Annotated in this window: 53 protein-coding genes (2 of these 53 only partly in view); 38 read left to right on the forward strand and 15 right to left on the reverse strand. The window is 36.8% G+C overall.

Annotation, left to right across the window (positions count from 1 at the left end):
• The 3 genes from sdaAB to AC4GZ8_RS02545 form a co-directional block, all read left to right on the forward strand.
• Positions 1-54, forward strand: partial view of an L-serine ammonia-lyase, iron-sulfur-dependent subunit beta gene (gene sdaAB / locus AC4GZ8_RS02535; RefSeq protein ID WP_491080227.1) — the 3' end only. It extends 606 nt beyond the left edge of the window; the window shows 54 of its 660 coding nt (coding positions 607-660); its start codon lies off the left edge, out of view; it ends in the stop codon at positions 52-54.
• A gap of 72 nt (positions 55-126) precedes the next feature.
• A complete protein-coding gene (sdaAA, locus tag AC4GZ8_RS02540) occupies positions 127-1,029 on the forward strand; it encodes an L-serine ammonia-lyase, iron-sulfur-dependent, subunit alpha (protein ID WP_491080228.1) in 903 nt (300 codons plus the stop codon).
• Between the two features lie 490 nt (positions 1,030-1,519).
• The gene (locus AC4GZ8_RS02545; protein WP_491080229.1) at positions 1,520-2,008 is read left to right on the forward strand and encodes a CBO0543 family protein; all 489 of its coding nucleotides are present in this window, start codon (positions 1,520-1,522) and stop codon (positions 2,006-2,008) included.
• A 439-nt stretch (positions 2,009-2,447) separates the two neighbouring features.
• On the opposite strand, the gene AC4GZ8_RS02550 is transcribed toward AC4GZ8_RS02545, so the two are convergent.
• Positions 2,448-2,594 (reverse strand): hypothetical protein, encoded by a 147-nt coding sequence (locus AC4GZ8_RS02550; protein ID WP_491080230.1) that lies wholly within the window; start codon positions 2,592-2,594, stop codon positions 2,448-2,450.
• A gap of 508 nt (positions 2,595-3,102) precedes the next feature.
• Between AC4GZ8_RS02550 and AC4GZ8_RS02555 the strand changes: the two genes are divergently transcribed.
• The 21 genes from AC4GZ8_RS02555 to AC4GZ8_RS02655 all read left to right on the forward strand — a co-directional run bounded on the left by AC4GZ8_RS02555 (position 3,103) and on the right by AC4GZ8_RS02655 (position 26,628).
• The gene (locus AC4GZ8_RS02555; protein WP_491080231.1) at positions 3,103-4,125 is read left to right on the forward strand and encodes a LacI family DNA-binding transcriptional regulator; all 1,023 of its coding nucleotides are present in this window, start codon (positions 3,103-3,105) and stop codon (positions 4,123-4,125) included.
• A gap of 123 nt (positions 4,126-4,248) precedes the next feature.
• Positions 4,249-4,983: an RraA family protein gene (locus AC4GZ8_RS02560; protein ID WP_491080232.1), complete on the forward strand. Its 735-nt coding sequence runs from the start codon at positions 4,249-4,251 to the stop codon at positions 4,981-4,983.
• A 119-nt stretch (positions 4,984-5,102) separates the two neighbouring features.
• Complete coding sequence (locus tag AC4GZ8_RS02565; protein ID WP_491080415.1) at positions 5,103-6,020, forward strand: NAD(P)-dependent oxidoreductase; 918 nt, start codon at positions 5,103-5,105, stop codon at positions 6,018-6,020.
• Positions 6,021-6,056: 36 nt separating this feature from the next.
• On the forward strand, positions 6,057-6,542 hold the full coding sequence (locus AC4GZ8_RS02570) for an RpiB/LacA/LacB family sugar-phosphate isomerase (RefSeq protein ID WP_491080233.1): 486 nt from the start codon (positions 6,057-6,059) through the stop codon (positions 6,540-6,542).
• 33 nt (positions 6,543-6,575) lie between these two features.
• A complete protein-coding gene (locus AC4GZ8_RS02575) occupies positions 6,576-7,901 on the forward strand; it encodes an ABC transporter substrate-binding protein (RefSeq protein WP_491080234.1) in 1,326 nt (441 codons plus the stop codon).
• A gap of 71 nt (positions 7,902-7,972) precedes the next feature.
• Positions 7,973-8,863, forward strand: a complete 891-nt coding sequence (locus tag AC4GZ8_RS02580) for a carbohydrate ABC transporter permease (RefSeq protein WP_491080235.1) — start codon at positions 7,973-7,975, stop codon at positions 8,861-8,863.
• 11 nt (positions 8,864-8,874) lie between these two features.
• Positions 8,875-9,777, forward strand: a complete 903-nt coding sequence (locus AC4GZ8_RS02585) for a carbohydrate ABC transporter permease (RefSeq protein WP_491080236.1) — start codon at positions 8,875-8,877, stop codon at positions 9,775-9,777.
• 53 nt (positions 9,778-9,830) lie between these two features.
• On the forward strand, positions 9,831-10,526 hold the full coding sequence (locus AC4GZ8_RS02590) for an RraA family protein (RefSeq protein ID WP_491080237.1): 696 nt from the start codon (positions 9,831-9,833) through the stop codon (positions 10,524-10,526).
• Positions 10,504-11,601: an Ldh family oxidoreductase gene (locus tag AC4GZ8_RS02595; protein ID WP_491080238.1), complete on the forward strand. Its 1,098-nt coding sequence runs from the start codon at positions 10,504-10,506 to the stop codon at positions 11,599-11,601. The genes AC4GZ8_RS02590 and AC4GZ8_RS02595 overlap by 23 nt, the downstream gene beginning before the upstream one ends.
• 2 nt (positions 11,602-11,603) lie before the next feature.
• Positions 11,604-12,794, forward strand: coding sequence for an iron-containing alcohol dehydrogenase (locus AC4GZ8_RS02600; protein ID WP_491080239.1), 1,191 nt, complete (start codon positions 11,604-11,606; stop codon positions 12,792-12,794).
• A gap of 15 nt (positions 12,795-12,809) precedes the next feature.
• The gene (locus AC4GZ8_RS02605) at positions 12,810-14,306 is read left to right on the forward strand and encodes an aldehyde dehydrogenase family protein (protein ID WP_491080240.1); all 1,497 of its coding nucleotides are present in this window, start codon (positions 12,810-12,812) and stop codon (positions 14,304-14,306) included.
• A gap of 302 nt (positions 14,307-14,608) precedes the next feature.
• Complete coding sequence (locus AC4GZ8_RS02610) at positions 14,609-14,740, forward strand: YjcZ family sporulation protein (protein ID WP_491080416.1); 132 nt, start codon at positions 14,609-14,611, stop codon at positions 14,738-14,740.
• Positions 14,741-14,917: 177 nt separating this feature from the next.
• On the forward strand, positions 14,918-15,376 hold the full coding sequence (locus tag AC4GZ8_RS02615; protein ID WP_491080241.1) for a DinB family protein: 459 nt from the start codon (positions 14,918-14,920) through the stop codon (positions 15,374-15,376).
• 262 nt (positions 15,377-15,638) lie between these two features.
• Positions 15,639-17,306: a glycoside hydrolase family 13 protein gene (locus AC4GZ8_RS02620; protein ID WP_491080242.1), complete on the forward strand. Its 1,668-nt coding sequence runs from the start codon at positions 15,639-15,641 to the stop codon at positions 17,304-17,306.
• Between the two features lie 72 nt (positions 17,307-17,378).
• Complete coding sequence (locus AC4GZ8_RS02625; protein WP_491080243.1) at positions 17,379-19,022, forward strand: PTS transporter subunit IIBC; 1,644 nt, start codon at positions 17,379-17,381, stop codon at positions 19,020-19,022.
• 4 nt (positions 19,023-19,026) lie between these two features.
• Positions 19,027-19,815 carry an endonuclease/exonuclease/phosphatase family protein gene (locus tag AC4GZ8_RS02630; protein ID WP_491080244.1) on the forward strand — a complete coding sequence of 263 codons (789 nt, stop codon included), beginning with the start codon at positions 19,027-19,029 and terminating at the stop codon, positions 19,813-19,815.
• An 18-nt stretch (positions 19,816-19,833) separates the two neighbouring features.
• Positions 19,834-20,322 carry a PTS sugar transporter subunit IIA gene (locus tag AC4GZ8_RS02635; protein ID WP_491080245.1) on the forward strand — a complete coding sequence of 163 codons (489 nt, stop codon included), beginning with the start codon at positions 19,834-19,836 and terminating at the stop codon, positions 20,320-20,322.
• Positions 20,323-20,712: 390 nt separating this feature from the next.
• Positions 20,713-21,048, forward strand: coding sequence for a hypothetical protein (locus AC4GZ8_RS02640; protein WP_491080417.1), 336 nt, complete (start codon positions 20,713-20,715; stop codon positions 21,046-21,048).
• A 149-nt stretch (positions 21,049-21,197) separates the two neighbouring features.
• Entirely contained in the window at positions 21,198-23,096 is a 1,899-nt protein-coding gene (locus AC4GZ8_RS02645; protein WP_491080246.1) for a putative thiazole-containing bacteriocin maturation protein, read from the forward strand.
• 2 nt (positions 23,097-23,098) lie between these two features.
• A complete protein-coding gene (locus AC4GZ8_RS02650) occupies positions 23,099-25,045 on the forward strand; it encodes a TOMM precursor leader peptide-binding protein (protein WP_491080247.1) in 1,947 nt (648 codons plus the stop codon).
• Between the two features lie 17 nt (positions 25,046-25,062).
• Positions 25,063-26,628, forward strand: a complete 1,566-nt coding sequence (locus tag AC4GZ8_RS02655) for a SagB family peptide dehydrogenase (RefSeq protein WP_491080248.1) — start codon at positions 25,063-25,065, stop codon at positions 26,626-26,628.
• Positions 26,629-26,966: 338 nt separating this feature from the next.
• Here AC4GZ8_RS02655 and AC4GZ8_RS02660 read toward each other — a convergent pair whose 3' ends face one another.
• Positions 26,967-28,658: a hypothetical protein gene (locus tag AC4GZ8_RS02660; RefSeq protein WP_491080249.1), complete on the reverse strand. Its 1,692-nt coding sequence runs from the start codon at positions 28,656-28,658 to the stop codon at positions 26,967-26,969.
• A gap of 409 nt (positions 28,659-29,067) precedes the next feature.
• Between AC4GZ8_RS02660 and AC4GZ8_RS02665 the strand changes: the two genes are divergently transcribed.
• The 4 genes from AC4GZ8_RS02665 (at position 29,068) to AC4GZ8_RS02680 (ending at position 31,787) form a co-directional block, all read left to right on the forward strand.
• Positions 29,068-30,018, forward strand: coding sequence for a DnaD domain protein (locus AC4GZ8_RS02665; RefSeq protein ID WP_491080250.1), 951 nt, complete (start codon positions 29,068-29,070; stop codon positions 30,016-30,018).
• On the forward strand, positions 30,015-30,947 hold the full coding sequence (locus AC4GZ8_RS02670; protein ID WP_491080251.1) for a replicative DNA helicase: 933 nt from the start codon (positions 30,015-30,017) through the stop codon (positions 30,945-30,947). Before AC4GZ8_RS02665 ends, AC4GZ8_RS02670 begins: the two co-directional genes overlap by 4 nt.
• Positions 30,948-30,973: 26 nt before the next feature.
• Entirely contained in the window at positions 30,974-31,249 is a 276-nt protein-coding gene (locus tag AC4GZ8_RS02675) for a DnaB-like helicase C-terminal domain-containing protein (RefSeq protein WP_491080252.1), read from the forward strand.
• Between the two features lie 79 nt (positions 31,250-31,328).
• Positions 31,329-31,787: a hypothetical protein gene (locus AC4GZ8_RS02680; RefSeq protein ID WP_491080253.1), complete on the forward strand. Its 459-nt coding sequence runs from the start codon at positions 31,329-31,331 to the stop codon at positions 31,785-31,787.
• Positions 31,788-31,837: 50 nt separating this feature from the next.
• Here AC4GZ8_RS02680 and AC4GZ8_RS02685 read toward each other — a convergent pair whose 3' ends face one another.
• The 4 genes from AC4GZ8_RS02685 to AC4GZ8_RS02700 all read right to left on the reverse strand — a co-directional run bounded on the left by AC4GZ8_RS02685 (position 31,838) and on the right by AC4GZ8_RS02700 (position 36,706).
• Positions 31,838-33,262: a Na+/H+ antiporter NhaC family protein gene (locus AC4GZ8_RS02685; RefSeq protein ID WP_491080254.1), complete on the reverse strand. Its 1,425-nt coding sequence runs from the start codon at positions 33,260-33,262 to the stop codon at positions 31,838-31,840.
• 123 nt (positions 33,263-33,385) lie between these two features.
• Positions 33,386-34,324, reverse strand: coding sequence for a class A beta-lactamase (gene bla / locus AC4GZ8_RS02690; RefSeq protein ID WP_491080255.1), 939 nt, complete (start codon positions 34,322-34,324; stop codon positions 33,386-33,388).
• A 191-nt stretch (positions 34,325-34,515) separates the two neighbouring features.
• Entirely contained in the window at positions 34,516-36,318 is a 1,803-nt protein-coding gene (locus tag AC4GZ8_RS02695; protein ID WP_491080256.1) for a BlaR1 family beta-lactam sensor/signal transducer, read from the reverse strand.
• Position 36,319: 1 nt separating this feature from the next.
• Positions 36,320-36,706 carry a BlaI/MecI/CopY family transcriptional regulator gene (locus tag AC4GZ8_RS02700; protein ID WP_491080257.1) on the reverse strand — a complete coding sequence of 129 codons (387 nt, stop codon included), beginning with the start codon at positions 36,704-36,706 and terminating at the stop codon, positions 36,320-36,322.
• A 168-nt stretch (positions 36,707-36,874) separates the two neighbouring features.
• On the opposite strand from AC4GZ8_RS02700, the gene AC4GZ8_RS02705 reads away from it, so the two are divergent.
• From AC4GZ8_RS02705 to AC4GZ8_RS02715, 3 genes are all read left to right on the forward strand, one after another.
• On the forward strand, positions 36,875-38,941 hold the full coding sequence (locus tag AC4GZ8_RS02705) for a peptidoglycan D,D-transpeptidase FtsI family protein (RefSeq protein ID WP_491080258.1): 2,067 nt from the start codon (positions 36,875-36,877) through the stop codon (positions 38,939-38,941).
• Positions 38,942-39,036: 95 nt separating this feature from the next.
• Positions 39,037-41,040, forward strand: coding sequence for a penicillin-binding transpeptidase domain-containing protein (locus AC4GZ8_RS02710; RefSeq protein WP_491080259.1), 2,004 nt, complete (start codon positions 39,037-39,039; stop codon positions 41,038-41,040).
• A gap of 48 nt (positions 41,041-41,088) precedes the next feature.
• Positions 41,089-41,247, forward strand: coding sequence for a diguanylate cyclase domain-containing protein (locus tag AC4GZ8_RS02715; protein ID WP_491080260.1), 159 nt, complete (start codon positions 41,089-41,091; stop codon positions 41,245-41,247).
• 245 nt (positions 41,248-41,492) lie between these two features.
• On the opposite strand, the gene AC4GZ8_RS02720 is transcribed toward AC4GZ8_RS02715, so the two are convergent.
• Positions 41,493-42,497 (reverse strand): AraC family transcriptional regulator, encoded by a 1,005-nt coding sequence (locus AC4GZ8_RS02720; RefSeq protein WP_491080261.1) that lies wholly within the window; start codon positions 42,495-42,497, stop codon positions 41,493-41,495.
• A 223-nt stretch (positions 42,498-42,720) separates the two neighbouring features.
• Here AC4GZ8_RS02720 and AC4GZ8_RS02725 point away from each other — a divergent pair, with 223 nt between their 5' ends.
• A complete protein-coding gene (locus AC4GZ8_RS02725; protein WP_491080262.1) occupies positions 42,721-44,004 on the forward strand; it encodes a glycoside hydrolase family 1 protein in 1,284 nt (427 codons plus the stop codon).
• A gap of 118 nt (positions 44,005-44,122) precedes the next feature.
• On the opposite strand, the gene AC4GZ8_RS02730 is transcribed toward AC4GZ8_RS02725, so the two are convergent.
• On the reverse strand, positions 44,123-45,808 hold the full coding sequence (locus AC4GZ8_RS02730; protein ID WP_491080263.1) for a NucA/NucB deoxyribonuclease domain-containing protein: 1,686 nt from the start codon (positions 45,806-45,808) through the stop codon (positions 44,123-44,125).
• 780 nt (positions 45,809-46,588) lie between these two features.
• A complete protein-coding gene (locus AC4GZ8_RS02735; RefSeq protein WP_491080264.1) occupies positions 46,589-47,212 on the reverse strand; it encodes a helix-turn-helix domain-containing protein in 624 nt (207 codons plus the stop codon).
• 588 nt (positions 47,213-47,800) lie between these two features.
• On the opposite strand from AC4GZ8_RS02735, the gene AC4GZ8_RS02740 reads away from it, so the two are divergent.
• A complete protein-coding gene (locus tag AC4GZ8_RS02740) occupies positions 47,801-47,974 on the forward strand; it encodes a hypothetical protein (RefSeq protein WP_491080265.1) in 174 nt (57 codons plus the stop codon).
• A 281-nt stretch (positions 47,975-48,255) separates the two neighbouring features.
• On the opposite strand, the gene AC4GZ8_RS02745 is transcribed toward AC4GZ8_RS02740, so the two are convergent.
• A complete protein-coding gene (locus tag AC4GZ8_RS02745; RefSeq protein WP_491080266.1) occupies positions 48,256-48,393 on the reverse strand; it encodes a hypothetical protein in 138 nt (45 codons plus the stop codon).
• A gap of 242 nt (positions 48,394-48,635) precedes the next feature.
• Positions 48,636-49,622 (reverse strand): LacI family DNA-binding transcriptional regulator, encoded by a 987-nt coding sequence (locus AC4GZ8_RS02750; protein WP_491080267.1) that lies wholly within the window; start codon positions 49,620-49,622, stop codon positions 48,636-48,638.
• 83 nt (positions 49,623-49,705) lie between these two features.
• Here AC4GZ8_RS02750 and AC4GZ8_RS02755 point away from each other — a divergent pair, with 83 nt between their 5' ends.
• A complete protein-coding gene (locus tag AC4GZ8_RS02755) occupies positions 49,706-50,551 on the forward strand; it encodes an HAD-IIB family hydrolase (RefSeq protein WP_491080268.1) in 846 nt (281 codons plus the stop codon).
• A gap of 342 nt (positions 50,552-50,893) precedes the next feature.
• Here AC4GZ8_RS02755 and AC4GZ8_RS02760 read toward each other — a convergent pair whose 3' ends face one another.
• The 3 genes from AC4GZ8_RS02760 to AC4GZ8_RS02770 are packed head-to-tail and all read right to left on the reverse strand — an operon-like array spanning position 50,894 to position 53,023.
• Positions 50,894-51,547: a DUF2306 domain-containing protein gene (locus AC4GZ8_RS02760; protein WP_491080269.1), complete on the reverse strand. Its 654-nt coding sequence runs from the start codon at positions 51,545-51,547 to the stop codon at positions 50,894-50,896.
• Positions 51,548-51,568: 21 nt separating this feature from the next.
• On the reverse strand, positions 51,569-52,003 hold the full coding sequence (locus AC4GZ8_RS02765; RefSeq protein ID WP_491080270.1) for a hypothetical protein: 435 nt from the start codon (positions 52,001-52,003) through the stop codon (positions 51,569-51,571).
• A gap of 15 nt (positions 52,004-52,018) precedes the next feature.
• Positions 52,019-53,023, reverse strand: coding sequence for a DJ-1/PfpI family protein (locus AC4GZ8_RS02770; protein ID WP_491080271.1), 1,005 nt, complete (start codon positions 53,021-53,023; stop codon positions 52,019-52,021).
• A gap of 449 nt (positions 53,024-53,472) precedes the next feature.
• Between AC4GZ8_RS02770 and AC4GZ8_RS02775 the strand changes: the two genes are divergently transcribed.
• From AC4GZ8_RS02775 to AC4GZ8_RS02790, 4 genes are all read left to right on the forward strand, one after another.
• The gene (locus tag AC4GZ8_RS02775) at positions 53,473-54,159 is read left to right on the forward strand and encodes a response regulator transcription factor (RefSeq protein WP_491080272.1); all 687 of its coding nucleotides are present in this window, start codon (positions 53,473-53,475) and stop codon (positions 54,157-54,159) included.
• Position 54,160: 1 nt separating this feature from the next.
• Entirely contained in the window at positions 54,161-55,246 is a 1,086-nt protein-coding gene (locus AC4GZ8_RS02780; RefSeq protein ID WP_491080273.1) for a sensor histidine kinase, read from the forward strand.
• A 312-nt stretch (positions 55,247-55,558) separates the two neighbouring features.
• Positions 55,559-55,831 carry a DUF2277 domain-containing protein gene (locus AC4GZ8_RS02785; protein ID WP_491080274.1) on the forward strand — a complete coding sequence of 91 codons (273 nt, stop codon included), beginning with the start codon at positions 55,559-55,561 and terminating at the stop codon, positions 55,829-55,831.
• Between the two features lie 710 nt (positions 55,832-56,541).
• Positions 56,542-57,054: a DinB family protein gene (locus AC4GZ8_RS02790; protein WP_491080275.1), complete on the forward strand. Its 513-nt coding sequence runs from the start codon at positions 56,542-56,544 to the stop codon at positions 57,052-57,054.
• Between the two features lie 468 nt (positions 57,055-57,522).
• Here the strand turns inward: AC4GZ8_RS02790 and AC4GZ8_RS02795 are convergent, their stop codons facing one another.
• Positions 57,523-57,671, reverse strand: partial view of an MFS transporter gene (locus AC4GZ8_RS02795; protein ID WP_491080276.1) — the end only. The gene runs 1,240 nt beyond the window's last position; the window shows 149 of its 1,389 coding nt (coding positions 1,241-1,389); its start codon lies beyond the right edge, outside the window; the stop codon is at positions 57,523-57,525.

Genomic DNA, 57,671 nt, shown 5'->3' on the forward strand with positions numbered 1-57,671 from the left:
GATGAACTAAGAAATCTTTCTAACGTAAATAGAGTGATCAGGATGGTTGAGTAAAAATAGAAACGTTAGGCAAGTGGATTAAACGTTTATATGAATAGTAGAATTGAGTCAATAGGAGGACTTGCAATGTTTCGAAATGTAGCGGAACTTGTTTCGTTGGCAGAACAACATCGTGTGAAAATTGCCGAGATTATGATACGGCAAGAAATAGAAATAACAGGATTAACGCGTGAAGAAATTATTAAGAAAATGGATCACAATTTAACAATCATGGAAAAAGCTGTGGAGCGCGGGCTTAATGGAGTAAAGTCACAGACAGGGCTCACTGGCGGGGACGCTGTATTGTTACAAAATTATCTAAAAAGCGGCAAAGGATTATCAGGTTCGTTATTATTGGATGCGGTTAGCAAGGCAATGGCAACGAATGAAGTGAATGCAGCAATGGGGGTTATTTGTGCCACGCCAACGGCTGGATCTGCAGGGGTTGTTCCTGGTACTTTATTTGCTGTAAAAGAACAACTAAATCCAACCCGTCTTGAAATGATTGAGTATTTATTTACGGCGGCTGCCTTTGGTTTTGTTGTAGCTAATAATGCCACAGTTTCCGGTGCTGCCGGCGGTTGTCAGGCAGAAGTTGGCTCAGCAGCAGGCATGGCAGCGGCATCGATTGTTGAAATGGCTGGCGGTTCTCCTCAGCAGGCAGCAGAGGCAATGGCGATAACGTTGAAAAATATGTTAGGGCTTGTTTGCGATCCAGTAGCTGGTCTAGTTGAAGTACCTTGTGTAAAACGAAATGCCATGGGTGCATCAAATGCCTTAACAGCCGCTGATATGGCCCTTGCAGGAATTAAAAGCAGAATTCCATGCGACGAGGTCATCAGTGCAATGTATGCAATTGGTCAATCCATGCCTTCTGCTTTAAGAGAAACGGCTGAAGGCGGATTAGCAGCAACACCAACTGGCAGAAGATTAGAAGCTGAAATATTTGGTCAGCCAAAGCCAAGATTAAAGGACTATCTAATACAATAATTCAGAATGAAACAGCACACTATTATTTAACGAGTTGGTGTGCTGTTTTGCTACAGCGGTAAATATACTCAAGTAAATGGGGAATTATTCTTGCCAGTTTTATTACAAATTCTTGTGATGGTTATTAGGTAGTTTGTATGTATAATACCAAAAATTAGCTGATGAAATGTAGTATGGCTTTAGGTGTATAGAATAAGAAATATATTAAAGGAACTGTTAAATCAGTTCTTTTTTTCTATATGGAAATAGTGTTTATTTTAAGAAACTTAAAATGAAAATTGTAAGAATTTTTAATTTAAGTCTTTTCATATCCGCATGTAAACCTTCATTTATAACATAATCCACTACAGACTATTCCTAATAAAAAGCATGAATCCAGAGGAGAGTTTAGTTATTTTAAATTAAAAAATATTCTTAAAAACTATAGGTAGGAGTCATAAGTTTTGGGTAATTTAATGATAACTAATACAGATTTGAGAGGATGTTAATCGTGGAGAAAAAATTGTTAAACTTATTGCTAGCAATATGTATTTCAGCTTTTCCCTTTTTATTTAAGGGATCAAAAATGAGAGAAAATCTTGTAATTTTTTTCTCAAAAGGTATACTTTCTACTCTAATTGATACTTATGTTGTTGGAGCTAATAAATTGGAGTATCCGGTCCGGCCTTTTCCTAAAACTTTTAAAACAAATATTATTTATGACATGTTATTTTTTCCGCTTCTAAGTGTTATCTGGGTGAAAATCTCGTACAATGATAATTTAGGTAAAATTTTATTAAAAAGTTTGATTTTTAGTGTTCCAATGAGTATCGGTCAATGGATTATGGAAAAAAACACTAAATTATTCAAGTGGAAAAAATGGTCTCCTTTCCATACTTTTGCCAGTGTGAATTTTACCTTATTTATGATTAGAGGCTTCGTTGGTTTATTAAAAGTATTTGATAAGTCAAAAGGTATTCAAAATATAACCGAATATTAAGGGTGATTTTATAAAAAAACGCAAAAGGTAGAAGCTATTCTCTGGAGTGTGGCTTTCCAGGCTTTGGTTAACTTATTAAAGGGGATTTGTTTATTATTTTGGAATTCATGATTAATGTATATAGTTTTTTAAACCATTGTCTATGATTCCTGGTTTAGCCATTGGCTTTATTATACGTTATATTTTAATAAAACTTTACTTCGATCTCCAAAGTAGGACATCTTCTTAGAATAAAAAGCCGACCTTATAATGATTAGAGGCGAGTTTATTCATGAACGCGTCTGTTTAAATAAGGCTACATTGTGGAGGAATTCATTTGTGCCATTTGGAATGTAATAGACTCAGACCCGGTGTTAACTAAGGTTACGATTCAATCATACCTTGATCAAAAACATAAAAAAGCAATCTCATTAGAGTTGCTTTTTTGTTTGCAAGTAAGTTAACTGTCACTTCTGTTTCGTTCGGAATTATGCTTGTTAATTATTTCAGGAGAATTTTCAATATAAGCAGTATTTTTTTTGTCTGTCTTTGTATCCCATATGCTAAACTTTATACTATTTTGTGAATGATTATCTTTTCTAGACATGTGATTCACCTCCGTTTTAGTATCCTTTGATTTAAAGAATAAATTATTCAGTAAGAAGCGAATTAATAGGGGAGGAAAACAGAAATATCATCCGGTATTTTTGAAAAATTCAAAAAGTGATGTTGACAGGAAAATGAAATTACGGTAAATTTAGGGTAACGGTTTCCAAGAATAAACTTAATATTGCTGAATAGATTTGTAAGCGATTTAAAATCTCACCTCAGGAAACATTTTTTTAACAACCTTCAACAGTTTTTTTAACACAATTCATCAAGATAACCTACAAACAGAACATATAAAAGTGTAACGATTTCTAATAACACCTTGTTATTTAAATGCAATTGATTACATATATGTTTTACCATTCCAACTTGATATTACTTAAATCCAATTATTATCCAACATTTCAGTCATAAATCAATTAATCTTTTCATAATATTTTTTTTGAATCGTTGTTTATCGATTTCCAAGAAGGAACAAAATTTAATAGTAGAGTATGGTGAGGAATTTGAAAGTAACAATTGGAGATGTCGCAAAAGCAGCCAAAGTATCTAAAACAACCGTATCTCGAATCATTAATGGAAATTATGCTCACACCACAGAAGAAACTAGAATGAGAGTTCTTAAGGCGATTAAGGATCTTGATTATCGACCGAACGCTTTAGCCAAAGGGTTAAAGTCTATGAGAACGAATGTGATTGGAATCGTCCTTTCAAATTTTAAAAACCCATTCTGGACCACAGTCTTAGAGGGCGTAGAAGATACGTGTCAGGAGTTGGGTTATAACCTTATGGTTTGTAACTCCAATGAGGAAGCAGAAACAGAAGAAGAATATATTCGTGAATTTCAAATGAGACAGGTGGATGGAATTATTATTAACCCAACTGTTAAAAATCCTAATCTCTATAAGAAACTAGTTGAAACAAATTTTCCACTTGTTGTTATAAATAGAAGGATTCCTAATTTAGAAACAAACAATGTTATTATGGACAACTTAAAAGGTGCATACACTGCAGTGGATCACCTAATAAAGACGGGGCGTAAAAAAGTTGCAGTTATTGCTTACGACAATTCACTTGTAAGTACATGGAGTGAGAGGATTGAGGGATATCAACTAGCCTTGCTGCGTAACGGATACACAATTGAAGATTTTCTTACCCTGTATCTAGAGCAGAATAGTGACAAGACAAAAGAATCCATCATTGCCTTTTTAAAGAATAACCCAAACATTGATGCTCTGTTTTCAACGAATAATATGATTACACTAGAAATTCTCGGGGCCATAAAACAATTAAACTTACAAATTCCAGATGATCTGGGCATTGTAAGTTACGACGATACTATCTGGGCACAGTATTTAGCCCCGCCCTTAACGACAATTCGTCAACCGGCATACAGAATGGGGCAGATGGCTGCTGAGATCTTAATCAAAACCATTAATGAAGATAAAAAACAAGTTCCAAAGGCAACTGTGGTTTTAGAACCGGAACTTGTCATAAGAGATTCAAGTGCAACGAAATTAAAAAAGTAAAAAAATGAAAACAATAAACTACTTAAAGGAGGTGAGGGGCTTCAATAGCGGTAGCAGATTTAAATACTAGTTCAATAGCTTTAAAGAAATAAAATTATTTTACTAAGTGGAGGGAACAGTATTATGACAACAGAAAATCAAAACCAAAGTGTAGCAGTAAAAGATGATAGAGAAGAAATTTTAGCGCTTTACAAAGATTTACGTGTTTGTGACGTGCGTGATGGGTTAGATTGGGTAGGAATGCAGGGATATGGCACTGTTGATCACAGTTTTAAACCATTATTCCGTACAAAAGCATATGGGATTGCTCGAACTGCACGTTACTTACCATTTGAAGGCCCTAATCCAAAAGTAACAGGTGAAGAGTATTCGAAATGGGTTGGCTGGTATTACAATGAAGTAGGAAATTATCCTTGGCAGCATGATATTGAACAAGGAGATTTTGTTGTACTGGATATGAGTAATGTCGATGTAGGTCTTCTAGGTTCTGAAAATACTTTGGCCTTTAAAGCAAAAGGTGTCCAAGGTTATCTATTAAATGGTGGTGGAATAAGAGACACAGATGAGTGTATTTTACAAAAAATCCCTGTTTGGTCTAAATTCACTTCACAAGGTATGAACCAAACTCGTATCCGTTTTGATTCAAAGAACATCCCTGTAGCAATCGGTGGAGTAGCAATTTATCCTGGTGATGTAATCGTTGCAGACGGTGATGGAGTTGTTGTTGTTCCACGTAAATTAGCTAAAGAAGTTGCGAAATATGCTCATCAAGAGCTATCAAACGATAAAAAGAATAGAAGAAAGCATTATGAAAACCTAGGAATGGAACTTGATGATACTGTTGCAACAGATCAATAATCTCAAAACCTTATAAAAACATAAAAAAGGGCCGTATTTAAAGAGTTAAATAACCTTTAAGCCGACCTAAAAAAAGTATTCTACTACTACTATAATAAGTTCTTTTTTGTATAAATACAATAGAGCTTGGTCACAGACAGGAAAAATCATCCTATCGTTATGAGAGGAGAATAGATATGGAGTTACAACGGGTGGGGTTTATCGGTCTTGGTGCAATGGGGCTTCCAATGGCAAAAAACCTTCAAAAAAAAGGGTATGAATTACATGTAAGTGCACATAACAATCGAAATCCTGTAGAGGAATTAAAATCTAACGGAGCAATTGAGCATAATTCCGCATCTGAAATTGTAGCTAATTGCGATGTTTTAATAAGCATTCTGCCTACAGATAATGAAATTGAAAGCGTTTTATTATCTGAGGGAGTACTTAATGAATTGACTCCTGAAAAACGGTTGATTGAAATGACTTCAGGATCGGCAGATATGATGAAAAAACTTTATAAAATTTATCAAGAAAAGGGAGTTTCGGTGCTAGATGCTCCTGTTAGCGGCGGAACAGCTGGAGCTGAAAATGGAACTTTAACAGTAATGGTTGGCGGTGATGAAGGAGTATTAGAAGAGTCTCGTGAATTGATTATGGCAATGGCAGCAAAGATCTATTTGGTTGGTAGCATTGGGGCAGGAAAAGCAATTAAAGCCATCAATCAAATGCTAGCTGGTATTCACATGATTGCTTCTGCTGAGGCTGTTGCCTTAGCTGAAGAGTTAGAAATTGATAAAGAGCAGTTAAGAAATGTCATTGGCAGTAGTTCTGGTGCGTCGTGGATGTTAAATGCTAAGCTTGATAGCCTGACAGAAAGAAACTTTGAGCCAGGATTTAAGCTAAGGTTAATGAAAAAAGACGTTAAAATTGCCGTAGACGAAGCTAGCAAACTGTCCTTACCCCTTGCAAATACGGCACTAGAATTATATGAAAAGTATGAAGGTGAGTACGGTGATTTAGATTTCTCAGCAGTGGGAAAGAAATCTCTTAAATAATTTCAAAAGATGAAATCATAGTTAGGAGATTAATAGATGAAAATTGCTCTTGGTAGTGATCATTGCGGTTTTGAAATGAAAGTGCAATTGAAGCCGCTATTTAAAAAACTGAAATGTGAAATCACTGATTTTGGTTGTAAATCAATCGAACCAGTTGATTTTCCTGATATTGCACGAAAAGTATGTGATGCAGTAAGGAATGGAACTCACGACCGAGGAATTATGATCTGTGGAACTGGTGTTGGTGCAGCCATTGCAGCAAATAAAATACCAGGAATTCGAGCATCAGTATGCCACGATATCCATTCTGCGCACCAATGTGTAGAGCATGATGATGTGAATATCATGTGCATTGGTGCACAGATTATTGGACCTTGGCTTGCTGAGGATTTAATTCAATCTTTTATAGAAGCGAAATTTAGCACGGAGGAGCATTTTCGCAGACGTGTTCAAAAGCTGCATGAACTTGAACTAGCGGGGGGCTCGAGAATTACGAGACTCATTGTAAATACAAATAATTAGACTAAAAAATATAATTTAAAAGGCGGGGTATTAATGAAGGTGAAAGCGCTTTTATTCGGTCTATTTCTCTTGATTCTTGCATTTGGTTTAACTGCATGTAGTGGAGGAAGTGAGAATACATCCTCCGATACAAAGGATGAAAAAGGTTCAAACAGCAGCGAAAAAGTAGAAATTCGTTTTTCTTGGTGGGGTGATACCGGAAGAAACGAAGTCTATAACGCTATTATTGATAAATTTGAGGAAAAACATCCAAACATTACAGTTAAAAGAGAATTTGGCGGCTGGGGAGATTATTGGGATAAACTTGCTACGCAAATCGCCGGTGGAAATGCTCCAGATGTAGTGAGTATGCATCAATCCTATGTTTCAGATTATGCTCGTAGAGGGGCTCTTCTTCAGCTTGATGATGCAGTTAAAAATGGTGAAATTGATTTATCAGACTTTCCAGAGTCAGCAGTAGACGCTGGGAAAGTAGATGACAAAATTGTGATGATAGCAAAAGGTATAACAATGCCAGGGTGGGCCTATAATACAGCATTATTTGACGAATTAGGCGTTGAATATCCAGAAATGGATTGGACATGGGATGATTTTGCAGCCAAGCTAGCTGAATTAGATGCAGCAATTGATTCAGATGATCAATTTGCATCTCCTGATAATGGTGGAGGACAGCTAGAGCCAAGTTTTAGACACTATCTTCGTCAACTTGGAAAAGATACTTTCACAGAAGATGGTAAACTCGGATTTGAGAAGGAAGATTTAGTTTCTTGGTGGACAATGTGGGATGATTTCCGCAAGAAAGGTTATATTCCAGATGCAGAAACTGGAGCTGAGTATGCAAATGTTCCATTAGAACAAAATATGTTTGTGACAGGGAAAGTGGCATTAACTCAAATTCCAGCAAACCAACTGTCCCTATATCAAGAACAGTTCGATTCAGGTGAGCTTCGGATGGTTCGTATGCCAGTAATGCCGGACGGAGAAAATAGTGAGTATATCGGAGCGGCGTTTTTAAGTATTACAGAAAAATCAAAACATCCAAAAGAAGCAGCAATGTTTATCGATTACTTTGTCAATGCAAAAGAAGCATGGGAATTATTCAAGGTTAATCAAGGACCGCCAGCTTCAACTGACGGAAGTGAATTTGTAAAACAATTCCTAGAGCCGGCTGATCAAAGAGCTGTATCATTTATCCAGGAAACTCTACCATATGCACATCCAGCACCAGTACCTCCACAAGGTGTAGGTGAAATTGAGCAAGCTTTTGCTGATAATTATGATGCAATTGCATTTGGACAGGTATCTGTTGAAGAGGCTGCTGAAGCCTTTATGGAAACAGCAAAGAGTATCGTAGAATAACTATGATCAATCCAATTAATAGAATGGAAGAGTATTAGTACTCTTCCATTCCCTTAGATAGGAGGATTCGAATGGCATCACTAAAAAAAATGTGGAGGAACAATTGGGTCGGCTATCTCTTTTTAGCTCCATGGTTAATTGGATTTTTTTTCCTGGGTATCATTCCAATTGGTTCTTCACTTTATTTATCCTTTACTAGTTATGATATGTTCACACCTGCAGAATGGACTGGATTGACAAATTATGCTGAAATATTCGCTGATAAAAAATGGTGGAATAGCGTAAAAGTTACTCTTGTGTACGTATTTATTGGAGCACCTTTACAACTGACCTTTGCTTTAGCGGTAGCAGTATTATTAAACCGCGGAATTAAAGGCTTAAGAGTGTACAGAGCCATTTACTATGTACCTTCACTATTTGGAGGAAGTGTGGCAGTAGCAATTCTTTGGCGTCAAATTTTCGGGGGAGATGGTTTAATTAATCAATTCTTATCTGTATTTGGTATCAAAGGTACAAACTGGATTTCATCACCTGATACTGCAATCTTTACGTTAATTATATTAACTGTTTGGCAATTTGGAGCTCCGATGGTTATTTTCTTAGCTGGATTAAAGCAGGTGCCTAATGATCTTTATGAAGCGGCAACAATTGATGGGGCGGGAAAAATAAAACAGTTCTTTAAAATTACCTTACCATTAATTTCTCCGATCATCTTTTTTAATCTAGTTATGCAAATCATTAATGCATTTCAAGCATTTACACCAGCTTACATTGTTAGTGGAGGTAGTGGTGGACCACTAGATTCTACATTATTCTATACATTATATCTTTATCAAAAAGGTTTCACTCAATTCCAGATGGGATATGCGTCAGCTTTGGCTTGGATATTGTTAATTGCAATAGCATTTGTTACAGCGTTAATATTCCTTTCAAGTAAAAAATGGGTGTACTATCAAGAATAGAGGTGATTCGGATGGAAACGAATAAAGTTAGTGAACCATATAGAGAAAACATTAATATCCACTATATGGTGAATAAGAAAAAGATCAAACCAAAAGGAATCGTTCTTCATCTATTTATCATTGCTGTAGGGATACTCATGCTTTATCCCCTGTTATGGATGATTAGTAGTTCATTTAAGCCTGATTCTGAAATATTTAAAAATATATCTTTTTTGCCAACTGTATTTACATTTGAAAATTATGTTATAGGATGGGCAGGTCTATCCGGTGTATCATTTGGTAAATTCTTTGCTAATACTTTTTTTCTAGTAGCAGTCGCTATTATTGGAACAGTCATTTCTTGTTCAATGGCTGCTTACGCTTTTGCAAGACTTGAATTTGCTTACAAAAAGATTTGGTTTGCAATCATGCTTACAACAATGATGTTACCTTTTCATGTAACCGTTATCCCACAATATATTATTTTCAATAAACTAGACTGGGTTAACACCTATTTGCCCCTAACTATACCAAAATTTTTGGCTGGAGATGGGTTCTTCATCTTTCTAATGGTTCAGTTCATACGAACCATTCCGCGTGAGCTTGATGAGGCAGCAAAGATGGATGGTTGCGGTCCAATCAGATTGTATTCAACATTAATCATGCCATTGGCATTACCAGCTTTGATTACAACGATGATCTTTACTTTCATTTGGACGTGGAATGACTTCTTTAGCCAGCTGCTTTATATCGGTGATATCAACCTATATACAGTTGCACTTGGACTTAGAATGTTCTTAGATGCAATGGGACAAAACTCTTGGGGGGCAATGTTCGCCATGTCTACTGTTTCATTAATCCCGCTTTTTGCTTTATTTATTTTCTTCCAAAGGTATTTAATTGAAGGAATTACAGCTGGTGGTGTAAAAGGTTAAAGTTCTATATCGTAGATTACTATTGTTGAAACAATAAATTAGGGGGATCGGGAATGGAAAATTTGGGACTTAGAATTCTGCCAATAAAAAATAAGTTAAGCAGAGACATAGTAGAAAGATTTAGAGATGTAGTAACACCACATATAAGTGATAATTTGAATCGAATACATGCAATTGGACCTTTCCTCAGACCTTATCACAGATCCGGAAAGTTGCTTGGTACAGCGTTAACTGTCAAGACAAGACCTGGAGATAACCTTCTTGTTCATAAAGCAATAGATATCGCAGAGCCTGGCGATGTCATCGTGGTCGATGCAGGAGGTGACACAACAAATGCAATTGTGGGCGAGATCATGCTTCAACTGGCGCGCAAAAATGGGGTTACAGGTTTTGTCATCGATGGGGCAATCCGTGATAGCAAAGCATTTATTGATCAAAATTTTCCGGTTTTCGCAAAAGCGATTACACATCGTGGCCCTTATAAGGATGGGCCTGGTGAAATAAACGTACCAATCTCGATTTCCGGAATGTTAGTAAACCCCGGCGATATCATTGTTGGTGATGAAGATGGTCTAGCTGTTATCCCAGCAGATTACGCAGACGAAATACTTGAAAAAGTGAAAATACAAGAAAAGAATGAAAAGGCAATTCTTAAATCAATTGCCGATGGATCTGTTGATCGAAGCTGGGTTGACGATACCTTAAAACAGAAGGGGTGTGAACTAGATGTCTCTTCCAACAAGGTATGATTGGGAAAAGCTACAAAACTATTGCTCTAATTTATTTGTAAGTGCTGGTGTTTCTCAGGAAAAAGCAGATATTGTTGCTGAATCATTGATTCAAGCAGATCTCCGTGGTGTGGATTCCCATGGGGTAGTGCGAGCCGCAATTTACTTAAATCGTATTGAGCAAAATATGATCAATCCAAATGCCTCAGTCGAAATTGAAATTGAAGATGAAGCAACTGTACTTGTTAATGGAAACAATAATTTTGGTGCTGTAGTTGGTACAAAGGCATTGGATATCGCGTTAGAGAAGGCGAAGCAGAAAGGTGCAGCTATTGTAGGTGTAAAAGGGTCTAACCATTTTGGCACAGGTGCATATTACGCCTTAAAAGCAATTGAAAAAGATATGATTCTTTTAGTTATTTCAAATGCATCACAAACGATGCCACCAACAGGTGGAGTAAGGCCATTTATTGGAACCAATCCCCTGGCAATTGGCGTACCATCAGGCAAGGAGTTACCGTTTATCTTAGATATGGCAACAAGTGTAGTAGCAAGAGGAAAAATCATTGTTGCAGCACAAAAAGGAGAAGAAATTCCTTTAGGCTGGGCAATTGATAAGGATGGTAAACCAACTACTGATGCTCATGCTGCATTGGAAGGGTCCGTTTTACCGGTAGGAGGTCCAAAGGGATATGGAATTTCGATGTTTATCGATATTTTGGCTGGTGTCCTTACTGGTGCAGGTTTTGGAAGATATGTTAATAACATGTATGAAAATTGGGAAGAACCCCAAAATGTTGGACACTTTTATCTAGCAATTGATATCAATCGATTCATTCCGATTGAAACATTTAAAGAGCGGATGGATTTATATATTCGTGAGATAAAAGCTGAACCAAAAGCAAATGGAGTAAAAGAAATATTCATTCCGGGAGAAATTGAACATCGACTAGTGCTTAAGCGTAAAAAAGAGGGAATTGAGCTACCAAATAAAGTGGTAGAGGAACTTTCAGAACTTGGTAAACGCTACGGGATTGATATGGCCCAAGCTGCATGTAATGAAAATGGTCATAATAAAGAGGAGGCACTTAATTAACCATGATGACTTTAAAAAACTTCCGATATCAGGTACCTACTATTATTGAATTTGGGCAGGGTAGTGTGAAGCAATTAGCGGATCATGTGAAAAACTTAGGTGGTACAAATGTATTGCTTGTTGGTGATCCAGGTGTATCAAAAGCTGGAATTGTACAGCGATTAGAGGAGCCTCTTGCTGAAGCAGGAATTCCATATACTGTTTTTACTGAGGTTGGAGTGGAAGCCACAATAGAATCAGTTGCTAGCGGAACAACTCTTGCAAAAAGGAGAGGCAGCGATATTGTTGTTGGGGTAGGTGGTGGAAGTGCACTTGATACAGCCAAATCTATCGCTCTTATGTTAGTGCATCCAGGTAATATCCGAGATTATGTTGGTCTTGATAAAGTCCCTGGACCGGGAGCGCCAATTATAGCAGTACCTACTACTGCTGGAACAGGTAGTGAAATCACAAGATTTTCGGTCTTATCCGATAAGGGAGCAAAGGCAAAGTTAAGTGTTGGAAGTATGTATAATTGTCCAACGTTGGCTTTGTGTGATCCTGATTTGACACTAACTCTTCCACCTCATATCACAGCAGCTACTGGAATGGACGCGTTAACACATGCACTAGAATCATATGTAAATAAAGTAACACAGCCTATTTCAGAAGCTCTATCTATACAATCTATGAAACTGGTAGCAAAAAGCTTAAGAGTGGCGGTTGTACAAGGTGAAAATCAGGAAGCCCGTTATGATATGTTGATGGCAAGTACTATTGCTGCCATGGCTTTCAATACGACCCGTTTAGGTTTAGCCCATGCGTTAGCGATTCCTTTAGGAGCACATTTTAATATCCCACACGGTGTCGTAAACGCTATTTTATTACCAGAAGTAATGCAGTATAACATTATCGGTAATACAGACAAATTTATTGAGATTGCTAGAATCTTTGGTGAAAAAACTGACAATATGACGAAACGTGAAGCGGCTGAGAAGGCAGTTCAAGCAGTTCGTCAGTTGAAGGAGGATGTTGGTATTACACAAACTTTAACTGACTATGGGGTTGAAGAAGAGCATCTAGATATGATTGTTGAAGAAGCTATTCTTTCTGGCAATGTTCCAGTGAATCCTGTTAAGCCGTCACTAGAGGACTTAAAGAACATTTGCCGAGCGGTGATGAAACCAAGTGTTAAAGAACCAATCTCAATTTAATAAAGGAGTGATCATATGTCCTTAGCAACAACATCAAACATGCTAGAATGGTTAGAGAATAATGAAATGAAGACTTACGGGAATTTTATTAATGGAAAATGGATTGAAAGTAATAGTGGAAAAACCATTGAAATCTATCATTCTGCAAAAAATAGTCAGCTTTTAGCCTCTTTTCAGGATTCAACTGAGGAAGATGTAAATGAGGCTGTTGAAGCTGCAAATGAAGCCTTTAAATCTTGGTCTAAGATTCCGGGTCCAGATAGAGGAGCAATTCTTTACCGTTTTGCTGACTTGCTTGAAAAGAACGTAGATGAACTTGCTTATATGCTCTCAGCTGAGCAAGGGAAAGTACTAAGTGAAGCAAAAGGAGAAGTCCTTCGTGCAGCGAAGGAAGCGCGCTTTTGTGCGGGTGAAGCCTTCAGAATTGAAGGGAACACACTTCCGGGCGAACGTCCAAATGTATTTAATTCATCAGTGCGTAAGCCAATCGGTGTTGTTGCTGCGATTGCTCCTTGGAATTTCCCGGTTGTTACACCGGTTCGTAAAATTGCACCAGCTTTAGCATATGGATGTACGGTTGTATTTAAACCTTCATCATTAACACCGTGGACTTCTGCGAGACTGATGGAGCTTTTTGCTGAAGCAGGCGTTCCGAATGGGGTGGTTAACTTAGTAGTAGGCAGTGGCTCAAAGGTTGGTGACCCATTAATCAATCACCCTTTAGTAAAAGGAATTAGCTTTACTGGCTCGACAGATATCGGGGTTCGCATTAATGAGCTTGCTGCTAAGCGGTTAGTGAAGACGCAATTAGAATTAGGTGGTAAAAATCCGGCAGTAGTGTTGGATTATCAAAATGTTGCGGATGTAGCGAAACAGATTGTAGGAGCTGCTTTTGCTTGTAGTGGTCAACGCTGCACATCAATTAGCAGAGTAATTGTTGTAAAGGATAAGAAGAAAGAGCTAACGGATGCAATTTATCAAGAGATAAAAGATATCAACGTTGGACCTGCTTGGGAAGAAGGAGTGACCATGGGTCCAGTCATCAACAAAGATCAGTTAGATTCCATTTTAGAATATATAGAAATCGGTGTAAAAGAAGGGGCAAATCTACTATTTGGTGGAGAAGTCTTAAATGAGGGGCATTTTTCAGAGGGATCATATTTGGTTCCAGCCTTATTTGACAATGTAACACCAGAGATGAGATTGGCTAAAGAAGAAATTTTTGGTCCAGTTTTATGTGTAATTGAGGTAGAAGATAAAGAGGAAGCAATTCATGTTGCTAATCATGTAGAATACGGACTTGCAGCTTCTATTTTTACAACAGATTATTCATCCGCCCACACATTTGCAGATCAAATTGAAACAGGAATGGTACATATTAATCATGGAACATCTAGTGCGGCGCATATGCCCTTTGGAGGCATAAAAAATTCTGGTTTTGGTGCTTTTTCAATTGGAGGTTCAAATGTAGAGTTTTTTACAGAACTAAAGACGGTTTACTTTCAATATTAAGTTGATTCTTTCGGATAAAAAGTCCTTGATTGTGCATAGCTAGCTATAGGCAACCGCCTACACAAAAAATATCTCAAGCCTAATGGTTAAAAAATGGGCTTCATTTTAGGTGTTTTAATGAAGCATTCTTCCGACTAGACGGGCTCCAATTTTCGATAAACGTATATACTATATCGTCTTAGTAATTTCACAAACGAAAGGAAGAGGATTAGATGTACGGTTACGAAAACAATCCGCATGTGGCAGGTGCAGCAGCAAACGCACCACATGTTGGTGGGGTAAATGCTCCTCATCAGCCTGTTATGCCTTACAGTTATGTATCTCCTGCTTATGGATATGGTGCTCCTTGTGGTGGTAACACGTTTGCGATCATCGTTGTACTGTTTATCTTATTAATTATTATTGGTGCAACAATCTACGGTAATAAATGTTAACCACTTACACCTGAAAAAGACACTATTTTTAGTGTCTTTTTTTAAATACTAGGGAATTTCGTTGAACGAAAAAGTTGAAATAGGATAAAAGATTTTAAGTATAGTGGTAATAAAATACATGGAAATTATCAGTAATAGAATTATGAATATTCGCAACCAAGAGGGAGGTAAGTCTAATTGAAAACGATTAAAAGGATGTATGAGCACTTACATTGGGCTAATCAGCGTATTTTAGAAGTTTTGAAAACGATGGATCCTATTGATAGCCACAAAGCTAGACGTTTATTTTCACATATCCTTTGTTCAGAACAGGTATGGTTAACGAGAATTCATGGAAAGGAAAGCTCACAATTACCGCTTTGGATTGATAATGGAATTGGAGACTGTGAAGAACTGGTCAAACGCAATGACCAATGTTTTTCAGAATTACTTTCTTCTTTATCAGACGCCAGCCTAGACCAACAAATCAAGTATAAAAACAGTAAAGGCTATGAGTTTAAAACCTTACTTATTGACATTTTAACTCATGTAGCCCTTCACGGTCAGTATCATCGGGGGCAGCTGAACGTACAACTTCGTCGGGATGGTTTCGACCCCATTAATCTTGATTTTATTACGTTTGAGAGACAATATTGATATAGCCTGTAAAAGTTTTTAGTTGAATCGATACATTTTAATTACACTCTTCAATGCAATCGATTGCGCATGAAAAGATTAAGTTTAATAAAACATTGTGATTAAAAATTTTATTCAGCAACAAAGACTATAAGATCATAACCAATTTATAAATGACTACTCTAGTTATTAGAAGAAAAAATATAAAAGTTTTATGCAAACGGTTGCCTAAATTCTTTTTGTCTGTTATATTAGTTTTTAAGATTAGTAGGAGGAATGCATCATGAATAGAAAATGGTGGAAAGAAGCGGTGGCATATCAAATTTATCCGCGCAGTTTTATGGACGTAAATGGAGATGGGATCGGTGATCTTCAAGGAGTTATTTCTAAGTTGGATTATCTGCAAGATTTAGGAATTGACGTGATTTGGATTTGTCCAATTTATACTTCGCCAAATGATGATAACGGTTACGATATTAGTGATTATAAAGGAATTATGGAAGATTTCGGTACAATGGCCGATTTCGATGAGCTTTTGACAGAGGTACATAAGCGTGGCATGAAATTAATTATGGATTTGGTTATTAATCATACTTCTGATGAACATCCTTGGTTTATTGAATCTCGTTCATCAGAAAACAATCCTTATCGGGATTATTATATTTGGCATCCTGGTAAAAACAACGCAGAACCTAATAACTGGGAATCAATATTTGGCGGCTCAGCATGGGAATATGATGAGAAGACAAAGGAATATTATCTGCATGTTTTCTCCCGTAAACAGCCAGATTTAAACTGGGAAAATCCAAAAGTCCGAAAAGACTTATATGAAATGATTAATTGGTGGCTTGATAAGGGAATTGATGGTTTTAGGGTCGATGCGATTTCTCATATAAAGAAAGTTGCAGGATTTCCGGATTTGCCGAATCCCAAAAAACTTAAATATGTCCCATCATTTGAAGGGCATATGAATCGTGAGGGTATTGATGTCTTTCTCCAGGAGCTTAAGCGCGAAACGTTTGCGAAATATGATATTATGACAGTCGGTGAAGCAAATGGCGTGAAGCCAGATCAGGCAGAAGAATGGGTTGGAGAAGAAAAAGGCATTTTTAATATGATATTCCAATTTGAACATTTAGACCTGTGGGGAAAAAGTGTTACTGGTGGAATTGATCTTCCATCATTGAAAGAAACCTTTAAAGCTTGGCAAACAGCACTTGATGGGTTAGGCTGGAATGCACTGTTCCTGGAAAATCATGATCAACCGCGCTCTGTTTCTACATGGGGAGACAGTGATCAATACTGGGATCAATCGGCTAAATGTCTTGCGACAATGTATTTTCTTATGCAAGGAACGCCATTTATTTACCAAGGACAAGAAATTGGCATGACCAATGTACAGTTTCCTTCAATAGATGATTATAATGATGTCGCCATCAAAAACCTATACCGAAATGGAATTGAAAATGGCCAGAGTCATGAAGAGTTAATGGAGATCATTTGGAAAAACGGCAGAGATAATTCAAGAACGCCAATGCAATGGACAAATGGAGAGAATGCTGGATTTACGACTGGAAAGCCTTGGTTAAAATTAAATCCGAATTACACTCGAATTAATGTTGACCATGCAATGAGTAATCCAGATTCAATCTACTATTATTATAAGAAGCTGATTCAATTACGAAAAGAAAATCTGACTTTAGTGTATGGAAGCTTTCAGCTTGTTTTAGAGAATCATAACCAAATCTTTGCATATGAAAGAACATGGAAAGATGAAACATACTTTATTTTAACGAACCTTTTTGCAAAAGAAACAACATATCAACTTCCTGTTGAATGGAAAAACAAAGAAGCGGAACTGTTGATTGGAAATTATGAACAAAAGTCGGAAACGGATTTTACTAACGATATTCTAAAACCATTTGAGGCAAGAGTGTATCGATTAAGCTAATATTTCACAAACGTTAATGCAAACGTTTGCTCACGAAGTGAAAATAATGATTTAGAAGGAGAGAAGGAAAAGATGAAATTTATATCCTTTGAATTTTGGCAAAAATTCGGAAAAGCATTGCTCGTTGTTGTAGCAGTCATGCCAGCTGCAGGGATCATGATCTCACTTGGAAAACTGATAGGAATGGCTAGTACCGATTTAGCTTTAGTGCAAACCATTTCTTTAGTCATGGAGGAAATCGGCTGGGGTATTATTGGGAATCTCCATGTTCTATTCGCAGTGGCAATTGGCGGATCTTGGGCGAAAGAACGTGCTGGCGGGGCATTTGCAGCACTAATCGCTTTTGTCTTGATCAATCGAATTACGGGAGCCATCTTTGGTGTTAACAGTGCCATGTTAAATGATCCTGAGGCCACTGTAACATCCTTGCTTGGAAGCGAATTAGTAGTGAAAGATTATTTTGTTTCCATTCTTGGTGCACCTGCTTTAAACATGGGTGTGTTTGTGGGGATCATTTCCGGTTTCTTAGGAGCAAATATTTTTAATAAATATTATAACTTTGACAAGCTGCCACAATCTCTTTCTTTCTTTAATGGAAAGCGATTTGTACCGTTTGTGGTGATTGTAGGTTCGATTGGAACGGCGATTATTCTTTCAATCGTGTGGCCATTTATTCAAGGACTTCTAAATGATTTTGGCCGTTGGATTGCTTCATCACGTGAAACGGCTCCGATTGTAGCTCCGTTTATTTTCGGAACATTAGAGCGTCTTTTATTACCATTTGGTTTACACCATATGTTAACAGTTCCAATGAACTATACAGAGTTGGGCGGAACGTATTCTATTTTAACTGGTTCAAGTGCCGGGACAATTGTTTCAGGTCAAGACCCTTTATGGCTTGCATGGATTGCAGACTTAAATAATTTACTTGCTGCAGGAGACACGGCAGGTTATGAAGCGTTATTAAATGAAGTAACTCCTGCCCGTTTTAAAGTGGGGCAAATGATTCTTTCCTTTGCATCCTTAATTGGTATTGCACTGGCAATGTATAAAAATGTTGATAAAGATAAACGCACGAAATACAAGTCTATGTTCTTTTCAGCTGGGTTGGCTGTATTTTTAACAGGTGTTACAGAACCAATCGAATTTATGTTCATGTTTGTTGCACCAGTTCTTTATGTGGCATATGCAATTATGACAGGATTAGCATTTGCCATTGTAGATATTGTTCATATCCGAATTCATGCCTTCGGTTTCATCGAATTTTTAACACGTACACCGATGATAATGAAAGCGGGCTTATGGTTAGACTTGGTGTATTTTGTCGCTGCTTGCTTATTGTTCTTTGCATTAAACTTTGCGGTTGCTAATTTTATGATTAAAAAGTTTAAATACGCTACTCCAGGCCGATTAGGAAACTATATTGAGGATGAGTCCAATCAAACTTCACAAGACAATAATACAAAGGAACAGGACAATTCACTTGCAACAACTATTATCGGTTTATTAGGCGGAAAAGAAAACATCGAAGAAGTTGATGCGTGCATGACTCGACTACGTGTAACCATTAAAGATGTGAACGCGGTTGCTTCAGAGCAGGAGTGGAAGCAAAATGGAGCACTTGGCTTAATCGTGAAAGGAAAAGGTGTTCAAGCCATTTATGGACCAAAAGCCGATGTATTGAAGTCAGATATACAGGACCGTTTAGGGGCTTAATCAGATGAAATTATTAACATTAAATTGTCATTCTTGGCAGGAAGATCATCAATTAGAGAAAATAAAGATTTTAGCTGAAACGATTATGGAAAAATCCTATGACGTCATCGCGCTCCAGGAAGTGAGTCAGTCTATCGATTCGGAAGTAATTGACGGTCGGTTAAAAAAAGATAATTTTGCACGGATCCTGCTTGAGGAATTAAAAAAACTTGGGGTTACGGACTATCAAGTTATATGGGATTTTTCACATATCGGATATGATGTGTACGAAGAAGGTATTGCCCTATTAACGAAACACCCAATAGAAAACACAACCTCTTTTTTTGTTAGTCAATCTGAAAATACGAGCCATTGGAAAACGAGAAGGATCGTTGGCGCGAATATTCGATTGAATAATGAAACCATAGCATTTTATTCTTGTCACCTTGGCTGGTGGGGAGATGAGGAAGAGCCATTTAAAGAACAAATCGATGCTTTATGTGATCAGGCAAGCTCAAATGAAAAGTATTTCCTCATGGGTGACTTCAATAATAATGCTAATAGTAGAGGTGAAGGGTACGATTACTTACTAAGTAAAGGTCTCTATGATACTTACACATTATCAAAAGAGAAAGATCAAGGGGTAACGGTTGCCGGAAAGATTGCAGGCTGGGACAATAATAAACAGGATTTACGGATCGATTATATTTTTTCGAATTTTCCAGTCAACGCGCGTAAATCTTCTGTCATTTTTAACGGAAAAAATAAGCCGGTTATCTCAGATCATTTTGGAGTGGAGATTATTATTAAATAAAAATGAGGAGCCATTAATATGTTTAAATCGTTATTTTCCCAAAAAAGGGAGCAAATCCATGCTCCTTTAACAGGAAAAGTGGTGTTACTAGAAGAAGTTCCAGATCCTGTTTTTTCTGAAAAAATGATGGGTGATGGAGTTGCTATTGTTCCAATACAAAGTCAAGTATTCTCGCCAGTTGACGGTGAGATTCTAAATGTGTTCCCGACTAAACATGCGATCAGCATTCGTTCTAAAACAGGTGCAGAGCTCCTTATCCATATGGGTCTAGAAACGGTAAAACTAAATGGTGAAGGGTTCAATGTTTTGGTTGAAAATGGAGACAAAATAAAAAAAGGGAGTCCCATTGCAGAATTTGATATTGAAAAGGTATCGAATACTGGAACAAATGTCATTACGCCTATCATTCTCGTAAATGGGGATCAGTTTAAAATAGAAAATAGAGTAAGCGATCAGTCCATAAAAGGCGGTCAAGATATGATGATGGAAATAACGAAAATTAAATAGATAAAAGCATTTTATCATAATGGAAAATGCTTGACTGTCACCAAAAGGGGTTCGGAATGTTTTGCATTCCAAACCCCTTTTGGTTTATATAGGGTAGCGATTCTTCCATAACATAGGATCGTTTTTTCACGGACGTCTCAAGATAGATCTACCTTAAAGTACAATCCCCAATCGCACTTTATTAAAAAAGCTCTTAACCTGTATATTGAAAGTTTAAATAATTAGGCTTTTTTACCAGTAGCAACACCCACCCAATTTACATAATTTGTTGAAGAAGTATGGATCTATCAAAACAACTTGAATTTACATGTTCGTTTCCTGTCACTGGTTTCCAGGTAAGTATATTTAGGAGGTATTTAATTAATGAATGAATTTCAACATGATCTCCAGATGTTAAATCTCGGAAATTATCAAGCTACTCCGGCCGTACCTTATGACCCGAACCAATACTATAATGATGATGAAAGGTTTTTCGTTGGTGTCGGTGGTTTTCATCGCTGTTTTAGCTGTTTTAATTGTTTCAATTGCTTTAATTGCTTTAGATGCTTTAATTGCTTTAGTTGTTTCAGCTGCTTTAATTGTGGAGGTCGTTGTGGTGGAGGCCGTTGTAGTGATGGTCGTTGCGGTGGCGGAGGCCGTTGTAGTGATGGCAATCGTTGTGGTGGCGGAGGTCGTTGTAGTGATGGCAATCGTTGTGGTGGCGGAGGTCGCTGCGGAGGCAGATAGAAAGTTTTTGAAAGAGATAAGGAAAGCCTCTACATTTGAATGTAGAGGCTATTCTCCTTGAAATGAAACATAAGGGACAAATTACAGTACATAGGATGTTAGTAATGTATATTAAAAGACAATGGTAGCTAAGGTTAAGGAGGATCGATATGACGAATTTGGACCCTTCTATGCGTCTGAAGGTGAAAAGGGACACGTTTTTTCTCCCAGAAGCTAACAACGGTGTATTTTTTAGAAACAATGTAAGTTCGTTTCGTATGGAAGGAAGTATGATCGATAAGTGGGTTGAAAAGCTGATACCAATGTTCAATGGAGAACACACTTTGGAGAGTTTGACAAACGGATTACCGGGACCGTATCGTGACCGAGTGTACGAAATTGCGGAAACCTTGTATCAAAATGGATTTGTTAAAGATGTAAGTCGAGACCATCCACATCAGTTGACTGAACAGGTTCTAAAAAAGTATGCTTCACAAATTGAATTTGTTAATAGTTTTGTAGAGTCAGCCGCGTTTCGATTTCAGACTTATCGTCAGGCAAAAATATTGGCAGTCGGTTCAGGAGATATGTTTGTTTCGTTGGTCTCGGCATTACTTGATTCCGGGTTACCGAAGTTTCAAACACTAATCACAGATCGAAATAAGACGAATTTGAATCGGCTGCAGGAACTCGTGGCACATGCCCGAACAACAGATCCGGAGGTGGAGGTAGAGGAGATCTCACGAAGTTCTTGGAGGGAGATTGTGGAGCCGTTTGATTATATTTTGTATGTGTCACAAGAGGGAAGTGTAGAAGAACTAAAACTTCTACATAAGATTTGTAGAGAAGAAAACAAGGTGTTTATCCCAGCCTTATGTTTCCAACAAGTTGGAATGGCGGGTCCTTTAGTTTTACCAGGATCTAAGAATTGTTGGGAGTCTGCATGGCGAAGGCTGCATCGATCGGAACTATTCAAAGAAAATCGAATTTCTACATTTTCCACCACAGCCGGGGCTATGCTAGCTAATCTCATTGTATTTGAATTGTTTAAAAACATTACCGGAGTGACGGAACGGGAGCAGAATAATCAATTCTTTTTACTTGATTTAGAAACGATGGAAGGAAACTGGAATACATTCCTCCCTCATCCAGTTGTGACTGGACATACATTAGCTAGAATGGTAGACGATTATGATGCACGAATTCAGCGAGATGTGGAAAAAGAAGAAACGGGTAAATTACTTCTTTTTTTTAATAACGTTACATCAAAGGCAACAGGGATCTTTCATACTTGGGAGGAGGGGGATTTGCTTCAACTTCCGTTAGCTCAGTGCCAAGTCCAACCAACCGACCCATTGTCTGATGGACCGGCAGAGTTGTTACAAAATATGATCTTTTCAGGACTAACACATGAGGAGGCTAGGAGGGAAGCGGGTCTAGCGGGAATTGAAGCATATGGAAATCGATTAATGGCCGTACTCGATCTGCCATCACAAGTTCATACCGGAGCAGGTGAAACATTTACCGAGAGTGTATGCCGAGGATTACAGAAGTATTTAATACAGGAGATGAAAACAAAACAAGCAAACAATACGATTTCCCTATCTCCAGTTCAGTTGAATACAGTAGAAGACGAACGTTGCAAATATTATTTAGAGACATTATCAAAGATGCAGGGTGAACCAATGATTGGCTTAGGAGAGGAGGTATCTGGTTTCCCTGTCGTTTGGATTGGTACAAAAAATAGATGGTATGGAAGTGTAGATATCAATATAACGTTAGCGTTAAGAAAAGCCTTGCAACAGGCTCTTTTTAAACAACAAAACGATGAAGATCCTTTAGCATCCCAAGGCTTAGTCTTATCATCTGTGCTACTTGATGAAAAAGCACCCCAACAAGTAAATATACCTAATTGTGATAAACAGGAACATTCTGTTCTATTGAAATCTGCGAAAGAAGTTTTGGATCGGAACAGAAAGCAACTTGTCATATATGAACTTGAAGCAGAACCAATGTTAAAAGAAGGGTTAGCAGGGATATTTGGAGTTGTAGTTCGAGAGGAGGAATAAAGGTGAGTGCTGTTTTATTGGTCGTTGGTGAGGGCTTGTTAGCAGACCTTTTTTGTACAGAACTTTCCTCAGAATACTTGATTGTTCGTCAGACTCATTTTGATTCAGTCGTACCAGAAACCATTGATTTAGCTTTGGTCCTGCATGATGAATGGAACCCTTCTGTTCATCAAAATGCAGAAGATGAGTTTCGAGCAAGCAACACCACATGGCTTCGAAGCTTTGTATCATTTGGAGAAGGCATCATAGGGCCTTTGGTGCACCCTGGTACTTCAGGTTGCTCTCAATGTGCCGATCTACGTCGCGTCTTAACAGGAAGTCATCGAAAAGAGATGTGGCAGATGCAAAAGAATTTAGAGGTCTCTGGAAAAACACAACAGGGAGCCTGGATATCACGTACAGGTTTTTTACAGATGGTTCATCTCCTTAAAGCAGAGGTTCAGAGGATCATACAAAGGGAAGAGACTCTTTCAGAGAAAAGGCTAGGTTTCATCAACCTAAAAACTTTTAAGCTTTCATGGCATTCCTTCCTGCCTGTCCCTAAATGTACAGTATGTAGTTCTATACCTGACGATTCACCAGATTTAGCCCAAATTTCCCTTCAGCAAAGCCCAAAAGTCAGCATGGGAAGTTACCGAACTCGTTCATTAGATGATCTGAAAAACGTGTTAGCCAAAGATTATCTTGATTCTCGAACAGGCCTGCTTAATGATAAGATGTATAATCTCGTACCTCCATTTGCGGATGTAAGTGTGAATTTACCTTTGTTTGAGGGGGATGAAGGAACAGCCGGACGAACAAATTCCTACGCTGCAAGTGAATTAACGGCTATTTTAGAGGGATTGGAACGATACTGCGGCCTCGAGCCACGCGGCAAACGGACAGTGATATATGATTGTTATCAGAATTTGAAAGATCAAGCCTTAAATCCTCAATTAGTTGGTGTACATGAAGAAGATCAGTATCAACGCCCTGGCTTCCCCTTTGAAAAATTTGATCCTGAGCGTCCTATGAAATGGGTATGGGGCTATTCGTTTTTACAGGAACGACCGATTCTAGTTCCAGAGTTACTTGCTTACTATAGTTTAGGTTGCGGGTCACGGGGATTTGTCTATGAAACTTCCAACGGATGCGCAATAGGAGGAAGTTTAGAAGAGGCCATTTTTTATGGCATTATGGAAGTGGTCGAGCGTGATTCGTTTCTTATGACATGGTATGGAAAATTGTCCTTACCACGTCTTGATCCCTACTCTGCTGAAGATGAAGAACTATTGTTGATGATTGACCGGGTAAGAGCAGTTGGAGGATATGACCTGTATTTATATAACTCTACAATGGAGCACGGAATTCCAAGCATTGTAGCATTGGCAAAAAACCGAAAGCAAAAAGGGTTGAATTTAATTTGTGCAGCAGGGGCTCATTTGGATCCGGTTCGAGCTGTGAAAACCGCTGTTCATGAGTTAGCGGGCATGATGTTGACACTGGATGAGAAATTTGAGGCAAACAAAGAGGAATATGTGAGAATGTTACATGATTCTTCCTTAGTACATCAGATGGATGACCATGGCATGTTGTATGGCTTACGACAAGCAGAAGAGCGCCTGAATTTTTTACTTAACAATAACCGTCCGATTAAAGCCTTTAACGAGGAATTCAAATGGAAGTCAAACCATGCGGACCTCACCAATGATCTTCAAGATATTCTTCAAGCGTTACGAAACGTAAACTTGGATGTCATTGTCATTGATCAGACAACACCGGAAATCAAACGAAACGGATTACATTGTGTAAAAGTGTTGATTCCTGGGATGGTCCCGATGACTTTCGGACAACATTTAAAGCGCATATCTGGATTAGAGAGGATATTACGGGTCCCTATGGAACTGGGGTATACGAGTGAACCACTGACATGTGATATGCTTAATCCACTTCCTCACCCGTTTCCATAAGAAGGGAGGCTGGAAGGATGATTTTGGATGAGTTTCTGTACAATTTACATTTTGACATTGATAAGGCAAGCATTCCAAACTGGGAAGTGGATTGGGAAGATGGGCCGCTTGCTTACAAGCTTTACTATGATTTACCCGAAATTCCACTTTCTTTGGATATACCTTTAACTCTGGAAGGTCAGGAAGTTCCTAATAAGCCAGATCTTAGGAAAACCGGTCACTTCCTTTGGTATGTTTATGGGATGACTCAATTTAGTCAATCTGTTTTTCCAATGGATTCGACCGAGAGTCAGCTGGAAATCATGCAATCTTATAGAAGGTTTGCTCCTTCGGGTGGAGGGTTGTATCCCAACGAATTATACGTATATTTAAAAATTGAAGATTTACCTGATGGGGTTTATCATTTTGATGTCTCACACCACCGCTTAGTATTAATGCGTGAAGGTAATTTTGATGATTATCTCACCCGGGCGCTTGGATGCCGCTGTGATCTTGCATCTTGCTTTGGGACAGTTTTTATATCAACGATGTTTTGGAAAAACTTTTTCAAGTACAATAATTTTTCTTACCGACTTCAAGGGTTAGATGCAGGTGTCCTGATGGGGCAGTTATTAGAAGTAGCAAAACGTTTTGGATTTGTATCAGGTGTGTACTTTCAATATCTTGATCGTGCTATTAACCATCTTCTTGGGCTTAATGAACAAGAAGAAAGCGTGTATGCAGTCATCCCGCTATCAGTAGAACCAACCATTTGGTCAGGAAACCGTAATGGAGTGAAATTCTTAGCTGCTGATTTGGTACGAGAAATACCCTATATTCAGCCTAAACATTATGTTCGATCTAAGAGAATAAAAGAGTTTCCGATGTTAATAAAAATGAATGTAGCCTCTATGCTCGATTCTACATCTTTTCAAAGGATAGAGGAAAAGGAGATTGGAAATGTTGAGGGGAAGGTGTTCCCTTTGCCCCTAGTTAAACGGATTTCGTATGATTTCATGTCTACCTGTCAAAAGCGAATTTCACCTGACATGGATTTTATTTTGGGAAAAGTATGTCTAAAACAACTTGCTTCCCTTCTAAATGAGGCGACAGCATCTTTCAGTTATCGAAATGACTTAGAGGAAACACTTATATATGAGCCACGTGTTGCTATTTTTGTTTGTTTGTATAACATTGAAGGAATCCCTAATGGAGCTTATTTTTATGACAAGAGTGAGCACGCATTGCGCCTGATGAATCCAGGAGACCATCGGCTCAGACTGCAATCCGGTATGTCTTTAGGGAATGTAAATCTCCTGCAAGTACCGATCACCTTGCATGTTGTCGGCGACAAGGATTATGATAAAGATTTACTTGGCTACAGAGGATATCGAATTCAACAAATGGAAGCAGGGATGCTCGTCCAAAGATTACTATTAGCAGCATCAGCCCTTGAAATGGGTGGTCATCCGCTCCTCGGTTTCGACGTGAATCTAAGTGATCAAATGTACAACTTGGATTCACTTGGAAAAACAAGCTTAATTCAAATCCCAATTGGTCCATATCGACAACGACCTTGGCTGATGGGGAGACTTCATACTTAATAGAATTAAGAACTTAGTCGAAGAAATAAAAAACAAATCATAACATATAGACCTTGATTGGTTAATGCCTTTCAAGGTTTTCTTGTTTAATAAAATCTAGTGTAAAACACCTCTACAATTAAGATCATGAGGAATTATAGCATTACTGAGCATTCTAGAAGATTTAGTCCCTTTGAAGAAGTTTTCTAATTCTCCAGATGCAATGAAATGGCAAATAGACCGTAGACAAACTCTAATTTCTACGAGTTTGTCTACAGCCTGAAATCTCCAAATATGTGGTGTGATTACTTATATTATATGATGATTGTTTTACCCGGGAACGTAGTAAAATACCTCCATTATTCCAATCCTTCAATAACCATTTCCTTTACTGGCAGGAAGTTCTCTCCTGTTTCTAAATAGGTTATCTTTACTTTATCGTTTTCTTCCAGGTAAATGGCGAAAGGATAATTTTCAGATGATATGACGAAATTTTTATGATTGTCTAAAAGGAAAGAAATAATCGTGAAGTCTCCAGTTTTTTCTTTATAAACACGTACAACTGTACCTGTTATGGTTTTTTCTTCTGCGTTAGAGGTACCATCTACAGTACTTCCACCTTTTTGCAAGGCTGTTTTATATTGCTTTAAAGCTGCATTAGGTGTATTAGCATATACTGAAATTTCAGGGTTGGCTGCAGAAACAATAAAGTAATTTTGCAAAAAGCCATTAGAATCTAAAACAGGTGTTAACCAGCTAGCTTCTCCATAAAAATTATATAAGACGGGCATTTCACCATGCCACTTTTTTTCGATGAATTTCTTTTCTATTATTTGCAAAGCACCTTGGGAATCCATGTATGATTCTTCTAGATTTCCCGTATAATAGGTTGCCTTTCCTGTTCTTGAATTGGTAAGTGAGTATCCCAACATAGAATCTACGCCTTCTTTAGGGCTGGTAAAGTCGGTAAAATAAAACATTTCACCATTTTCATCAAAAATGGGACTGACATTTGCTTCTGTTCCTTCATCAGAAGGCAGCTTTACATCAGTTTTACCAAAAACACTATTCCAAAAGCCGTGGATATAATTTCCATAGTAGCTGTTTTGTAAGCTCACCGTTTCAGGAGAAACAGCTCCGTCAATGTAGGATGGGGCTTCAGCCAGTTTATAAGCTTCGGTATCTCCACTTTTAGGGTCAACAACGACAATTCCTTCAACCTTGAAACCATTACGGGCTGAAATAAATTGGCCATAGGTACGGATATAATATGGTTTACCATCTTCGTCGATCTCTAATTGAACATCACCATAAAAAATATGTTTAGGATAGTTCATTCGGATATGACGTTCCACATTTTTATTAAAATAAGAGGATGGTGTATAGTTCATTTCAGATTTAATAAATTTTGGATTCTCAGAAGAGTCAGTAGCACTTAAAGTGAAATAACCAGGTATGACATCCCCATTTAACCATTTAAAAAATCCTGAAAATTCAACTGGTGCAATATAAACAAATTCTCCATTAACTTTTTGAATTTGAAGATTTCCAAGTTCATAATAACTCGTATTAGGTACTTGCCCAAATGCCTTTTTCATTTTATTTCTAGCAAACTCCGGCGGGACACTTGCGGGTGTTTTATTTTCATCAAACGCTTTAATTTCTACTAATTCCTTCATATCTGCATATTCAAATTTTTCATTTGCATTAAAGAGCGGCGCTAAGAGTAGATAAATTCCAAAAACAAGACTTCCAATGAAAATAAGGCCCTTTAAAATTTTTTCCTTACCTGAGGCAATGATTGCACCCAATGCTGAAACAACAATGATAAAAATCCATAAAGATGAAATATTACGATCTAAATTACTAAGATAATAAAACACAAACATAGTAATCATAATAAGAACGAGTAATATGCCAATTGCCCCTAAACTGGGCTTTTTTTGAACCGTTTTGTTATCTTTAGTTGATTGCTTTTGATTAGTAAAAGGAATTATGAGAATTGCTGATACTAATCCAATAATAAGAGAAAAGATAAGAATATTTACCATGATGTTCTCCCTTCGATTTATTTATATGTTTACTACGATTCACTTTCATAATTAGTTTCATTTATTTGTTGGTTTAGATTTACGATTATTATTTATAACCTTTGCACCGATAAAACAAATGATGTTGAATTGAAATTTATCACATATTTCTCACTTCGTTTTGCTATGAAAATGGAGTGAAGAGCTTTTAGTTATGAAATAGGAAGAAAAAGAGTTCGTTTATCAGCTTAAAACACATTCACAAGTATTTTTCTAATATTAAATATAACTAATCATAAAAATTTCAAAAAGTTTATTAGGTACAACCGAAAATAATAATTTTTTTAAAAAATATACGCTACTCTTTTCTTCAATTCCTATATATAGAGGGTGAAAGAAAACTTAACTGAAGAAAGGGTAGTGATGAAACATGGCAAGATATCGTATGGTGAATACTGATTTTTGGATGACACCGGTTGTGGGGGAGGAGTTGACACCAGATGAAAGGTATTTATATATCTACCTTCTGACAAACTATCATACAACTCAAATTGGAATCTATCGAATTTTAAAGAAGCAAATAGCAGTGGAAATGGGGTTTTCGTTAGAGCATATCGAAACATTAATGGAAAGTTTAGCTCAGCAACACAAATTGATTCGTTACAATCAAGATACAAGAGAGGTTGCGATTAAAAATTGGGGGAATGCGATCCAAAGTAGAGGTGGGAAACCTGTCATGGATTGTATTGATTCTGAATTAAGAAAGGTCATAGATACCTCGCTTATTTCATATGTTTTGGATTCCGTTATTAGACCTGAAATTCGTAGTGTTTATGAAAAATTTTGTGATCGAAATAGTAAGACTTATGAGGCAGGGGACGATACGCCTGCGCTAGATGAACCGATGCGTGGGCAAAAAAAAGAAGAAGAAAAAGAAAAAGAAAAAAAACAACTACAAATAGCTTTTAACCCAAATATAGAGAATAATACAGAATCAAAGAAGCAACCACAAAATCAAAAAACAAACGCTGTTAAAGAAATTATTGAGTTTTGGGACAACAATGGATTTGGTTTATCAAACGTAAATGCGAAAGAGCAGCTAGTAGCTTGGCTAGATGATTCCAGATTTTTACAGCCAAAAGATGTGGTATTAAAAGCCTTAGCTATTGCCTGTTCTAATAACAAGCGAAAGCTAAACTATGTCGTTGGAATTCTTAAAAACTGGGAAAATGAGTCGTTACTGACCGTTGAAGAAATTGATTTTTACCACGAGAATCATAAGCCTGAATCCCAGTATAGGCAATCAACCAAATCGTTTTCAACAGGAAGAGATATTCCACGTGGAGTTGATCTTGATATAACAGCTGGTGAAAAGGAATGAGTATTGCAGAGAAAGCATTTTTAGGCAGCTTAATGAAGGCGGAGTATCTCCTTAAGGACACTGTTATTCAACCTGAACAGCTGGAAAGCACCCGGCATAAAGAATTAATGGACAGAATGGTGAAATTAAACCGAACGGGGAAGAAATTTGATTTAATTGCTTTGACAACCCTGCCAGACCTTGAATCATTTGGCGGAATGTCTTACCTTTCGGAACTGGAATCATTTGCAGATCCTGAGAAATTCGAGGATTTAGAAAAGCTCATTCTTGACCTTTGGAAGGAGAGGGAAAAGCGTAACATTTTAAACATTGCGGCGATGAATGATTGGGAAATTGCGAAGGTCATTGCTGAATTGGATAAAATCAACCAAGCGAAAATGGATGACCATACGTCCTTGGAACAAGCATTGTCCAATATCTATAAGGCACCATGGGAAGATCAACGATTTTCGAAGGGGGCAACAACTGGGATCAGCAATCTCGACGAAATGACAGGAGGCTTTCAAAATGGCGAAGTGACGATCGTTGCAGCAAGACCATCGATGGGAAAAACCGATGTCATGCTTCATTTTGCCAAAATGGCAGGTTGGGCTGGATATTTGCCCCTAATCTTTTCCTTGGAAATGCCTGAAAAGCTCATCACCAGTCGGTTAATCGCTTCAACAGGGGAAATAAACCGGCGAAAACTGAGAGATCCGAAACGAATGCTAAGTGAAAATCAAAAGAATAAATGGTCGGATGTGATTGGTGAGCTCAATGAAACGTCTATGCACATTTTTGATGGAGCTGGACAAACAATTGCTGAGATGAGAGCGAAAACGCGAAAATTAATGAACCAATTTCCAAACAAAAAACCAATCCTTCTTATCGATTACTTAACCCTAATTCAATCTAGTGAATCGTACGGAGGAATGCCCATTTACAAGTAACGGAAATCTCCAAATCGCTCAAAACAATGGCAAAGGATTTTGATTGTCCCGTTATTTGTTTAGCACAGCTAAACCGATCGGTGGAATCTAGAGCCAATAAACGGCCGATGATGTCAGATATTCGGGAATCCGGCAGTGTGGAACAGGACGCCGATGTCATATTATTCTTGTATCGTGAAGCATATTATGACAAAGAAACGGAGGACCGTTCCCTTGAAATCATTATCTCAAAAAACCGAAACGGTCCAGTGGGTTCAATCAACTTGAATTACAACGAGTTTACAGGAAAGATTGAAGAGTAGATGGAGCAGAGGCTTACCTTAGAGTAACTTTAAGATTAAAAGAAAAGCATTAAAAATTCTCAAATCGAGGTGTAAACAAGTGATTGTAAAAGAACTTTACCTGAATTCGATCCGTTTAGAAGAATCCTCATTAGCTCACTACATCTATCATTTACTTGAAGAGAAGAAAATATCATTGGATGATAACATATCTAAAATAGACTTTGAACAAGCAAATCATCGGAAAGTAGCGGATATGATTGAAAAGAATGTATTAGGCTTTCATAAGATTGCCATTTATTCACTGAAGATGAACGAAAATGAATTTGTTTTTATCTTTGCTGAAAGCAAGCAAAAGGCAATTGAATTCTATACTAAAACATTTCATCATCTGCCATTGAACTGTCATGAATATCCGCTAGATTTTAAGCTTTCAAGAGGAAATAGTGTCATTTCGTTTCGGGAGATGCGGAAGGAGTTTGAGAGCTTTCCAGTTTTGGCCGGGTATTTTGAAAGGGAAAGGAATCCTAATTCTTCTCCAATAAAAATGGTAATCTAACCTTCAATGTTTAAAGTGCATGTAAGCTTTTTGAGCCCTCTTTTTTAAGTTTATGTAAAAAAGAGGGCACTTACAATAAATAATACAGCCGCAATAACAGCGCCAATTGTTGAGACCTTCAATTTAAACCTTGCATAGTCAATAAGGTCCATATCGAGAATCGACGCAGTCGTAATCGTTGTGTCACCAAGCGGGGACGTCAAAGCACCAAAAGCTCCGCTTGCAAATACAGCACCAACTGTCAAAGGAATAGATGCTCCGGTGGATACAGCTAGTGTGATGCCAAGCGGCATGAACAGACCCCAGGTTCCCCAGGAGCTACCGATAAAATAGCCTACAACAGATCCAAGAACAAAGATAGCCGCAGGAGTCAGAAATGATGGCAGAAAGCTTCCAAGTGAGCTGCTGATAAACTCGGAAAAACCAAGATCTTCAGCAGCTAATGTCAATGCCCATATAAGAATAAGGAGACTTATCGCTTCCATCATCTGATTCCCGCCATCGTAAAAATGGTAAAGAATTTCGTTCATTTTCACCCGTCTAATGACATAAAAACCATAGGTTAAAACAAGAGAGATAAAAACAGCCAAGAGCATGACAAACGTTGCATCTGCCATGGAAAAGGCTTGGAAGATCGTAACAGCTCCTTGTTCTATGCCGTTTTGCCATAATAGAAACAAGGACAATGTCAGCAATAAAAAGACGGGAACAATCAAATGCCAAGGCTGTGCTTTCACAAGCGACAATTCTTTTTTTATTCCCATGCGGTGATATTCATGTTCCTCTTCTTCCAAATCCTTATGTACTTGTTTGTTTTTCTGCTTGGTTCTTTTAGGTGTCCAAAACGTCTGCACAATCCCTATGAGCAGCATAACGATCGCATAAAAGTTAAACAAAATACTTAATAAAAACACTTCATAAGGAGACATGCCAAGATTCAATTCACTAATGCCGCCTTCCACCAAAGAAACCATGAACCCGACAAATGCTGTCGCAACGGGCAGCAGCACAATGATTGACTCTGTTGAAATATCCAATGTCATTCCAACTTTTTGCTTGGAAAGGTTCATCTTTTTTATGAGCGATTTAATAATTGGGCCAATCATCATAATCCGAAACATCGGCATCATGAACGTAAAGGGGAGAGTAAGCCAAATAAAAATGAGCAGCCCCCGTTCAGAGCGGATTCTAGTCCCGGCCCATTCCGAAAAGCCCTTAATACCGCCAGCTATATTCATCATCCCGACAAGACCGCCAAATAAATATAAAAACCCGATAATTTTAATATTTGTTTCATCAGAAAGAGTGGTGACGATGTATGAAACAGCTTGCTCAGTCCCAGCCAACAGATCGGCAGAAACAATCATGGAACCAACCAAGATGCCAACAACTAAACCAGGCAGGATGTTTTTTAACCAAATAGACATGCCGATGACGATGATAAATGGTAATAATGAGAGCCAGGTTTGATTCAAGGTTACTCCTCCCGGGACAAAAAAATACACTGCTTCCATTAGTCTGTCTAGAGAGGAGTGGGATTATGAATGGTTTTTACCGAATCCTTATATTCATTGCTATAGGATGAGAATCGTACATGATCATTTTTTCTTAAAGGCTGAAACTACGACTTTTGTTGCTTCTGCAATTAACTCATCATCATAAGTCGCATTTTTTTCATCTCGATTTGATAGGATGGCTAAAACAATAGGATCTTCATCTGGCGGCCAAATGATCGCAATATCATTTCGAGTTCCGTAGGATGCTGCCCCGGTTTTATCTGCTACTTCCCAACCTTTTGGTACACCAGCACGAATTAATGCATCACCGGTCGTATTTCGCTTCATCCAGTCGATGAGAAGCTCACGTTTTTCAGGTGGGAGAACATCTTCAAGCGTAAAAGCCTTAAGGCTTGTAGCAAGGGCTTTTGGAGTACTTGTATCATGGGTTTCACCCGGGTTAACATCGTTTAACTCAGGTTCCATTCGTTCAGGGTTTGTAACATCATCACCAATTTGTCTTAATGCATGTTTAAATTCTTCAGGCCCACCGATTTGTTCAAAAATGAGATTTGCAGCGGTATTGTCACTATAGCGTAACGAAGCGTCAGAAAGGTCCCGAAGAGTCATACCGGTATCTACATGCTGTTCTGTAATTGGACTATATGTAACAAGTTCTTCACGGGAATAGGTTACTTTTTCGTTAAGATCTTCAATTGATTTCTGCTGCAAAAGGACTCCTACCGCTAAAGCTTTACTAGTTGATGCATACGCAAAACGCTCATCAGGTCGATATGAAATGGTTTCGTTTGTTCCGGTGTCTAGAGCGTAGACTCCTAGCTTAGCATCAAATTTTTCTTCAAGTTTAGAAAAATCTTTAGAAAAATCTTGTTTATTTGCAGGTTCATGACTTTTTTGTTCAGATTGAGCTGACTGGACATGACCGTATGAACAGCCTATGAGAACCAGAAAGGAGAGTAGTAACACATGTGCAATTTTTTGAATTGTTGAAGAATGGAACAAGATGTTTTTTGATTTCATTAATTCTAACCTCTTTCATTGTTTATTTTGTTTTATTCGAATAAAACTTACATATGTAATAATTAAAATATTACATATGTAAGTTTTAGAGTCAATACTATTTTTATGTGAGTGATTTTCATCATGATAAAAAAACCCCCCAGATGTTACTCTGAGGGGAAGATTAAGTCATACAAATTTCCTAATATCTTTTAAGGAATGGATGTAATAATCCCTTCCTTCTCCAAAATGGAAAGGGCGATTTCAGATGCAGTACTTCCTCCAGCATCTTTTTCACCTTGAATGTGAACAGCAAAAAAGAAAGTATTATCTGCAGTTTCTACATATCCAATAAACCAACCATCAACATGTTCTCCGTTTATATCTGAGGTTCCCGTTTTTCCGGATAATCGATGTTCATTTGTTTCTTCTAGTAGTATCGAGTTTTTGACAGTTTGAATGGTAGATTGATCAAAAGAGAAATCATTATCATAAAACTTTTTCAACATACTGATCTGTTCAACAGGGGAGATTCTTAGTGAGCCATCCATCCAATAATCGGTGATGTTACTTGATAGATTTTCGTTTCCATAATTCAATTGTTCAAAATAAGTTTGCAACTTCTTTTTACCAAGCTGCTGATCTAGATGTTGAAAATACCATGTGGTGGAATTTTCCATAGCTGTAAATAAATCTTGGTTTTGATTCCATTTATCATATTTGTATAACGTTCCATCCCAGGCCATTTCAGAATTATCTTCCGTAATAATTTCATTTTCTAACGCAAACAAGGCACTAAAAATTTTATAAGTAGAATTGGGAGCAAATCTAGTCGTACTTTCGTCCTCATTGTATATGGTGTACTGGTCCATTTTGGTGTCGTACAGGACGGCACTTCCTGTTAGGTCTTCAAAAAAAGGTGTGTAATCTTTGTAAACAATGTTTTGATGCGAAAAAGTATGTGTGTCTTTGTTCGTTGCTAGTACAGATATTGAAGGAATACTACTTAAGATGAACACAAGAACAACTGTAAAGACTAGTGCACTTTTTATTTTTTGCCGTTTTGATTCTACTTGGAAATTTACGATTGTCAGAATACGCCGTTTTACTTGTTTATAAGAGCTGCTGATTTCTGAAGCAGCAATCAACGGCAATGCTTGTTTTGATTGAGAAGCAAATTTTAAGATAATCTCCCCATATTTTAGCTGAGATTCCTCATCTAGCCTTTTTAATACGGCATAATCGCAAGTAATCTCCATCTCTGTTTTCATTTCCTTGAAAAAATACCAAACAAGAGGATTAAACCAATAAACAATTCTGGCTAGACCCATCACTAAATTGATGAGTATATCTTTACGCTTGCAATGATACAGCTCGTGAAGCAATACACACTTTATTTCGTCATCATTAAGCATTGGACAATCGACTGGTAAGACAATATATGGTTTGAGAAACCCAAAGGTAATAGGGGACTTTACCAAAGGTGAATAGGCTATAATGACCTTTTTACGAAAATTTAACTCTTTTTTACATGTTGCAAGTAGTTTTGATAACTCTCCATGGCGGTCAACTTTTAAACTTTTTTTTATGTTACGGATTCTAAGATTACTAGAAAAAGTAGCCAGGAGGATAACAATCATTCCTATTACCCATATACCAAAAAGGATAGAATCCAACATGTTAAAAGGCGATTGTTCTATAGAATTGGAAAAGTTTTGTTGCCAATTTCCATTCTGAAAAAATGTATCTGTTATCGTTGCAGCAGAATGGGTGTTGGTTAAGCTTGAATGACGAGCTCCAAAGTTTATGAAATCATAAAAAAATGAGTTGATTTCAAGGAATTGCAATGGGATAAAAGGAGCTATCAAGACCAATAGAGAAATCAGACTGATGTGATATTGGGTATTGACAGTTATTTGCTTTTTTAATCCCTTTTTTATAACGAAAATGATGCAAAATAGAACAGATACTATTAAGTTACTAATGAAGAAGGGAGTGAAGAAAGAATGATCCATATTATTCGTTCCTTTTGTTCTTACGTTCTTCTAAAATTTGATATAACTCATTAATTTCATGTTCTGACAGCTTATCTTTTTCCAAAAAGTTTAAAACCATAGAATTTAAAGTACCATTATAAAAACGATTCAAAAAACTATGACTCTCAACTTCTATATAATCACTTTCATCTACATTTGCTGTATAAACAAATATACGGCCTTCTTTATGATTTTTTAGTGCCCCTTTTTTAATTAACCTCAATAGCATGGTTTGAATGGTTTTAGGGCTCCATTCACTCGTTTTTGATAATTTTTCGATAACTTCATTCGTGTTGATGGAAGGATGTTTCCAAATTATTTTCATTACTTCTAATTCAGCATCTGAAATTTGCGGTATTTTTTTCATTGTAACCACCTTTAAACTTACATTTGTAGTATTTTTATTATATTCTGCCTATATGTTGAAGTCAATGGAGCGAGGAAAAGGATTGACACTAAAACTTACATGTGTAATATTTAGTTTATTGATTCAGGGACCTTTTACAAATAGGTAAAGTGGAAAGGAGACCATAGTGTGGCAGCTAGACTTGAACAACACAAGCTACAAAAAACAAGACTTATGCGGCTGAATATCTTTTTTATTGTGGTGTTTTTATTTTTTGCCGCTCTTATTTTAAGACTTGGAATTGTCCAAATTGTTTACGGAGTGGAATATAAAAAAGAAGTGAGAAGAACAGTCGATACGGTCGTTAGTACTCCGGTTCCGCGAGGGAAAATTTTTGACCGGAACGAAAAGATCATTGTTGATAATGTTGTGGTCAAAGCATTTACATATACGAGGATGAAGGGGACAACTTCACAAGAAATACTTGCAACGGCAAAGGTGCTTTCGAACATGATAGATATGGATGAAGAAAAAATAAAGCAAAGAGACCTGAAGGATTATTGGATCATCACCAGACCTGATAAGGCTAGAGAGAAGATAAAAGAAAAAGAATTACTTGATGAAAACTTAACTGATAAAGACCGATATGATCGACAAATTGAACGAATCAGCCCTGATGATTTAAAAGATATAAACAAGGAGGAGCTAAAAATTGCAAAAATATTTACGAAAATGAATAGCGGCTATACCCTCACACCACAAATCATTAAACGAAATGTGACAGAAGAGGAGATTGCCGTTATTGGAGAACATTTAGCTGATTTGCCGAATGTTGACATATTAACAGATTGGGACCGTCACTATCCGCACGAACATATTTTTCGTTCTGTTTTAGGGAATGTGACATCATCAACAGAAGGATTGCCAAGTTCTAGGTTAGATTATTTTTTATCCAGAGGATATAGCAGAAATGATCGAGTTGGAAAAAGTCAGTTGGAATTATATTATGAAGACGTTTTGCAAGGTCAAAAAGCAAAGATAAAACATGTAACTGATCAAAATGGTCATCTTTTAGAAACTAAGAGCATCTCTGACGGACAAAGTGGGAAAGATCTCGTCCTATCGATTGATATTGACTTGCAAAAAGCAGTTGAACAAGTGATTCAAGATGAACTTAGCAGAGCAAAGGGGAGAAACAGATTTTTAGATCGTGCCTTTGTTGTCATGATGAACCCTAAAACAGGGGAGGTGCTTTCTATGGCTGGTAAACAACTTGTTCGAGAAAACGGGAAAGACGTGTTTCGTGATTTTGCATTAGGAACAATTAATTCCCAATATGAGATGGGGTCTGTTGTAAAAGGGGCAACCATATTAGCAGGTTTAGAAGCTGGTGCTATTTCTCCTGAAACGATGTTTAGTGATGAAAAATTAAATTTAAAAGGTACACCTCTGAAAGGATCACATTCTACCTCATTAGGTACAAACGGAATAGAAGGAGCATTAAAAAAGTCTTCAAACGTATTTATGTTTAAAACAGCGATTCAAATGATGGGGAAAGAATATCAATCAGGGATGTCACTCCCTAAAAAGCCTGAGGCTGTGCAACAGTTCCGGAATTCTTTAAGTCAATTCGGTTTAGGTGTTAAAACTGAAATCGATCTTCCGAATGAATCTGACGGGTTAATCGGCAAAGAAGCATACACGAAGCCCGGTTTATTCCTTGACCTTTCAATAGGCCAGTATGATAACTATACAACAATGCAATTAGCACAATACATATCGACGATTGCAAATGGCGGTTACAGATTGAAGCCCCAATTAGTAAAAGCCATTCATACACCCTCAAATTCTGATGAGGTAGGAGCAGTCGTTCAAGCAGTTCAACCAGAGGTTTTGAATAAAATAATGATGGATGATAGGTACTTACAACAAGTGCAAGAAGGGTTTCGACAAGTTTACCAAAGTCCTGGTGGCACGGCTTATAAATATTTTGGAGGAGATCATCGGTACAAGGAATTTCAAGCAGCAGGAAAAACAGGGACAGCACAGTCTTTTTATTATGATCAGAATACAAAAAAGACATATCCAACCTACAACCTAACGTTAGTCGGTTATGCTCCGTACATCAATCCCGAAATTGCATTCTCTATTGCTGTTCCTAATTTGGATACAGATACAGACCCAGTTAATAAATATATAGGACAAAAAATACTTAAAGCATATTTTGATTTAAAGAAGCAACTCAATGAAGAATAAAAGCAAATCAATCTTTCTGATATCATTCTTTACACTTAAAACTTACATTTGTAATATTTATTGCCATCAAAAGTAAGATACGAGGAGGGAATCTAATGAAAAAGAATCATCTGTTAAATCCATTGTTTATGATGATAATAGTCTGCTTTTTGGTTATATCCGGCTGCTCAAAAGAAAATAAACAGGATGAGACGTTTGATCAATTTTCGAATCTTTTATCAAAGCAAACATATGATCTGCTATATGATTTATTATCCAATGAATCCAAAAGAACAATCACAGAGGAAGAGTTTGTATCAAGATATACAAATATTCACTCAGGTATTGAAGCTGTTGATATAAATGTAAAAAGAGAAGATATCGACCACGAGGAGAATGTGATTCCATTCTCTATCGAAATGGACACTGTAGCAGGAAAGGTTTCATCATCTTATCAATTACATCTAGTAAAGGAAGACGATGAATGGAAGATTCAATGGGACGAAAGCTTAATTTTTCCAACCATGAAAAAAGGTGACAGAGTCAAGGTGAATACGATGAAAGCAACAAGGGGACGTATACTTGCACGAAATGGATATCCACTTGCAAAAGATGGTGAAATCAAAACTGTTGGTATTAACCCTGAGGTGTTTGATAAAAACAATCGTGAAGAAAAAATTAAAGAACTAGCAGCGGTGTTAGACATAAGTGAAGAAACAATTTTAAAAAAATTAGATCGTAATACGAATCCCAATTATTTTGTTCCTATTGTAGATATGTTGCCGGATGATGATAAACTAAAAAAATTACAAGATCGAGGTGCTGAGGGTATTTTTGTAAACGATAAACTTTCAAGAGTGTATATCAATCATAAAGCATTCGGACGACTTCTTGGCTATGTTGGTAATATTACGGCTGAGGAAATGGAAGAAAACAAAGAAAAAGGCTATAGTACGACATCCCTAATCGGAAAGGCTGGTCTTGAGCAAGTATATGAAGAAACATTAAGAGGAATTGAAGGAGTAGAGATTTATATTGAAAGAGATAATGAAAAAATAGAAACCCTAGCAAAAAAAGAACCACAACATGGTCAGGATATTAAATTAACGATTGACTCGAATTTACAAAGTATCATTTATGATGAAATGAATGGTGAGAAAGGTTCAGCAGCAGCCGTTCATCCAAAAACTGGAGAAGTACTTGCTTTAGTAAGTTCGCCCTCTTATAACTCAAATCGTTATACAACCTATGTGACAAAAGAAGAACAACAAAGACGTGAAGAAAGTGAATTTGCTGATGAAGTGAACCGATTTAGTAAGCTATATTCACCAGGATCTGTATTTAAATTAGTAACTGCAACGGCTGGACTGGAAAAAGGTACATTAGATCCAGAGAAGCAAATTTCCATCAAGGGCCGTTCATGGCAAAAAGATCGTTCATGGGGAAACTACAGGATAACAAGGGTGAATAATCAATCATCTGTTAATTTAATAGATGCGGTAAAATACTCAGATAATATTTATTTTGCGATGAGTGCACTTGAATTAGGCAGTGAGGAATTTATAGCTGGTGCGAAGAAATTTGGAATTGGTGAACCATTAGAGATTGGTTATCCGTTGGGTAAAAGTCAAATTTCGAATGGTAATAGTATTGATAGAGAAATTTTAATTGCTGATTCAGGGTACGGACAAGGAGAAGTAATGGTCACATCATTAAATATGGCTCTTGCATATAGTTCATTATCAAATAATGGAAATATCATGGCACCAGCATTATTGCAAACAGAAAATCAGAAAGTAGAAGTTTGGAAAGAAACAGTTATTCCTCCAGCACATCTATCTACTTTGCAACGTGCATTTACTGCTGTTATTAATGAAGAGGGCGGTACAGCTAGTGCTGCAAAAATTTCGGGAGTTTCATTAGCTGGAAAAACAGGAACAGCGGAAATCAAAGCATCCCAAGTTGATGAAAATGGAACGGAAAATGGCTGGTTTATTGCAACTGATTTAGATTCTGGCAGAATCTCTCTTGCGGTCGTACTTGAAGATGTAAAAGAGAAGGGTGGCAGTCATGCTACTTTACCGATTATAAAAAACACATTATTATCTTATTTACAATGAAACAATTGCGGTTCTAAGAACTAGAACTATGGATAAGCGTGTGGAGGTATGGGGCGGGAGGAATTTGTTATATGTATTCCTGATATTTCTTTATTAGAAGCGGAAGAGATGGCCGATATTATTCGAATGAACATTTCTCAGACGATAATACCTTATATGGATATAGAGATTTCTGTTACGTCAAGCTTTGGGATTTCTTCTGCCTAAATGAGTAGTTTTGGAGATGATAGAACAATCTTGCAAACTCTCATGAAGAAGCTGATCAAGTCCTTTATGCTGCAAAGCGGAAGGGGAGAAATTGTGTTGAACTGTATGAGAAAGGAGGTTGAGCGTTCCTTTAATATTTAATAGATGTGTATTGCTAAATAAAAAAATTCCCTGCCTTGATATGCTGGGAATTTTTTAAATCCTATCTTTCTTTGGTTTTGTATTTCCAATAAATGGAGGGACGATTAACCTGTCCCTTTGTCCCAACTGTGTTGTTTACGATAGTCACTTGGGGTCATGTTAAAAATTTGTTTAAACTTTTTATAGAAGAAAGTTACGCTTGAGTAGCCTACTTCATCGGCAATGTGAGGGATTGGTAAGTTTGAGTTAATTAGCATCATGCCTGCTTTGCTTATTTTTTGAAGCTGCAGGAGGTCTTTGAACGATTTGCCGGTTCCCTTTTTTAATAAGTTAGATAAATAGTTTGGATGAAAATTAAAGTGCTTTGCCATTGAAGTTAATGTACAGTCTTGATAATGGTCTTCAATGTACTGTAGAAAATCAATCAATGTATAATTGTTGGAATTTGGAACATGAGCATGCCGCTGACTAATTTCATCTTCCCGGATGAGCTCTGAAAACAAAATAACGAGATAGGAGTTAATAATTTCATCAGAATAGATTCTTTTATGAAAGTATTCCCACACAATATTATTGACAACTTCGATAATTTTTTGATTTTTCCCATGGTTAAATAAAAGATAACGATTTGACTCTCTGCTCTCCATTAGTAAATCAACAAGGAATATGGAAATGATACTCTGAGATGAAAGTCTGCTTAAGAAGCTGGGAGATAAATAGTCCTTTTTTAATGTAATACTTAAAATAATATCATCTTTACTTGTTTCTTCCACTGTATGAGGCGTATATTTATCGATCATGACTAAAGTTCCTTCTGTAAGAGGAATAACATTCTTATTAATCACTACATTGCATGTGCCTTTGAAAACATAGGTGAGTTCGATGAATTGATGGACATGAACGGGTATCTCTGAATGATAGGGTTGTTGTGTGATCACGATGCTATCTTCAATAAATGTATTTTTAATCGCGTCAATTGTGTAATTATATAAAAAAACTTCATCACCATCTATTAAAATCGTCTCAGCTGGTATGAGTGCTTCAATTTCTTCTCTTTTCTTCGTAAATTGTCTCGCCATTAAAAATTCGGTTAATTCCATTGCATCCATTGTCTCCCCTCGACAATTATCCAAGCCTTAGCTTAAGACATTTTTAACACTAGTTATAGTCCAAGTCAAGGGTGAATAATCAAAGGGAAGCTATGTGTTATCTACAAATGACAACGCTAACTAAAGATCTTTGAAATGAGTAAACATGATCTTTTGTTCTAACATTATAAGCGATTCAATTAATTGATAGTATGGTAATCAAATAGTAAATGAGGTGAATGAAATGGACCGTAGTTTTCCGAATGAATTTATTTGGGGATCGGCAACTGCAGCTTATCAAGTTGAAGGAAATAATGTGAATAGTGATTTTTGGGCTGAAGAACATGCTGAAGGTTCTCCTTATAAAGATAAATCTGGCGATGCGATTGATCATTACAGATTATATAAGAAAGATATTGAATTGATGGCTAAGTTAGGATTTAAAGCTTATCGTTTTTCAATCGAGTGGGCACGAATTGAACCCGCAAGAGGGCACTTCTCCCGTTCAGCGATACAACATTATAAAGATGTATTAGAAACATGTCATACAAATGGATTGACTCCTGTTGTAGCACTCCATCATTTCTCTTCACCACAATGGTTAATGAGGTTGGGGGGATGGAACAGTACTGACATTCCTAAGCTTTTTGCTCATTATTGTGAAGTCGTTATGAGAGAACTGGGGCACTTAATTCCATATGTATTGACGATGAATGAAGTGAATTTACCAGTCATGCTTAAGGAAATCTTCTCAAAAATAGGCTTTGTACCACCTGTTGGGATTGACCGGGAGTCTTGGGTAGCCCCTAAGTGGAGACAATTTGCTGCAAAATTATGTGGTGCAAATCCAAGTGAATATTTCACCTTCCACATGATCTCTGATGAAAAATCGATCAAGCTTATGAAAGAAGCACATAAAAAAACACGGGCAGTCATTAAAAAAATTCACCCGGAAACAAAAGTGGGCTTTTCTATGGCGCTTCCACATATTGACTTTATTCCTGGCGGGGAAACATTATCAACAGAGAAATGGAATAGTTATTTTCTCCAATTCCTGGATATGATGGATGGAGACGACTTTTTCGGTTTGCAAAATTACACTCGAGAAATATATGGACCGAACGGACAAATTCAACCAGATCAAGATACTGAAGTAACACAAATGGGATATGAATATCATCCGGAAGCTCTAGGAAAAGTAGTAGAGGAAGTAGCAAAATCGATCACCATTCCCATCATGATCACAGAAAATGGAGTAGCAACGGCTGATGATAAAAAGCGTGTAGAATTTATACAAAGAGCGTTAACAAGCTTGCATTCTTGTATAGAGAAAGGGATTGAAGTGATCGGTTATTTACATTGGTCAACATTTGATAATTTTGAATGGCAATCAGGGTATGGAATGCAGTTTGGATTAATTGAAGTGGATCGTCATACACAGGAAAGAACCGTAAAAAATAGCGGGTATTTTTTAGGTAGAATCGCAAAGGAAAATAAATTGGCAGCTAATGTAATGGTTCGCTTTTAAAAAGGATTTTAGTTATTGTACTATAGTGAAACAGTAGGGTTGGATTTGATCCACTGATGGAAAAAAAGAAGCTGTTCTTTAAGTATCAGATACTTAGAGAACAGCCTTTTAGTTATTATTAAGGGATTGCATAAACTTCAACAGTGAAGCTTTCTCCATCGGTGTTTTCCGGTCTAGCGATGTAGAAATCTTCGCTCGTTTTTATTTCTGTCTCTGATCCGTCTGTGAGATCATAGAAGATCGTTTCGTCGACATCGAAGCTTATGTCCTTCATGACATCGAATGTTGCATCTTTAGGACCTTCAACGATTTTCCATTGTAATTTGGTCGCATAAGGAGGGATGTTTCCGATCGTGAAATTATCACTTGATCGGTTATCCTGACCGTCCTGGGGCTGGCCTTCAGATTGGATCGTCGCGATTTTCTCAGGAGCCTCGACCTCCACATGAAAAGCATCTCCATCCAGAATCCGGTCATAGGCGTACCAGGCACCGAGCCATGTCCCTGCAGCACCGTTCGACTCAGCGGAAATCATTCTAACAGAAAAATGATCTGAACCGTTCGTCGATGAACCTTCCCAGGTAGAAGCGAAAGGAAATTCGTCACACTGCTTTCCTGTTCGATCCTCACCTCCGAACTCTCGCTCACAAATCCTTCTTGTCTTGTTCCTATTACGGTTGTATTCCTCCTGATGACGTCTTGGATACATCCGTGTCAACGTGCTGTCTCCAACAGCTCCCGGTATTTTCTTTCCAACCATTTGAGGCTTTGTCTGTTCTGGATGGTCCATAGCATCCTTCCAATGCTGGCCGGCTTCCGTTAGCATTTCAAATTCAGGTTTCGTGATAGGGACATTGAAGATAGGTGTAGCTTTGCTGAATACGGCTCCTTGCTGGAAATATTGATTAGGGAAAGCGAACATATATTTTGCAGAATCATAGCGAACGGTCTGTTTAATGCCATCAATGCTCTTTTTGAATTTCCTTGGCGCATGTGTAAGGGTAAGTTCTGGCCAAAACTCCATATACCCCAACTGATCAGGGTTTTCATCAGTTGCTGGGGGCGCTTCTGATGTGAAAATTTCAGTACTGAAGTTCGTGTTTTTCCATTGGGCGATCGTTCGTTCTGTCGGTGGATAGTCTGGATCCTCTTTACAGTCACCTGCGTTCATCTTGGCTTCACATACCATATCAATTTTTAATTTAGCACCATTCAAGGATGGATGGGTCACGAGGATATCGTCAAGTGTATAAAAAACCCTCATTTTCCGGCTTTGGTTGGAGCCGTATCCTATTTCAGTGAATTGAAATTGAACACCTTCGTAAAGACAGATCCCGCCAAAACATTTTACCGGAACTTGATATGTTGCAACATGGGACCAACAGAAGGAATACCGGTTTTTGATATACCCTGTTTCTGAACTGCTGTCCGGATTTCTCCGGCATTCTTCTACAGTCTGGATATGATCATAATCGAATTCAGGAGGTGTCCATCCTTCTGCCGTCATGATCGGAGGAGCCATGTTCGCTCTGTATGTTGCGTCATTTTTCTGGTCATCTTCCATCAATTGATCTAATGTCTGGATGCCTTCTTTTTTATTGATCTGATCTTGCTTAATCTCAAGCTCTTCAATTGACTTGCCTTGCCTCAAAAGTTTCGTTGCCTTTTCAATCTTCTCCTTGTCGTTCGGGAGCCAATAGCCTCCGCCGTTTGCATCAGACTGCGCTTGTGCCGGTGAAATCATTCCTATGAACAAAAATAAAAGAAGTAAAGCTAAAACGATACGTCTGTAAAACATGGACATCCAATCCCTCCATTTATCTTTTGATTTGGAATGAAATGATGTCTTAGACACAGATAGAAGGGGTTGCCTTACAAACAATAAACTAGATCCATTACTTCGAGCAGCTTCCAAATCGAAAAAAGGATACTACAAGGAAAAATTTTTTACAATATATTACAAGGAAAACACAACAAATAACCTATAAGAACTCCAAAATAATAAGCCTATTAGGAAAATGGGCTGTATAAAGAACACTTTAGATTGGGGAAAGGGGGCTTATCAAATTATAGGAATATCAGAACAACTCTTTTCGTTATTCCTGAGGTGAAAAGAATAATTATTTAACAAACACATATAATAATAAAAAAATAACCGCAGTGCGCCAACACTACGGTTAACTATACAATTGTGATTCGCACTAATAAGGTTTTATACAGAGAGTACTTCACCCGTGTCGCCAAACAGAAGGGTGGATTACTCTTTTCTTTTATCGATTAATAGGACGATTAAAGTCACTAATGCTATCATAAACATTGCTGTACTCATGTCCATCAGTTGCACCTCCCTTATAAGAGGCTAAAACCGCCAACCCTCATGCGATTGTCTTTTTGTCATCGCAGAAAATCAGCCCTGTCTTCCTAATGTGTGAAATAAAAAATCCTATTCCGACTGCCTTTTAAACCACTTCTTTTGGTAGTTATGATATAGGATATTGTGTGTGGTGCATGTCTTATAACCCTTTTTTAAAAATTTTTAATAAAAGTTAAAAATTTTCAACCCTAAAGCAAAAAAAAGAGATGCCTAAGCATCACGAGATTTTTCTCTATATAATATTTCGTTGAGGGGCGGATAATCAAGGGCATGCCAAATTCTAAGAAAGAATTCGATAGATGGTTGTGATTTATTATTCATATAAATGGATAAATTACTTTTATCGATGCCTGTTATTTCGGAAAGCTCTTTTTGAGTAATTTTTCGTTCTTTCATTATTTTCTTCATGTTATTTTTAATTAAACCATCATGACAATTAATAAGCGGTTCAACATTTTCCTTTGGAGTATTTCCCAGTTGTTTCGCTGCTTCATTTAAAATGGGAAGAAACTCAGGAAGAGATTCATACAATTTCCTTGTTATTTCTTTAGGTTTATGAGCATCAATGTTGTCTAGCATAGAATCGATAAAATACATGGTTGCCCCCTTGATGAAATCTTCCGGGGTATACTCAACATTTATTTTATCCATTTTAGCTTCCACATTGGCATATGTCGTATAGGACTGTATCTTTTCAAAATTCTCCTTTTTGAATCCTACTTTAACATATACATATTCTTCATTTTCCGGTGTACCTTCTGTTTCGGTTGTATCATTGCCGTTAAAGCCCATATACACAACTTTAGTATGGTCGGCATTATTTTTTTTCCTCATATTCATGTATATCGCCTCCTAAACGTGGACAAGATATCTTTAAGAAAATAAGTGAGGTGCTAAAAATGACAAAAGATGAAAGAAAAGATGTAACCAGAGATATAGGCGGCACTGGAAAGCGTTCGTAATTTTATAGGAACTTTGTTTTTATCCAACCTAAAGGGGAGTCGAATTTAGATTCCTGGACTAATACAAAATGATGTTATGTAAATAACATAAAAATAATCAATGAATGAGGACACTTTTGGTGTCTTTTTTATTATATGCCAGGTTGATGATTCTTATTATCTACAATTGAAAAACTTCAACTTTTGGTTGAAAATGGCGTATTTTTAAAATGATAAACAAATCACATTTGGTTGTTCGGTTTTGCTACTTAAAATAAGCATTTATTAAATGTCTTACTTCTAATTATGATCTTTAACAATCAAGCTCTTATTGGTGTAACGAAAGAAGCCCAATTTCTCAATTTTTACTGTGAAAAGCTGCGTACTCAAACATCTAGGAGTCGAATTTCGAATACAAACACTTTTTGTATGTCATTAAAATGTTTGTTACATACTAATGAAAAAAGAGGGATGAGATTTCATGGGAAAAAGGAATAAACAGCCTGCACCGAATCCTGCCGTATCTTTAAAGGAAATTAAGTCTACTGAATTCGATTCTCCAAAACCAGAAACTATTCACGAATTTTCAGAAGAACTTTCTGACGGAGGAGAACGAAACGAAATGATAACAAGACAACAAAAAAATGAGTCATAAAAAGTGATGAGAGAAAACGATTATCGAGAGTTTTAAGAAATAAAGGAGAATAAATTAATAATGGATGAGTTAATATGTGGGTATTGTTAAGAGAAATTTTGCAACAATGGATTTCACTTTTATTAGTTCACGAAGGTTTGATTTTTTAAATTAAAGGTATTCTAATATTTAATAGTTGCGAATAGCTCAAGAGTCTTTGATTTTTCCACAACCAGAAGTGTGTTAGTTAAATAAGCCAATAAAAATAGAACTTCTGCGAAATTGGAAGTTCTATTTTTCAGTTATCTAAATTTCTTATTTTCTTCAGATTGTTTTGATTCTTTAACATTTAAAACACGGTCAATATCCAACCATGGCTTTCCTCGAATTGTATCATTTGATGTAAGGGTAACTTTCTCTTTAATAATTTTTTTGGGCATATTCATTCCTCCAGTATTCTATTTTTTAATAAGCGACCCTGTTTGGACTTTTTGTATAAGTTTTATCTAAAATAAGTAGAATATGATTTCCTTTATTTATATACTACCCAAGAAAATCAAAGGTATCGAAAGGAAAATAACAGTACATCTTCTGGATTTTTTATTGGTGATATTTTAGTCTTTATTTTTTTTAGAAGCTGCCAATTTAATTGTCAACCTATGACTTGCAAATTTCCAATTTGCTAATTAGATTCTCTAATAATCATTTTTCCGTTATAGATTTTTTTGACAGGAATTTGTATATTACCATTAATCTTATTTGCCAAATGATCTACTAAGTCTTTAGACATATCGTTTATGCGATTACAGATAGTAGAAACTTGGGGAGTAGTAACCAATGATATAGGATGATTATCAAAGCCGATAATTGAAAAATCCTGTGGTATTTTTATGTCATGTATTTCTGCAGATTTTATTAATCCAGCAGCTACAAAATCACTTCCAGCAATGATCCCCTCCATTTCTAAACGATTTCTGAAAAGTTGTTCACCTAATGTGATTCCATTTTCTATAGTTGAAATTTGATTAAATATATAATCCTTAGTGTGATTTATGCTTTTTTTTTCATGAGCAAGAATAAATCCCCTTAATCTCGCTTGTTGAGAAGGAGTATCGATATTATCTGAGCAGAATCCTAACTTTGTTAAGCCTTTATTTAGAAGATATGTAGTTGCTTCAAATGTTACGTTTTGCTCGTTCAAGCAAAAGACGTCAAAATAGTTTCCTGAAAAATCTTCATTACAAGCAACAATTAAATTCTTCTGTGTACATTCAGCAATCTCTTCTTCTGATAAAAGCGAAGATGTCAAAATCATTCCATCCAACTCTTTATTCCGAAGTTGGGTATAGACTTCTCTTTCTACTTTTTTGCTTAAAAAGGTTTGATGTACTACAGTTTTAAATCCTCTTCTGTTGCATTCCAAAGAAATGGAACTAACGAGTTGGCTAAAATAGGGGTGATTTAAATCAGGGACGAGGATACCTATACACTTTGTTTGCGTTTGACGAAATTGCTTAGCAAGAGAATTTGGAACATAATTTAGCTCTTTAATAACTTTTTCGACCTTCATTCTATTTTCATTTGAAACGTAAGGATGGTTAGTAAGTACTCTCGAAACTGTGGATTTTGAAACACCGCTTAATCGCGCAATATCATATATAGTAACCATTATGCACCTCGGAAAAAAAGTATTGACCTGGGACCGCTCCCATCATTTATCTTTTTAATATGTAATTGAATGGGGTGTTAATTATGAATTTTAAAATTAATAAATCTTTTTCTGTTTCTAATGAGGTCAAGTATTTAATCTTTTTTGATTTTGATGAAACGTATTATCCTCATGCTTGTACAGTAGAGCAACTGAACAGTTTATATGAGCTAGAAGAGTACTTAAACAAACTTTCCAATGAACAGTCCGTCAAAATTGGATGGATAACTGGTAGTGACCTTTATCAGATTGTTCATAAAGTGGAACGAACAAAAATGGTTTATAGTCCTCATTTTATAGCAAGTAACCTAGGAACTGAAGTTTATGATGTAAGAGAAGATGGTCAATTAATTGCTAATAAGGAATGGGAAAGCAGATTACAGAATTCTAATTTCTCAAATGACAAGATAACAGAGCTAGTGAGAGAACTTTATAATCAATTTAGAATAAAACTTGTAGAGCAGACACAATTAGGTCAAAAGCGTTACAAATGCAACTATTACTACTATATGAGCTCCCAGACACAAACTCAACACGATTTAAATATAATTAGGCATTTAGCAAAAATAAATGGTATTGGATTAAATATAAACCGTTGTAATCCAAATGCAGGAGACCCAGAAAGTGCATTTGATGTTGACTTTATTCCTCAGTATACAGGTAAAAAAGAGGTAGTAAAGTTTGTGATGAACCTTTACAAAGTTCCTCTTACTAACACAATTGCTTTTGGAGATAGTGGTAATGATGTAGAAATGCTAAAAACAGTTCAACATGGTTATTTATTAGCAAATGCTACTGCAGAAGCTAGGAGTTTACATAATAAGGTGACACAATCAGATTATTCTAAAGGAATATTAGAAGTACTCAAAAACATTTTTGGTGAAATATGATAACTAATGTTTGTTAGAAGAAATTTTGATCTCTACAAATAAAGATCTTCCAGGAACGAAGCGCCATTCTTGAACAAGGATGTGCGTTTGTTTTTCCATTAAAGGCCCAGATTGTTGAGTAAAATCTTTATTGGTATAGGATTATACAACGTGAACCTTACCATAAAAGTGGTAAAGCAGGGAGTAATAGTTTCTCTGGGTAACAAGGTTCTGAAAAATGATTAAAACCAAAGAGACCGTCATTAGTAGACGGTCTCATTAGTAATTTAGGATCCATTTGTGGATGTTAGAGAACAAATGGGAGCGACTGACTATTTAGGCTTTGAACTAGAATGATGCAGTTTAACTTATGACTTTGTTTTTTTCAATCATTTCTTTCTTACTAAGAATGTTTTTTTTTCTAATCGTTATCTCTGCAATAAAAAGATTAAGAATCCAACATAACCAGACTGCTATCGTATAGGCATCTCCATAGGAAAAATTCATTGCGTTATGAGTAATGGCTACGATTATATAAATAGTCATATTCGCAAAGGAAAGAAAGAAACTCCGAATGATCCATTGACTATGTAGGATTACTTTTTGTCTCTTGATATACCAAAACCCTAGGAACGTTGTGCCGAGCCATAATGTATTTAAAATTAGAAACCCGATTGTACTTGGCAATCCCCCTGTTGCAAAGAAAGAGACATAGACTCCGGGAATGAAATTTAACATGATAGACAGCACATATAATCGGCCATTCCAATGGTGAAACTTGATAGATTTTATGCGTATTCTTTTTATCACTCCTAATGGGCCGGTGAGTAGCGCAATAATAGCCAGCAAAATATGAATACGAATCATTACGATCCATAGGGATTTATCTGTCAAAATGACATCCTTTCTAGAAAGAAATTTTTCAAAAGTAGGATCCACCATCATATTCTTAGAAAATGTATGAAATACCCATAGGATTGGGATGATTAAAATTGCTATTCGAATGAATTTTTTCATCAGCTCTTCCTCCATTGCTGCTTAGGAAAATAAACTGCGATTAGTCATAATAAAGACAGCAGCCATAATGAATAGAAAGGTAATCCAACTATACCATTTTAACTTTAAGACATTTTCTACTAATTTCTTCTCTGGGTACTTTGAAAGAATAATCCTTTTTAGATTTCTATGCATCATTCCAATCGTGCCGCCAATCAGGACAAGCATCACGATTGCAATCCCTGCCCATAAGATTGAAGGATAGGATGAATAACCAAAGCTCATCCATCCTCCTGAAATCATCAAAAGAACTAATGCATAATGACCTGCTTGCATAAAGCTCAAAGTCGTTTTAAGGACTGTCTTTAATTCATTGCCCGTACGAGAAAATATGGTATGAATGATAAAAGGGAAAGAAAGGAAGCTTCCTAAAAATAAAGCACTAACAACATGAATAAATACAAGGAATGAATACATAGTTATATATTCCTTTTAAGTAAGACGATGTCCAATTAATTTTGAAGAGGGAAGCATACCAGCCTTCGCTTCACCATCCATTTGGTTTCCATCTATCGAAACGCTAAACCTTAAAGTAAGACGTATGGGCTTCGTTACTTTCATGGACCACTTTAATTGATTCCCTTCAAGGAAAGGGTTGTCTAAAGGAACAATCTCTTCTCCTTGCTTTGCAGTTCCAACTATGTGTCCATCATTTATAGATAAATCTATTAATACAGAAAGCTTTCCTATAGGGGAGTAAATGGTGGTATCCCATTTTCCTTGAAAATCCTTAATTTCATTAGATTGAATAGTGGAAGGTTGTCTTGTCGCTTCAACTGGATTTTCATGTTTACTTTTTTTAGGTACATTTCCTTCAGCCTTCCAAACCGTCCCCCTTCGTTCGTGTTCAAATAATTGCTCTACAGCATGTGCAATTTGGGGACCTAACTCTCGTTCAACTAAGTAAAGGGCAACATCTAATCCTGATGTCACACCACCTCCAGTGATGAGATTACCATCATCAACAACTCGTGCGTTAACGGGAATAGCACCTGTGGCACTTAAAAGGTCCATTCCGATATGATGGGTAACGGCATGCCGGCCTTCTAATAAACCACCCATAGCTAATAGGCAAGAACCACCGCAAACTGTGGTTAGCAAAATATCCGGCTTCATCATGGCTTCTTTTAATAAATGACTTAATTCTGTTTCCGTTGCTTGTTGTAATTTAACTGGCACCGAATCTGGTCCATGATCATGAACAGAACCGGATGCTCCCGGAATAAGAATGATTCCTTTACGGTTTAAATCAAGTTTATCACTTGCTTGAACTTGTAAATGATTGACGCCACTTGTCACCAAACGCTTGCCTTCAGCAGATACAAGTTTAACGGTTACTTCCTCGTTTGAGTACATCGCAGCAGCAGTAAACACTTCATAAGGAGCAATAGCGTCTAATAAATCAAATCCATCAAACAATACAATTTGGATTTCCATACATAATCCCTCCATTAAAAATGAATTTCAAACCAATTATTTCTTTATTTTGTCAGTTGATTTTTCACTCTTTGATATTCCGCCTCGGTTTGTTCCCCCTTTAACACTAGGTCTTTCAGAGGTCAATTTGGTTATGATTCCTATAACGGTAGCGTATTGCGTATATGTGAATCGCTACAAAACAAAGCACCGAATGGAAAGAATGAGAAAGTGTGATCTATTTGTAAATCCTCCCTTAAAGTTGTTAACGTGTGAAGTAAAACATGATTTTCGTTCAACAATGAAAGAATAACCTTTGAATATCTCAAAAGATGGTATAAAACAATCACAAAAGAATCACAATCTATAGTCACAAAACGTTATTTTATTGAAAAAATGATAAACTACAATAGAATTTTAATTATGATGTTCGTTTTTAGAGTGTGTCATTTAAGGAAAGGTGGATTTTCGTGAAGGAAGTGCATACGATTCTAGTTGTTGACGATGATAAAAGCATTGTCGAGCTATTAAGGGATTTCTTAGAGATTGAAGGTTTTAATGTGAAAACGACTTATGACACAACACAGGCACTAGCCGTGTTTGAGCAGAGTACAATTCATTGCATCGTCCTTGATATTATGATGCCGGGACAAAATGGTTTTGATTTATGCCGGCAGATTCGTATGAAAAGCAACGTACCAATCCTTTTTTTGAGTGCTTTGAGTGATGATGTAGATAAGATTCGCGGCCTAGCACTTGGAGGTGACGATTATATCGTCAAAAACGCTTCGCCGGGTGAGATTGTTGCAAGAGTGAAGGCTGTATTACGGCGTTCCAGTTCTCAGCAAGAATTTAAGAGGAAGTTCTTGGATTATGGAAGGCTCTCGTTGGATTTGTCGACAAGAGAAGTTTTTGTAGAAGGGCAGCCCATCTCACTCACACCGAAAGAGTATGATTTGCTGCAATTGTTTGCAGAACATCCGAAATATGTATTTTCTTACGACCAATTACTTAATAAATTTTGGGAAGGAATTGGTGACAAACATACAATTCGTGTCCATCTAAGCCGACTACGGGAGAAAATTGAGGCTGATCCAAATGATCCGCAATTTATCGTCAACGTATGGGGGATAGGCTATCGTTTCAAAGGAGAGTAAAATGAAAACCATTCGTATTCGTAAGTTCACCATTCTCTGCTTATTTATTATCCTGATTTTTCCATGGATGTTTTATTTGGGGGCGCATTTTCTTGAAACAAAATCGTTCAATCTTGGCATTCAAGCCAATTCAAAAATGACTCAAATTATTGCAATAATTACTGGTCTACTATTGGCCTTTTTGATTGTTGCCTATGCAATGCGTAGATATATTCTCATTCCTCTGGAGAAAATGAGCGCAAGTGCTAGGCAAATTGCAGAAGGAGATTTGGATATCCAGTTACCTTACTCAAAGATTTCAGAAATTACTGAAGTCCATGACGGTTTTCATATCATGGTAGATAGTTTGAAAAATTCTTTTCAGAAACAGGTAGAATTGGAAGATGAACAGAGATTTGTGATTGCTGCAGTTGCGCATGATTTACGGACACCATTATTTGCCTTACGGGGCTATTTGGAAGGTTTAGAGCAAGGTATTGCTGATTCACCTGAAAAACAAGTAAAGTATCTTCAGGTTTGTAAGGAAAAGTCTGCACAATTGGACCGACTAGTTGAGGATCTTTTCACATTTACAAAGACAGAATTATTGGAGATGGAATTCAAAGAAAATACGGTAGACCTTTCAATTGTTTTACAGAGGTCGATTGACAGCGTTAGTCCACTAGCTCACCAGAAGCATGTATCGATCATTATGCACCAATTTGGTGAGGAGTGTGTAGTCATTGGTGATTCACATTTATTGGAGCGAGCCATGAACAATTTATTGGATAATGCAGTCAGACATACCCCCTGCCATGGGAAGGTTTTTGTAGAATGCTATAAGAATGGCAACAATGTGAACTTTACCATTAAAGATACAGGTGAGGGTTTCTCTTCAGATGAGCTTCAACGAGTTTTTGAACCATTATATCGTGGGGAAGCATCAAGAAATCGCTTAACTGGGGGAGTTGGGCTGGGGATGACGATCTCAAAGAGAATCATTACACAACACGGCGGTCACCTTGTCGCAGATAACCATTCAGACGGTGGTGCACTTCTAAGTGGCTGGATACCCTTGGCAAACAGTTCTTTCTATTCTCATACTTGAAAGCCTTATTTGTCAATCCTGATTAACTGATTCCTTTTGTCTAGAGCCTCTTTCTAAGAAATATTTTGCTTTACCATCAAACTAGCAGTGAACCGTTTCATAAATAATGATTGAATTATTCAACAATCAAGCGCTTTTCCGGAATAGGTAAAGCGTCAAAGGAGGAGCATTTACATTAACATTTGTTATTAAATCCTTGGAGTGGAGTATACTTTTCTGCTTCAAAATAAAATTGCATACTTTTTCAGAAGAAAAGGATATTGGTGTTCTTTGTGGAATGAATTTAGTAAAAATGAAAAAAAGGAGTTACTTATGTGCCGAAACATTAGAACATTATTTAATTTCGACCCACCTGCTACCGATGAAGAGATTCATGCAGCAGCACTTCAGTACGTAAGAAAGATAACGGGCTATAACAAACCTTCAAAAGCAAACGAGGAGGCGTTTAATCGTGCGGTCATTGAAATAGCAATGGCTTCTAGGAATCTATTGAACTCTCTTGAAACCAGTGCCGAGCCTCGTGACCGTGAGGTCGAAGCTGAGCGTGCTCGTACCAGAGCAGCTAAAAGGTTTGGAACGAATTAGTAAGGACAAAGAATAGAAAAGAGTAAAAGCTTTTTCGAATTTTTTATTATTCCTCAATAGGGCGCATATACACAAAAGGGAATGCGCCTTTACAAAGGTTGGGCAAGTTTGTCAAATTTAAACAGTCTTTAATGGGTGCATTTCTAATTTAGAAATTGCACTTTTTTCATTTAAAGACAATTTTTATAGAATATACAGGAGTAGATAAAGTTGAATCTTATTCAAAGGTAACAATTATCTTTTATTTAGATTTATAATAAATTACATAGGACAACGTAGTTGTATTATATAGATGGTAGAGGGGTTTTATTGATATTAAAACTCAGATTAGTCAAAGCTTTAGAAGTCCTCAATCTTCATTTATACTGTTGGTACACTTTGAATGTAGCGTGCTTTAAAAATATATATACTTTATTTTTAAAATATTTTTGAAATATTGTAATATAATGTAAAAGAAAATCTGCTTTGTTTAAGAGTTATATTACTAACAGTCTTTCAAAATTAGGTGTGTTTATTATGATAGCGTCTTTTTTAGTAATCGACAATTTAATAAAACAAGGCTTATAGAGTTCACTGAGGTTAAGTTTTGAAGAATTTTTAACATTAATACAGAATACTATTTAAATAATTCTTACAGAATTTTCAAGTGAGTTTTTTAGTTAGGTATCAATTGCATATTGAAAAATAGTGAAAAAAGGAGGGAATATAGAATGAATCATCATGCATTAAAAATGTACGACTACCACGTATGGGCAAATGGAGTAATAATTGATCGTTTAATAGAACTTCCGCAAGACATTTATCATAAGGAAATTCAAACTGGTTTCACTTCGGTATCAAAGGTGTTGTCTCACATTTATGCCACAGATTACACATGGCTTGACATTATTTCAGGTAAAAGCATGAAAGAAGCATTGTTGTATGCAGATCAATTAAGAGAACAGGTAGAAACAAAAAGTATAGAAGAAATGGAAAAGATCTCTTTAGACGTATCTAAACGTTATAAAGAACTTCTTAACAGCCAAGAAAGTGTTGAAAAGGTTATAGTGGTTGATAATCCTTATGCAGGATTACTTGAAACGTCCGTTTTTGAAACGGTGATACATGTTGTCACTCACGGATCTTATCATCGTGGCAATATAGCTACTATGTTACGGCAAATGGGGCACACCTCTGTGATGCAGGATTATGGACTTTATCTATTCATGCCTCAAACCTTATGATTTCTCGCTTGGGGTATTGTGTATTTTTGGGTATTTCCCAAATTAAAGAGTGCTAGTGTCATAAGGTGTGAATACGTTTTAATGATCTAAGTAATTCCGAAATAGGGTTCAATTCTATAGCGGGAATTGTCTCTTTTTATGCTAAGGGGTAGATGTACAATAGCGAGAGAGAAAAAACTCCCTATTATTCTCATTAATTGAACTTCTAGTAAAATATCAATCATCCAAACTAGGCTGCTATAAGTGAAACGTCTCAAACCCTTGGAATAAAAAGGCTTGAGACATTTTTATTTTTCTCTTGTACTAACGATAATGAAATAATTATCCTAACAAACATTAAGAACATGAGAAATAGCTTGGAGTAATCTTTGTTAAGAGGGTTTTGCTAATGGAAAAGTTCTTATTCAAATTAGTGTGTTAGCGAATATTTAATACACGTTTAAACGATGCATTTTATTTTCCCACACATTAATCATTCGTACCGTTTTTCATTCTTTCTATCTCGACGCGATATTTTTCAAGCGGATAATACTTCATGCAAATCACAATGATTAAGCAAATAATAGCAGGAATCCCAAAACGAACAAAATTTAATGTAAACATGGTTGCGTCAGGTT

It is taken from the genome of Metabacillus sp. RB-C-LZQ-3-1 (assembly GCF_058315175.1).

Excerpts from the sequence above, each read along its gene's own strand:
- sdaAA (WP_491080228.1), top strand. The coding sequence starts at position 127 with ATGTTTCGAAATGTAGCGGAACTTGTTTCGTTGGCAGAACAACATCGT.
- AC4GZ8_RS02550 (WP_491080230.1), bottom strand. The coding sequence starts at position 2,594 with ATGTCTAGAAAAGATAATCATTCACAAAATAGTATAAAGTTTAGCATA.
- AC4GZ8_RS02560 (WP_491080232.1), top strand. The coding sequence starts at position 4,249 with ATGACAACAGAAAATCAAAACCAAAGTGTAGCAGTAAAAGATGATAGA.
- AC4GZ8_RS02570 (WP_491080233.1), top strand. The coding sequence starts at position 6,057 with ATGAAAATTGCTCTTGGTAGTGATCATTGCGGTTTTGAAATGAAAGTG.
- AC4GZ8_RS02575 (WP_491080234.1), top strand. The coding sequence starts at position 6,576 with ATGAAGGTGAAAGCGCTTTTATTCGGTCTATTTCTCTTGATTCTTGCA.
- AC4GZ8_RS02580 (WP_491080235.1), top strand. The coding sequence starts at position 7,973 with ATGGCATCACTAAAAAAAATGTGGAGGAACAATTGGGTCGGCTATCTC.
- AC4GZ8_RS02585 (WP_491080236.1), top strand. The coding sequence starts at position 8,875 with ATGGAAACGAATAAAGTTAGTGAACCATATAGAGAAAACATTAATATC.
- AC4GZ8_RS02590 (WP_491080237.1), top strand. The coding sequence starts at position 9,831 with ATGGAAAATTTGGGACTTAGAATTCTGCCAATAAAAAATAAGTTAAGC.
- AC4GZ8_RS02595 (WP_491080238.1), top strand. The coding sequence starts at position 10,504 with ATGTCTCTTCCAACAAGGTATGATTGGGAAAAGCTACAAAACTATTGC.
- AC4GZ8_RS02600 (WP_491080239.1), top strand. The coding sequence starts at position 11,604 with ATGATGACTTTAAAAAACTTCCGATATCAGGTACCTACTATTATTGAA.
- AC4GZ8_RS02605 (WP_491080240.1), top strand. The coding sequence starts at position 12,810 with ATGTCCTTAGCAACAACATCAAACATGCTAGAATGGTTAGAGAATAAT.
- AC4GZ8_RS02610 (WP_491080416.1), top strand. The coding sequence starts at position 14,609 with ATGCCTTACAGTTATGTATCTCCTGCTTATGGATATGGTGCTCCTTGT.
- AC4GZ8_RS02620 (WP_491080242.1), top strand. The coding sequence starts at position 15,639 with ATGAATAGAAAATGGTGGAAAGAAGCGGTGGCATATCAAATTTATCCG.
- AC4GZ8_RS02625 (WP_491080243.1), top strand. The coding sequence starts at position 17,379 with ATGAAATTTATATCCTTTGAATTTTGGCAAAAATTCGGAAAAGCATTG.
- AC4GZ8_RS02630 (WP_491080244.1), top strand. The coding sequence starts at position 19,027 with ATGAAATTATTAACATTAAATTGTCATTCTTGGCAGGAAGATCATCAA.
- AC4GZ8_RS02635 (WP_491080245.1), top strand. The coding sequence starts at position 19,834 with ATGTTTAAATCGTTATTTTCCCAAAAAAGGGAGCAAATCCATGCTCCT.
- AC4GZ8_RS02640 (WP_491080417.1), top strand. The coding sequence starts at position 20,713 with ATGTTAAATCTCGGAAATTATCAAGCTACTCCGGCCGTACCTTATGAC.
- AC4GZ8_RS02645 (WP_491080246.1), top strand. The coding sequence starts at position 21,198 with ATGACGAATTTGGACCCTTCTATGCGTCTGAAGGTGAAAAGGGACACG.
- AC4GZ8_RS02655 (WP_491080248.1), top strand. The coding sequence starts at position 25,063 with ATGATTTTGGATGAGTTTCTGTACAATTTACATTTTGACATTGATAAG.
- AC4GZ8_RS02660 (WP_491080249.1), bottom strand. The coding sequence starts at position 28,658 with ATGGTAAATATTCTTATCTTTTCTCTTATTATTGGATTAGTATCAGCA.
- AC4GZ8_RS02665 (WP_491080250.1), top strand. The coding sequence starts at position 29,068 with ATGGCAAGATATCGTATGGTGAATACTGATTTTTGGATGACACCGGTT.
- AC4GZ8_RS02670 (WP_491080251.1), top strand. The coding sequence starts at position 30,015 with ATGAGTATTGCAGAGAAAGCATTTTTAGGCAGCTTAATGAAGGCGGAG.
- AC4GZ8_RS02675 (WP_491080252.1), top strand. The coding sequence starts at position 30,974 with ATGGCAAAGGATTTTGATTGTCCCGTTATTTGTTTAGCACAGCTAAAC.
- bla (WP_491080255.1), bottom strand. The coding sequence starts at position 34,324 with ATGAAATCAAAAAACATCTTGTTCCATTCTTCAACAATTCAAAAAATT.
- AC4GZ8_RS02695 (WP_491080256.1), bottom strand. The coding sequence starts at position 36,318 with ATGGATCATTCTTTCTTCACTCCCTTCTTCATTAGTAACTTAATAGTA.
- AC4GZ8_RS02700 (WP_491080257.1), bottom strand. The coding sequence starts at position 36,706 with ATGAAAAAAATACCGCAAATTTCAGATGCTGAATTAGAAGTAATGAAA.
- AC4GZ8_RS02710 (WP_491080259.1), top strand. The coding sequence starts at position 39,037 with ATGAAAAAGAATCATCTGTTAAATCCATTGTTTATGATGATAATAGTC.
- AC4GZ8_RS02715 (WP_491080260.1), top strand. The coding sequence starts at position 41,089 with ATGGGGCGGGAGGAATTTGTTATATGTATTCCTGATATTTCTTTATTA.
- AC4GZ8_RS02720 (WP_491080261.1), bottom strand. The coding sequence starts at position 42,497 with ATGGATGCAATGGAATTAACCGAATTTTTAATGGCGAGACAATTTACG.
- AC4GZ8_RS02725 (WP_491080262.1), top strand. The coding sequence starts at position 42,721 with ATGGACCGTAGTTTTCCGAATGAATTTATTTGGGGATCGGCAACTGCA.
- AC4GZ8_RS02730 (WP_491080263.1), bottom strand. The coding sequence starts at position 45,808 with ATGTCCATGTTTTACAGACGTATCGTTTTAGCTTTACTTCTTTTATTT.
- AC4GZ8_RS02735 (WP_491080264.1), bottom strand. The coding sequence starts at position 47,212 with ATGAGGAAAAAAAATAATGCCGACCATACTAAAGTTGTGTATATGGGC.
- AC4GZ8_RS02740 (WP_491080265.1), top strand. The coding sequence starts at position 47,801 with ATGGGAAAAAGGAATAAACAGCCTGCACCGAATCCTGCCGTATCTTTA.
- AC4GZ8_RS02745 (WP_491080266.1), bottom strand. The coding sequence starts at position 48,393 with ATGCCCAAAAAAATTATTAAAGAGAAAGTTACCCTTACATCAAATGAT.
- AC4GZ8_RS02750 (WP_491080267.1), bottom strand. The coding sequence starts at position 49,622 with ATGGTTACTATATATGATATTGCGCGATTAAGCGGTGTTTCAAAATCC.
- AC4GZ8_RS02755 (WP_491080268.1), top strand. The coding sequence starts at position 49,706 with ATGAATTTTAAAATTAATAAATCTTTTTCTGTTTCTAATGAGGTCAAG.
- AC4GZ8_RS02760 (WP_491080269.1), bottom strand. The coding sequence starts at position 51,547 with ATGAAAAAATTCATTCGAATAGCAATTTTAATCATCCCAATCCTATGG.
- AC4GZ8_RS02765 (WP_491080270.1), bottom strand. The coding sequence starts at position 52,003 with ATGTATTCATTCCTTGTATTTATTCATGTTGTTAGTGCTTTATTTTTA.
- AC4GZ8_RS02770 (WP_491080271.1), bottom strand. The coding sequence starts at position 53,023 with ATGGAAATCCAAATTGTATTGTTTGATGGATTTGATTTATTAGACGCT.
- AC4GZ8_RS02780 (WP_491080273.1), top strand. The coding sequence starts at position 54,161 with ATGAAAACCATTCGTATTCGTAAGTTCACCATTCTCTGCTTATTTATT.
- AC4GZ8_RS02785 (WP_491080274.1), top strand. The coding sequence starts at position 55,559 with ATGTGCCGAAACATTAGAACATTATTTAATTTCGACCCACCTGCTACC.
- AC4GZ8_RS02790 (WP_491080275.1), top strand. The coding sequence starts at position 56,542 with ATGAATCATCATGCATTAAAAATGTACGACTACCACGTATGGGCAAAT.